The sequence below is a fragment of the Kitasatospora sp. UYEF31 genome, from assembly GCF_057291755.1.
The window spans coordinates 1-57,671 of sequence record NZ_JBXAWK010000030.1 but is presented as its reverse complement, the minus strand read 5'-3'; the positions used below and the strand labels follow the sequence as shown (position 1 = coordinate 57,671).

47 protein-coding genes and 1 pseudogene (1 of these 48 running past the window's edge) are annotated in these 57,671 nt (G+C 68.1%); 27 read left to right on the top strand and 21 right to left on the bottom strand.

From position 1 onward, the window contains the following. From AC0Z36_RS16780 to rfbA, 4 genes are all read right to left on the bottom strand, one after another. Positions 1 to 109, bottom strand: partial view of a hypothetical protein gene (locus AC0Z36_RS16780; protein WP_485463698.1) — the start only. Its footprint begins 1,709 nt before the window's first position; the window shows 109 of its 1,818 coding nt (coding positions 1-109); it begins with the start codon at positions 107 to 109; its stop codon lies off the left edge, out of view. Positions 110 to 219: 110 nt separating this feature from the next. Further along, positions 220 to 3,861: a bifunctional glycosyltransferase/CDP-glycerol:glycerophosphate glycerophosphotransferase gene (locus AC0Z36_RS16775; protein WP_485463697.1), complete on the bottom strand. Its 3,642-nt coding sequence runs from the start codon at positions 3,859 to 3,861 to the stop codon at positions 220 to 222. Between the two features lie 194 nt (positions 3,862 to 4,055). Further along, positions 4,056 to 4,670, bottom strand: coding sequence for a dTDP-4-dehydrorhamnose 3,5-epimerase (gene rfbC / locus AC0Z36_RS16770; RefSeq protein WP_485463696.1), 615 nt, complete (start codon positions 4,668 to 4,670; stop codon positions 4,056 to 4,058). 55 nt (positions 4,671 to 4,725) lie between these two features. Then, a complete protein-coding gene (gene rfbA, locus AC0Z36_RS16765) occupies positions 4,726 to 5,619 on the bottom strand; it encodes a glucose-1-phosphate thymidylyltransferase RfbA (RefSeq protein ID WP_485463695.1) in 894 nt (297 codons plus the stop codon). Positions 5,620 to 5,980: 361 nt separating this feature from the next. On the opposite strand from rfbA, the gene AC0Z36_RS16760 reads away from it, so the two are divergent. The 4 genes from AC0Z36_RS16760 (at position 5,981) to AC0Z36_RS16745 (ending at position 12,387) form a co-directional block, all read left to right on the top strand. After that, the gene (locus tag AC0Z36_RS16760; protein WP_485463694.1) at positions 5,981 to 6,889 is read left to right on the top strand and encodes a glycosyltransferase family 2 protein; all 909 of its coding nucleotides are present in this window, start codon (positions 5,981 to 5,983) and stop codon (positions 6,887 to 6,889) included. Between the two features lie 290 nt (positions 6,890 to 7,179). Beyond that, on the top strand, positions 7,180 to 8,613 hold the full coding sequence (locus tag AC0Z36_RS16755; RefSeq protein WP_485463693.1) for a PIG-L family deacetylase: 1,434 nt from the start codon (positions 7,180 to 7,182) through the stop codon (positions 8,611 to 8,613). Positions 8,614 to 8,749: 136 nt separating this feature from the next. After that, positions 8,750 to 10,804 carry a hypothetical protein gene (locus AC0Z36_RS16750; RefSeq protein ID WP_485463692.1) on the top strand — a complete coding sequence of 685 codons (2,055 nt, stop codon included), beginning with the start codon at positions 8,750 to 8,752 and terminating at the stop codon, positions 10,802 to 10,804. Then, positions 10,801 to 12,387, top strand: coding sequence for a glycosyltransferase family 2 protein (locus tag AC0Z36_RS16745; protein ID WP_485463691.1), 1,587 nt, complete (start codon positions 10,801 to 10,803; stop codon positions 12,385 to 12,387). The genes AC0Z36_RS16750 and AC0Z36_RS16745 overlap by 4 nt, the downstream gene beginning before the upstream one ends. A gap of 52 nt (positions 12,388 to 12,439) precedes the next feature. Here the strand turns inward: AC0Z36_RS16745 and AC0Z36_RS16740 are convergent, their stop codons facing one another. Continuing rightward, positions 12,440 to 13,543, bottom strand: a complete 1,104-nt coding sequence (locus tag AC0Z36_RS16740; RefSeq protein WP_485463715.1) for a glycosyltransferase — start codon at positions 13,541 to 13,543, stop codon at positions 12,440 to 12,442. Positions 13,544 to 13,629: 86 nt separating this feature from the next. Next, positions 13,630 to 16,488, bottom strand: coding sequence for a bifunctional glycosyltransferase/CDP-glycerol:glycerophosphate glycerophosphotransferase (locus AC0Z36_RS16735; RefSeq protein WP_485463690.1), 2,859 nt, complete (start codon positions 16,486 to 16,488; stop codon positions 13,630 to 13,632). A gap of 302 nt (positions 16,489 to 16,790) precedes the next feature. Between AC0Z36_RS16735 and AC0Z36_RS16730 the strand changes: the two genes are divergently transcribed. The 8 genes from AC0Z36_RS16730 to AC0Z36_RS16695 all read left to right on the top strand — a co-directional run bounded on the left by AC0Z36_RS16730 (position 16,791) and on the right by AC0Z36_RS16695 (position 25,320). Further along, the gene (locus AC0Z36_RS16730; RefSeq protein ID WP_485463714.1) at positions 16,791 to 18,671 is read left to right on the top strand and encodes a DUF5941 domain-containing protein; all 1,881 of its coding nucleotides are present in this window, start codon (positions 16,791 to 16,793) and stop codon (positions 18,669 to 18,671) included. Continuing rightward, a complete protein-coding gene (locus AC0Z36_RS16725) occupies positions 18,668 to 19,435 on the top strand; it encodes a phosphocholine cytidylyltransferase family protein (RefSeq protein WP_485463689.1) in 768 nt (255 codons plus the stop codon). The genes AC0Z36_RS16730 and AC0Z36_RS16725 overlap by 4 nt, the downstream gene beginning before the upstream one ends. Next, complete coding sequence (locus AC0Z36_RS16720; protein WP_485463688.1) at positions 19,423 to 20,484, top strand: iron-containing alcohol dehydrogenase family protein; 1,062 nt, start codon at positions 19,423 to 19,425, stop codon at positions 20,482 to 20,484. Before AC0Z36_RS16725 ends, AC0Z36_RS16720 begins: the two co-directional genes overlap by 13 nt. Positions 20,485 to 20,551: 67 nt before the next feature. Continuing rightward, positions 20,552 to 21,280, top strand: coding sequence for a CDP-alcohol phosphatidyltransferase family protein (locus tag AC0Z36_RS16715; RefSeq protein ID WP_485463713.1), 729 nt, complete (start codon positions 20,552 to 20,554; stop codon positions 21,278 to 21,280). Positions 21,281 to 21,306: 26 nt separating this feature from the next. Continuing rightward, positions 21,307 to 22,206, top strand: a complete 900-nt coding sequence (locus AC0Z36_RS16710) for a glycosyltransferase family 2 protein (protein WP_485463687.1) — start codon at positions 21,307 to 21,309, stop codon at positions 22,204 to 22,206. A 133-nt stretch (positions 22,207 to 22,339) separates the two neighbouring features. Continuing rightward, positions 22,340 to 23,260 (top strand): ABC transporter permease, encoded by a 921-nt coding sequence (locus AC0Z36_RS16705; RefSeq protein ID WP_485463686.1) that lies wholly within the window; start codon positions 22,340 to 22,342, stop codon positions 23,258 to 23,260. Further along, entirely contained in the window at positions 23,247 to 24,083 is an 837-nt protein-coding gene (locus AC0Z36_RS16700; protein WP_485463685.1) for an ABC transporter ATP-binding protein, read from the top strand. The genes AC0Z36_RS16705 and AC0Z36_RS16700 overlap by 14 nt, the downstream gene beginning before the upstream one ends. A 313-nt stretch (positions 24,084 to 24,396) precedes the next feature. Then, the gene (locus AC0Z36_RS16695) at positions 24,397 to 25,320 is read left to right on the top strand and encodes a phosphatase PAP2 family protein (RefSeq protein WP_485463684.1); all 924 of its coding nucleotides are present in this window, start codon (positions 24,397 to 24,399) and stop codon (positions 25,318 to 25,320) included. 45 nt (positions 25,321 to 25,365) lie between these two features. On the opposite strand, the gene AC0Z36_RS16690 is transcribed toward AC0Z36_RS16695, so the two are convergent. Next, positions 25,366 to 26,979, bottom strand: a complete 1,614-nt coding sequence (locus AC0Z36_RS16690; RefSeq protein WP_485463683.1) for an FAD-binding oxidoreductase — start codon at positions 26,977 to 26,979, stop codon at positions 25,366 to 25,368. Positions 26,980 to 27,257: 278 nt separating this feature from the next. Here AC0Z36_RS16690 and AC0Z36_RS16685 point away from each other — a divergent pair, with 278 nt between their 5' ends. The 4 genes from AC0Z36_RS16685 to AC0Z36_RS16670 all read left to right on the top strand — a co-directional run bounded on the left by AC0Z36_RS16685 (position 27,258) and on the right by AC0Z36_RS16670 (position 30,275). Next, positions 27,258 to 27,929, top strand: coding sequence for a hypothetical protein (locus AC0Z36_RS16685; RefSeq protein WP_485463682.1), 672 nt, complete (start codon positions 27,258 to 27,260; stop codon positions 27,927 to 27,929). A 105-nt stretch (positions 27,930 to 28,034) separates the two neighbouring features. Continuing rightward, entirely contained in the window at positions 28,035 to 28,835 is an 801-nt protein-coding gene (locus tag AC0Z36_RS16680) for a GntR family transcriptional regulator (RefSeq protein ID WP_485463681.1), read from the top strand. 98 nt (positions 28,836 to 28,933) lie between these two features. Then, positions 28,934 to 29,836: an SCO4651 family lipoprotein gene (locus AC0Z36_RS16675; RefSeq protein ID WP_485463680.1), complete on the top strand. Its 903-nt coding sequence runs from the start codon at positions 28,934 to 28,936 to the stop codon at positions 29,834 to 29,836. A gap of 184 nt (positions 29,837 to 30,020) precedes the next feature. Then, the gene (locus tag AC0Z36_RS16670; RefSeq protein ID WP_485463679.1) at positions 30,021 to 30,275 is read left to right on the top strand and encodes a hypothetical protein; all 255 of its coding nucleotides are present in this window, start codon (positions 30,021 to 30,023) and stop codon (positions 30,273 to 30,275) included. Here the strand turns inward: AC0Z36_RS16670 and AC0Z36_RS16665 are convergent. Then, positions 30,232 to 30,561, bottom strand: coding sequence for a metal-sensitive transcriptional regulator (locus tag AC0Z36_RS16665; protein WP_485463678.1), 330 nt, complete (start codon positions 30,559 to 30,561; stop codon positions 30,232 to 30,234). The two genes, AC0Z36_RS16670 and AC0Z36_RS16665, sit on opposite strands and share 44 nt — an antisense overlap. Before the next feature lie 438 nt (positions 30,562 to 30,999). On the opposite strand from AC0Z36_RS16665, the gene AC0Z36_RS16660 reads away from it, so the two are divergent. Both AC0Z36_RS16660 and AC0Z36_RS16655 read left to right on the top strand, forming a co-directional pair. Next, positions 31,000 to 31,620: a DUF47 domain-containing protein gene (locus tag AC0Z36_RS16660; RefSeq protein WP_485463677.1), complete on the top strand. Its 621-nt coding sequence runs from the start codon at positions 31,000 to 31,002 to the stop codon at positions 31,618 to 31,620. A 4-nt stretch (positions 31,621 to 31,624) separates the two neighbouring features. Beyond that, positions 31,625 to 32,626, top strand: a complete 1,002-nt coding sequence (locus AC0Z36_RS16655; protein ID WP_485463676.1) for an anion permease — start codon at positions 31,625 to 31,627, stop codon at positions 32,624 to 32,626. A gap of 450 nt (positions 32,627 to 33,076) precedes the next feature. On the opposite strand, the gene pstB is transcribed toward AC0Z36_RS16655, so the two are convergent. The 4 genes from pstB to pstS (AC0Z36_RS16635) all read right to left on the bottom strand — a co-directional run bounded on the left by pstB (position 33,077) and on the right by pstS (AC0Z36_RS16635) (position 37,228). Then, on the bottom strand, positions 33,077 to 33,853 hold the full coding sequence (gene pstB / locus AC0Z36_RS16650; RefSeq protein ID WP_485463675.1) for a phosphate ABC transporter ATP-binding protein PstB: 777 nt from the start codon (positions 33,851 to 33,853) through the stop codon (positions 33,077 to 33,079). A gap of 117 nt (positions 33,854 to 33,970) precedes the next feature. Beyond that, positions 33,971 to 35,032, bottom strand: a complete 1,062-nt coding sequence (pstA, locus tag AC0Z36_RS16645; protein ID WP_485463674.1) for a phosphate ABC transporter permease PstA — start codon at positions 35,030 to 35,032, stop codon at positions 33,971 to 33,973. Then, positions 35,029 to 36,033 carry a phosphate ABC transporter permease subunit PstC gene (gene pstC / locus AC0Z36_RS16640; protein WP_485463673.1) on the bottom strand — a complete coding sequence of 335 codons (1,005 nt, stop codon included), beginning with the start codon at positions 36,031 to 36,033 and terminating at the stop codon, positions 35,029 to 35,031. The genes pstA (AC0Z36_RS16645) and pstC (AC0Z36_RS16640) overlap by 4 nt, the downstream gene beginning before the upstream one ends. Before the next feature lie 64 nt (positions 36,034 to 36,097). Beyond that, the gene (gene pstS / locus AC0Z36_RS16635) at positions 36,098 to 37,228 is read right to left on the bottom strand and encodes a phosphate ABC transporter substrate-binding protein PstS (protein ID WP_485463672.1); all 1,131 of its coding nucleotides are present in this window, start codon (positions 37,226 to 37,228) and stop codon (positions 36,098 to 36,100) included. A gap of 272 nt (positions 37,229 to 37,500) precedes the next feature. Here pstS (AC0Z36_RS16635) and AC0Z36_RS16630 point away from each other — a divergent pair, with 272 nt between their 5' ends. The 4 genes and pseudogenes from AC0Z36_RS16630 (at position 37,501) to AC0Z36_RS16615 (ending at position 39,008) form a co-directional block, all read left to right on the top strand. After that, on the top strand, positions 37,501 to 37,830 hold the full coding sequence (locus tag AC0Z36_RS16630) for a hypothetical protein (protein ID WP_485463671.1): 330 nt from the start codon (positions 37,501 to 37,503) through the stop codon (positions 37,828 to 37,830). Next, positions 37,830 to 38,270 carry a PIN domain-containing protein gene (locus AC0Z36_RS16625; protein ID WP_485463670.1) on the top strand — a complete coding sequence of 147 codons (441 nt, stop codon included), beginning with the start codon at positions 37,830 to 37,832 and terminating at the stop codon, positions 38,268 to 38,270. The genes AC0Z36_RS16630 and AC0Z36_RS16625 overlap by 1 nt, the downstream gene beginning before the upstream one ends. Positions 38,271 to 38,312: 42 nt before the next feature. Next, the gene (locus AC0Z36_RS16620; protein WP_485463669.1) at positions 38,313 to 38,612 is read left to right on the top strand and encodes a hypothetical protein; all 300 of its coding nucleotides are present in this window, start codon (positions 38,313 to 38,315) and stop codon (positions 38,610 to 38,612) included. Then, positions 38,594 to 39,008 (top strand): annotated as a pseudogene (locus tag AC0Z36_RS16615) (DNA-binding protein). Before AC0Z36_RS16620 ends, AC0Z36_RS16615 begins: the two are co-directional and overlap by 19 nt. A 315-nt stretch (positions 39,009 to 39,323) precedes the next feature. Here AC0Z36_RS16615 and AC0Z36_RS16610 read toward each other — a convergent pair. After that, positions 39,324 to 39,818: a hypothetical protein gene (locus tag AC0Z36_RS16610; RefSeq protein ID WP_485463668.1), complete on the bottom strand. Its 495-nt coding sequence runs from the start codon at positions 39,816 to 39,818 to the stop codon at positions 39,324 to 39,326. Between the two features lie 1,950 nt (positions 39,819 to 41,768). Here AC0Z36_RS16610 and AC0Z36_RS16605 point away from each other — a divergent pair. The 3 genes from AC0Z36_RS16605 (at position 41,769) to AC0Z36_RS16595 (ending at position 45,543) form a co-directional block, all read left to right on the top strand. Beyond that, a complete protein-coding gene (locus AC0Z36_RS16605; protein ID WP_485463667.1) occupies positions 41,769 to 43,400 on the top strand; it encodes a hypothetical protein in 1,632 nt (543 codons plus the stop codon). Positions 43,401 to 43,727: 327 nt separating this feature from the next. Continuing rightward, complete coding sequence (locus AC0Z36_RS16600; RefSeq protein ID WP_485463666.1) at positions 43,728 to 45,332, top strand: WxL domain-containing protein; 1,605 nt, start codon at positions 43,728 to 43,730, stop codon at positions 45,330 to 45,332. Between the two features lie 25 nt (positions 45,333 to 45,357). After that, complete coding sequence (locus tag AC0Z36_RS16595) at positions 45,358 to 45,543, top strand: hypothetical protein (RefSeq protein ID WP_485463665.1); 186 nt, start codon at positions 45,358 to 45,360, stop codon at positions 45,541 to 45,543. Positions 45,544 to 45,576: 33 nt separating this feature from the next. On the opposite strand, the gene AC0Z36_RS16590 is transcribed toward AC0Z36_RS16595, so the two are convergent. Continuing rightward, a complete protein-coding gene (locus AC0Z36_RS16590) occupies positions 45,577 to 46,503 on the bottom strand; it encodes a hypothetical protein (protein WP_485463664.1) in 927 nt (308 codons plus the stop codon). Positions 46,504 to 47,046: 543 nt separating this feature from the next. On the opposite strand from AC0Z36_RS16590, the gene AC0Z36_RS16585 reads away from it, so the two are divergent. Next, positions 47,047 to 47,352, top strand: coding sequence for a hypothetical protein (locus tag AC0Z36_RS16585; protein ID WP_485463663.1), 306 nt, complete (start codon positions 47,047 to 47,049; stop codon positions 47,350 to 47,352). Positions 47,353 to 47,468: 116 nt separating this feature from the next. On the opposite strand, the gene AC0Z36_RS16580 is transcribed toward AC0Z36_RS16585, so the two are convergent. From AC0Z36_RS16580 to pstC (AC0Z36_RS16550), 7 genes are all read right to left on the bottom strand, one after another. Then, the gene (locus AC0Z36_RS16580) at positions 47,469 to 47,855 is read right to left on the bottom strand and encodes a YegP family protein (RefSeq protein ID WP_485463662.1); all 387 of its coding nucleotides are present in this window, start codon (positions 47,853 to 47,855) and stop codon (positions 47,469 to 47,471) included. Beyond that, the gene (locus AC0Z36_RS16575; RefSeq protein ID WP_485463712.1) at positions 47,833 to 48,627 is read right to left on the bottom strand and encodes a phosphate ABC transporter ATP-binding protein; all 795 of its coding nucleotides are present in this window, start codon (positions 48,625 to 48,627) and stop codon (positions 47,833 to 47,835) included. The genes AC0Z36_RS16580 and AC0Z36_RS16575 overlap by 23 nt, the downstream gene beginning before the upstream one ends. A gap of 104 nt (positions 48,628 to 48,731) precedes the next feature. Then, on the bottom strand, positions 48,732 to 49,706 hold the full coding sequence (locus tag AC0Z36_RS16570) for a class D sortase (protein WP_485463661.1): 975 nt from the start codon (positions 49,704 to 49,706) through the stop codon (positions 48,732 to 48,734). After that, positions 49,703 to 52,006, bottom strand: a complete 2,304-nt coding sequence (locus AC0Z36_RS16565) for a hypothetical protein (protein ID WP_485463660.1) — start codon at positions 52,004 to 52,006, stop codon at positions 49,703 to 49,705. Before AC0Z36_RS16565 ends, AC0Z36_RS16570 begins: the two co-directional genes overlap by 4 nt. A gap of 181 nt (positions 52,007 to 52,187) precedes the next feature. After that, positions 52,188 to 53,846, bottom strand: coding sequence for a phosphate ABC transporter substrate-binding protein PstS (pstS, locus tag AC0Z36_RS16560; protein ID WP_485463659.1), 1,659 nt, complete (start codon positions 53,844 to 53,846; stop codon positions 52,188 to 52,190). Continuing rightward, positions 53,843 to 55,027, bottom strand: coding sequence for a phosphate ABC transporter permease PstA (gene pstA / locus AC0Z36_RS16555; RefSeq protein WP_485463658.1), 1,185 nt, complete (start codon positions 55,025 to 55,027; stop codon positions 53,843 to 53,845). The genes pstS (AC0Z36_RS16560) and pstA (AC0Z36_RS16555) overlap by 4 nt, the downstream gene beginning before the upstream one ends. 49 nt (positions 55,028 to 55,076) lie before the next feature. Then, a complete protein-coding gene (gene pstC, locus AC0Z36_RS16550) occupies positions 55,077 to 56,093 on the bottom strand; it encodes a phosphate ABC transporter permease subunit PstC (protein WP_485463657.1) in 1,017 nt (338 codons plus the stop codon). Between the two features lie 371 nt (positions 56,094 to 56,464). Between pstC (AC0Z36_RS16550) and AC0Z36_RS16545 the strand changes: the two genes are divergently transcribed. Further along, on the top strand, positions 56,465 to 57,433 hold the full coding sequence (locus AC0Z36_RS16545; protein WP_485463656.1) for a PstS family phosphate ABC transporter substrate-binding protein: 969 nt from the start codon (positions 56,465 to 56,467) through the stop codon (positions 57,431 to 57,433). Positions 57,434 to 57,671: the final 238 nt, after the last annotated feature.

Sequence of the window (57,671 nt, the reverse complement as noted above, 5' to 3'; positions counted from 1 at the left end):
CGGCGAACAGTGTGGTTATTTTCCTTTCCTTCGCCTGTTCGACCGGCGGAAGGAGATCAGGTTCGCTGAGCTCTTCAGATTTCAGACTATTTTCTGTCACAATTTTCATGCCTTAATTTGAGCGATATGACCAAGGAGTTCTTGTGGTCACATACGAGACATTCGAAATCCCCATCAGGTCTGGCCGACAAACCGTGCCCGCAGAAGGGGGAAGTATCATCAATAAAGCATGCGATCCACAGCACGCTCGGCGGCTTTCCCGTCGTCCAGATGGCCGAAGGCTTCCTGGAATCGCGCGTAGTCCGCGCGGTAGGTCTCTGCCACCGTGTTGAGGTCCAGGAGGGCCCGGATCAGTTCCGGAGTGTCCGTCAGCAACGGTCCGGGGAGGTGGGTCCCGATGTCGATGTTGAGCCCGCGCATCTTCTGATAATGCGTCAGGTCGCTGGCGAAGATCAGGATCGGCCTGCCGGTCGCCGCGAAGTCGCACATCAGGCCCGAGTAGTCCGTGACGAGGACATCTGCGGCCAGCATCAGGTCAGCGGCATCGGGATAAGAGGTGACATCCCGGATGAACCCACCCGTCGGGAAGTCGAACGGCGAGAGCCGGTCCACGACCCGCGAGTGGCTGCGCAGCAGCAGGACATGGTCGTCGCCCAGTTGCGCCCGCATCGCTTCGACGTCCAAGCGGAGGTCGAGCTTGTACTGGCTGTTGTTGTAGGCGTGGTCGTCGCGCCAGGTCGGCGCGTACAGGATGACCTTGTGCCCGGCGGGGATACCCAGCTTCGAGCGGACCGCCGCGGTGACCGCCTCCTGGTCCGCACCCAGGAGCAGGTCGATCCGCGGGGAGCCGGTTTCCAGGATCTCCCCTCCGTACCCGAGCGAACGCCGGAACACCTCGGTGCTGAACCCGTTCGGCGAGAGCAGGGTGCTCCACTGCGCGGTCATCGTCCGCAGCCGGGCTCCCGCGGTGCTGTCGCTGTACAGCGTGTCTGCCAGGTCGAGCCCGATCCGCTTCAGCGGGGTGCCGTGCCAGGTCTGGACCACGGTCTGGCCCTCCCTGCGGACGAACCACTCGGGCAGTTGGTCGTTGACGACGATGTAACGCGAGGTGGCCAGGGCCTCGTGCCAGCGGGCGCTGTATATGGCCAGCGGCTTCACGCCGTCGGGCAGGCCGACGACCTGCTGGTCCTCGACCGTCCACAGGTGTTCGAGGTCAGTGCCGCGACGCACCAGCTCCTCGTACACCGCTCGCGGCGAGTCGGAGAACTGCTTGCCCTCGAAGCTGCTGTACAGCACGGTCTCGCGCAGGGGCGCGGTCCGCAGGCTCTGGAAGTCGTGGTCACGCAGCTGCTTCTGGCGGTACCGGCCCTGTTCCCTGGACAGGAGGGCTGTCCCGCTCTCCAGGAAGATCTGGTCGGTGTACACCCGGTCCACGGTGAACGGCCGCCCGGCGATGTCCTGCTTCGCGGGGAACGAGGGGATCGCGGAGGCAGCCACCCGCGCAATGGCGTACCCGTCGGTGCCGAGCGCCGCACTGTCCCTGAGGTAGACGTACCAGCGGCCTTCCGCAAGCGGCCGTTCGGCACCCGCGGCGGTGACCGCGGCGGGCTGGAACGTGCACGAGAACCGCCCGTGGTCCAGCGTGACCGGGAAGGCGTACTCGTCTTTACGGCCGGAATTCTTGATGACCAGCGTGGCCTGCGCGCTGAAGACCGGCGGCGTGGTGCCCGCGAAGTTCAGACTGCCGTCGGGCTGCCAGGTGACACTGTCGACCACCGGGTACGGGGTGCGGCGGGTCAGCCGCAGCACCCCGGACGCGGTCCTTTCGAACGACAGGAAGAAGTGTTTTCCGGCGGCGTCCACACCGGGCGATACCGCGTCGGCCGGATAAAACCCTCGGGGGAGGTCCGCACTGACCGCCAGTTGACGGGCACTGCCGTCGTCCATGACCAGCTGCGGCGTCCACGCGTGGAAGCTTTCGACGATGACTTCGCGCGGGACGTCCTCGGCCAGCGGGAGTTGGGCGGTGAGGTCTGCGACCGTGAGTAGGGCCGTGAAGTCGAAACCGCGCGCGTGCCTGGTGCAGGCCAGCGGGACGTCAAGCGACGCCCCCGTCTGCTGGTGCGTCACCCGCAGCGCCCGGGGCTGTTGTGCGTCGGCCGAACTGCCCGAGAGCTCGATGCCGTCGTCATCCACCGGGCGATGGCTCACGAGTCGCTCGCGCGCCGCCTTGACGCTGATCCGCAAGGTGTTGCCGACGAACTCGGGAACCACCCGCATCCCATCGCCGACGTCCAGGACCGGCGGGTGGATTCCGGTACCGGCAAAGCCGTTGCGGATCCCGCTGCGCCGCACCATGGTGCCGTTGAGCAGTCCCACGCCGATCTTCCAGCTGCCGGGGACCCACACTCCACCGCGCTTGAGCCGCTGCGGGTCGACGGTCACCTCGAAGCCGGACTGGTCGTACGAATGGACCTGCTGGTGGCTGTTGTCGGTCGCCTCGGGCGCCGGTCGGCCACGGAGCGGGACGGGGATGACGGCGGGCAGCGACAGCTTGGCCTTGCGGGGCGACTTCGTGCCGCGCACCGGCATCAGGACCGCGCCCTTGGGCGCGGCGCCCGGGGTGGCGGAGGCGACGTTGCGGATGTACGCGTAGCCGCGGAGCCTGAGCTTCCCGCCGACCCACTGCGCTTCGGTGAGCCGTGACTCTACGGGCACATCGGTGCGCTGCAGCAGTGTCGTGGCCGACGGCAGGGCCAGTGGGGCGCCGCTCTTTCCCGGGTAGACCGCGTGCCGGACGGGGAGTCGGCCGCGCAGTCCCCCGCCCCGCGACGGCGTGGCCGTCAGGCCCGATACGTCGAAGGTGCTGCGGGTGTTGGCGTACTGGTAGACCAGTAGTTCCAGGAGGTCGTCCAGGCGGCCTGTGCGGACGAGCTCCCACCTGACCCTGTCCTCGACCGGAATGCGGGCGAAGACGCTCTCATCCATCATGGACAGGAGCTCGCCGGCACCCTTCATGAAGATGCCGCGGTACTCCTCGCCGCCGACGGTCAGCGAGTCGATGTACGAGGCCAGGTCGTCGGTGAGGACGCTGACGTCGTACTCGGGCTTGAACTTGGCGAAGCGCCCGCCCTCCCCCTCGGCGAGGAACCGGCTGACGTCGAGCACACCGGCGAGGCGGTCACTGAGCCCCTTGGGGTCGGCGCCGCTGCGGGTGATGGAGCCTTCGCGGGCCCGCCAGTAATAGATGTGCTCGTGCATCACGTCCACGCTCTTGGCGAGGAAGTGGGCGGGGATGGTGACCGGGGTGTCCTCGAAGACACGTCCGTCGGGGAAAGTGAAGGCGTGCTTCTCCCAGAAGTCCCGGCGGAAGACCTTGTTCCAGGCCACCCGGTCCCCGAGCAGTTTGAAGTCCCGGGTCACATGGGTCTTCTTGAGCGTCTTGCGAAGATGCTTGTACTGTCCGGCCTGGTAGCGGCCGGCCGAGTGGAGCCGCCACACATTCCCGGTCACGAAGTCGGAGCCGGTCTCATCCAGTAGCGCGACCATTTTTTCGTATGCCTGGGACGGCACGATGTCGTCACTGTCGAGGAAGACCAGGAATTCGGTATCCGGGGCGATATTCTCCACGCCGGTGTTCCGTGCCGCGCTGAGTCCGCCGTTGGGGCGCTGGACCACCCGGAATCTCGGGTCCCGTTCGGCGAACGATTCGCAGATGGCATGACTACCGTCGGTAGACCCGTCGTCCACCAGGACTACGTCGAGATCAGTCAACGTCTGCTCGGCCAAGGACTGTAGACAGTCCTCCAGGTAGAGCTCCACGTTGTAGATGGGAACGACGACACTGAGTCGGGCTGTCATGCGGTGGTGACCTCTTCGGAGGGAGTGAGACGGCAGCGTGACACGATTTGGCTGCGCGGCTTCCTCAGGTTTTCGAGGGACGACGAGCACTGGTCGGCGGCGTGGCCGACTTGACCCGACACCGCCGTTAAAACCTAAGGTACGGGGCTGAAGCCACTGCCGGGAAACGGTGTAGTCGCACCTGACCGCAGTGGTCAGGCCTGGTGTGCGTTGCCCCGGTTGAGCCCGGCAGTGTAATCCCGGCATACCTGGTAATCCGTAAGAAGATTGTTGTTCAACGCCTGAGCCAGTGTGGGAGCGGCTTCGTCGCGCGCGGACAACTCGGGGGCTTCAGCCGGCCAGTCGATGGCGAGGTCCGAGTCGAGCGGATGGACCGCGTGCTCGTGTCCGGGGGAGTAGGTCTCCGAGCACAGGTAGCTGAGGGTCGCGCCTTCCGTCAGGGCGCAGAATCCGTGTCCGAGGCCTTCGGCGATGTAGAGCGCCTTCCGGTCGGTGTCGTCGAGCCGGACGCCTTCCCACTTCCCGAAGGTCGGAGAGCCGACCCGTAGGTCGACGACGACGTCGAGGACGGCACCGCGGACGCAGGTCACGTACTTCGCCTGCCCCCGGGGGACGTCAGCGAAGTGGATTCCCCGGACGACTCCCTTCTCGGACACGGAGAGGTTCGCCTGGGCGAGTTGGAGCGGATGCCCGACGGCTTCGGCGAGGTGGTCGAAGCGGTACCACTCCATGAAGAGGCCCCGCGAGTCCCCGTGCTGCTGCGGGGTGATCTCCCAGGCACCTTCGATCGAAAGCGGGCTGATCTTCATCTTGGGCTCAATTCGCTGTCAAAGTTGTCCGGACTTGCAAAGCAGATCGGAGCTGTCACATGGAGGAGGGCGCGACGGAGCCGCAGTTGTTCTCGACTAGGTCGACCAAGTACGTACCGTAACCACTTTTGAGGAGGGGGCGGGCCAAGGCCAGCAGGTGGTCGTCGTCGATCAGGCCGGCCCGCCAGGCCGCTTCCTCGATGCAGCCGATCTTCAGGCCTTGCCGTTCTTCGATCACCCGGACGAACTCTGAGGCGTTGACCAGGTCCGCGAACGTTCCGGTGTCCAGCCAGGCGGTGCCACGTTCCAGGACGGTCACCTGCAGTTCGCCCTGTTCGAGGTACGCGGCGTTGATGCCGGTGATCTCCAGCTCGCCGCGGGGACTCGGTTTGAGTTGCTTGGCGATCTCGATCACCCGGTTGTCGTAGAAGTACAGGCCGGGGACTGCGAACCGGGACTTTGGCCGCTCCGGCTTCTCCTCAATCGACAGTGCGTTTCCGGCGTCGTCGAACTCCACGACCCCGTAGGCCTTCGGGTCGGCGACGTGGTAGGCGAAGATCCGGCCTCCGGTCAACTGGGACTGCCCGCGTAGTTGCCGGCCGAGCCCGGTGCCGTGGAAGACGTTGTCACCGAGGACCAGGGCCACCGATTCGTCGCCGATGAACTCCTCACCGATGAGGAAGGCCTGGGCGAGCCCGTCGGGGCTGTCCTGGACGGCGTACTCGATGCGCATGCCGAGTCGGGATCCGTCGCCGAGCAGCCGCTTGAACTGTGGCTGATCGTGCGGCGTCGTAATGACCAGGACCTCTCGGACGCCGGCCATGATCAGTGTGGAAAGGGGGTAGTAGACCATCGGCTTGTCGAATACAGGCATGAGCTGTTTCGACACTGCCTGGGTCACAGGCCACAACCGGGAACCGGTTCCGCCGGCCAGAAGGATTCCTCGCATGGCCCACAGCCTACGGGTTGCCATGGTCATGAAAGTTGGGCTCCCGTATGGCATGAGCCGTCTGGGCGCTGAGGAGGCACTGGCTAACGGTTCCGGGCTCACGGCCCCAACGGGTGGAGCCCACCAGGACAGTGCGGGTGGGATTGAGGCTTGTCGTCGTGGTGCAGCCAGCCCGGACCCGACCGTGGAAGGATCCTGTGTGGAAATGGCACTACGGTTCGTAGGCCGACGCGCCTGCCGGTTATCCGGGTCCGGGGCTGAATGGGTTTATTCGGCACAAGATCAGATTTATTGATCACGGGATAATATCCTCAGCATGCCGAAAATTGTCCTCGCCGCATTGGAATCAAAAGGAGAGTGAATGCATTTGCCGACGCTGGACATCATGATGCCGTATTACGGTGACGTGGCATTGATGCAGACTGCGGTGCGCAGCGTTCTCGATCAGACTGATCCGGGCTGGAACCTGACCGTGTTGGACGACGGTTGCGAACCCGGTGTGTCTGAGTGGTTCGACGACCTCGGAGACGATCGTGTCCGCTACCTGCGCAATGAACGGAACCTGGGAGTCACCGGGAACTTCCGTAAGTGTGTGGCCCTGGCGGGAGCGGACCACATGGTCATGATGGGCTGTGATGACGCCATGCTCCCCGACTATGTGGCGACCATCCGCAAAGTTCTGGCGGACCAGCCGGGGGTCGGCCTGGTCCAGCCGGGTGTCCAGGTGATCGACGGCTCGGGGCAGCCCGTGAACACTCTCGTGGACCAGACCAAACGTCGCTTGTACGCCCCCCGGTTCAGTGGACGTTTTGTGATGTCTGGTGAAAGCCTGGCGATGAGCCTGCTCCGCGGGAACTGGTTGTACTTCCCGGCGATCTGCTGGCGGACTGACGTGGTCAAGGCTGTGAACTTCCGGACGGATCTGAATGTGATCCAGGACCTGGGTCTGGTCATTGACTTGTTGCAGCGCGGTGAACAGTTGCTGGTGGAGGACACCGTCTGCTTCCAGTACCGCAGACACGCGGTGAGTGAGTCTTCCTTGCAGGCGTTTGACGGGCGTCGGTTCCAAGAGGAGCGGATGTTCTTCGCCGCTGTGGCCGCACGTCTGGACGATCAGGGCTGGACCCGGGCGGCCAAGGTCGCCCGCTGGCACGTCTCCTCTCGGCTGCACGCGTTGGCCATGCTGCCCGCCGTGCTCCGTGCGGGAAACCGCGGAGGTGTCCGCAACCTGGCGAACCATGCTTTCGGGCGGCCTGCCAGCGGACGGTGAACGGCAGGTCGCCATTGTCGAGCCAGCCCGGCAGTCGCGTAGAGCAATCGCGCGCGCCCTCACTGTGACAAGCCTTGTCCTGGGAACCGAAGCGATCAACGGGAAGTCCTAATGTCGGGCTGTGAGGTTCGGCCTGACCCTCCCGGATTTCAAACTCCGGGGGTCAGGGCGACCCGGCTTCCTTGCGTTTATAGTGAGGAAAATCAGCACTCAAAGCAGTATTTATTTCCCGAATCGGTAATGACAAGGTGGCGCGGGTGCGGGGTAGCGGCGACACGACACGGCGCGGATTGCTTCGCACCACCGTCCAAGTCGCGGCCGCCGCCGCGGCGCTGAGTTCCTGTCAGGACGGGGCCAAGAGCCTGCCGGAACCGGACGATTCGGCACCGGCGTCCGGGCCGGGCGCTCCCGCCGTGACGACGCGCCGGGTCCTCAACATCGTCGCCCACCACGATGATGACCTGCTTTTCATCAGCCCGTTGCTGGCCGAGGACCTGAAAGCGCGGAACGTCGTACGGACGCTGTACTTCGTGGCCTCGGACTACCGGGACTATCCGCAGTACATGAAGGACCGGGAACTGGGCGCCCGGGAGGCCTACGCCCTGGCGGTCGGCATCGATCCGGCCAGGTGGCAGGCGCAGCCCTACAGTGCGGGGCCCCTCCAGGCCACGTTGTGGACGCTGGGGAAACGGGTCTCCACCCTCGAGGTCCGTATCCCGGACGGGTTCCGGAAGACTCCGGTGGGCGCCAAGAAGCTGTGGGGGCTGTACGCGGACGACGTGCGGATCGAGACCCGCGACGGGGACACCTTCCGCAAGCAGGAGCTGAACCGTACGGACTTCGTTAAATTCCTTAGGGCGGTGGTCGAGGAATTCCACCCCGACATCGTCAACACCCTTGACCCGGTGGCCGATCTCCACGGGCGGCCCGATTACAACGACAAGGGATTCCACCAGGACCACATCGCGGTTTCCCGCCTCGTCTACTACGCGATGGAGAACTGGGGCAAGGCCCCGCCGGTGGCCTACTTCCGCGATTACACGATTGACAGTGAACCGGCGAACCTGGCCAAGAAGCAGTCGCAGCTCAAGAAGGAACTGTTCAAGAAGTACCTCAAGCACGACTCGGACGCCCGGGTGAACCGGACGTACGACGGCTGGCTCGAACGCTTCTACCTTGCGGACGGCCGCTGGTGGGGTGATCTGGTCCTCCCACTGCCGCCCCCCTTCGACGGTGGGGTGCGGCCGACGCCGATGATCGGCCGCCGGTACCGGCTGGTGCACCGGGCCTCCGGTCTTGAGATGACCGTCCCCCTGGCACCCCAGGCGGCCTTGCCGGTCCCGGGGCAGGGGGCCGCCCCGCCCGGCGGCGCGCCCGTGGGGGACCTGGCCGCCACCCGGCCTGCGCAGGCCGGGCCCGGGAACCTGTTCGGCCTCGCCGCGGTGCGCCGCGGCTGGGCTCTGACGGTCCGCCAGGGCGGCACGGAGGTCTGCGCCCGGTTCCCGGGCGGGGGGAACACCGGCGAGTCCGTACGGTTCGCCCCGTGCGATGCGGAGCCCGAGCAGGCGCTGCGACTGCACGGCGATCCGCAACTCGGCTACCTGATGGTCCCGGCGGGCACCGACAAGGCCGTGGTGCCCGGCGGGCAGCCGGGTGCTCCGGTTGTGCAGTCCGTCCGGACCGGCGCCCCGGACCAGCGCTGGGACTTCGTCCTCACGGACTGAGCGTCACTGCGGTCCGGACGGCCGCCGGCGGCGACACCGATCAGTGACGGTGTTTCATCCCGGTAGCCTGACTCGGACAGACGGGTGTCGTGTGGGGACACCCTGTGGCGGACGACCATGACGATCGAGGAATCTTGTGACCCTCTCCGCGCTGCGCACGCGCGCACCGGACACGCGGGCCGCCGGCGGACGCAGCCCTCGCGCGTCGACAGTGGGCGCCGTTGCGACCCTTGCCGGGTGCTGGTTGCTGCCGCTTGTCGCATACGCCACCGGACTCGCAGTCGTACTGCCTTTCCTGATCCTGGCGGCCACCGCCGCACTCCTGCGCGGTGGCCGGACTCTGCTCGACCGGCTGGTGCTGGCCGGTGCCCTGCTGTTCGGGGCGACCTGCGCGGCCGGGCTGCTGTTCTCGGCGTGGCCCTGGGGGCTGCACCCCGTGCCGATCGCCGGCACAGCGTTCACCGTCCTCGTGGGTATCGCCCTCGGCACGGGTCGGCGTCCGCAGTTCCCCGGTGTGGGCGGCCTGCGCGAACTGACCGTCGTACTGGGCACGTTGGGGACGGCGCTCCTCGTATTCGCGCCCTTCCTCCTGCGGGACAGGACCGGGCGACTGTCCCTGGTCGTCGCGGGGGAGGACCTGACCCGGCACTTCTTCATCTTCGACGGGATCCAGACCGCGGGCGGCTACACCTTCCTCAACAAGGAAGAGCTCGCTGTCTCCGTCAAGTTCAATCTGATGTCGTATCCGCAGGGCAGCCACCTGCTGGAAGCCCTGTTGGACAATTTCCGCCGCTCGTCGACGACTCCTGACAACACGTTGGCCGCACTCGATTACTTCACGGCCTTCTACGCGGCCACGTTGGTCTTCCTGTGCTTCGCCGTGCTGTGGGCGATCCGCCGGGTGGCCGGACCTGCCCTGGTGGGCTGGCGGTTCCTGCCGGTGGCCGCCGCTGTCGCGGGCTATCTGTACTTCGGCGACGCGACGGCGATGTTCCTGCGCGGCTTCCCCAGTGAGTTTGTCGGTCTGGGGCTTCTCTCGCTGTTCGTCGCGGTCACGGTCAGGCCGCTGCGGCATTTCCGCGAACAGCTGACGGTCATAGCGGCGCTGTTGGTCGCGCTGTCATTCACCTACTATCTGTTCCTTCCGCTCGCCGGTGTGATGACCCTGGTGTGGCTCGTGGCCTACCGGGGGCGCGTACGGTCGGCACCTGTGTGGGCGGGGAGCACCGCCGTGGTCACTGCAGCGCTCGCCGTCGTGCCGGTGCTGGTGAACTTGAGCCAGGGCAAGGCGGAGGAGTTGAACGCGGTGGGCGGCATCAGCCCGGTCAACAGGCACCTGCTGTTCCTACTGCTGATCGTGGTGTCCGTCGGATTCCTGAACCGCAGGATCTGGCGCTCCCCGGCGCGGCGGATGACAGCGGTGTGGCTGTCGTTGGCCGCCGGGGTCGCGTTCCTGATGTTCGCCTACCAGACGCTCGTCCTGCACGAGACGACCTACTACTACGAGAAGATCCTCCACCAGCTTGTCGTCGTGGCGCTGGTGGCGCTGGGCAGCAGTCCGCTGCTGACCCCGGCGTGGGGGCCGCACAGTCGACTCGCCCCGAGCGCGCCGGTGACAGGGCCGTGGGCCGCCGTCGCCCTTGTGCCCTGCCTGCTGGCCGCGCTGGCGCTCACCGCCGGTCCCGACCGGGAGGTGTGGCGCAAGCCGCCGGGCGACATGAGCTGGGGCCGCGCCTACCTGACGGGGAAGATGACGCACACCGGGCCGGCCGAGGCCGTCCTCGCCGTGATGGAGACGAAGCCCGCTCCGCGGGGGCGGAGCAACGTCCTCCAGGTGACGGGGGACTGGCAGCGCAACTACTTCGGCAACCAGTGGACCGGCGCGCTGTCCCGGAACTACGGAAACTCCTGGACCGCCTGGCCCACCCAGGGCGCGCAGGACACCCCCGACCAACTGCGGGCCCGGATCCAGGCACTGGGGAAGAAGCCGCTGCGGTACTTCACCGACGACCTGGAGACGGTGCGCACGCTTCAGGAGATCCGCCGCGATCATCCCCAGGCTACGGATATCGACGTGATGTACAGCCCTGCGGGCGGCTGCGGTTACCACTTCGCCCTGGTGCCGCGCCCCGCAGTGGGCAAACCGCTCCCGCCGGTACCGGTGGCGACCGCCGAGGAGAAGTGCGGATGAAGAACGGCCCCGTCAGCATCGTGGTGATCGTCTACAACGACGCGGCCAATCTCCCGGAGGCGGTGGCGTCCGCACTGGACCAGGGCCGCGATATCCATGAGGTGCTCATCGTCGACGACGCGTCCACCGACGCGACCGCCGGGGTCGCGGCCGGACTGGCGAACGAGCACCCCCGTGTCAGGCACCTGCGCCGCGCGGAGAACAGCGGCGGCTGCGGCACTCCCCGCAACGACGGCCTGGCCGCGGCGGTCGGCCGCTGGGTGCTGTTCCTGGACAGCGACGACGTCCTGCCCCCGGGCGCCGTGGCGGCGCTGAGTTCCGCCGCGGCCCGGCACAACGCCGACGTGACGGCGGGCCTGTGCGTGCGCCGGGAGCTGCCGAAGGTCAGGGACGTCCCCTGGCAGCCGCAGTTGTTCGAGCGGGCGGGGGTGTTCAACGGGCTGACGCGCCGTCCGGAGACCCTGTGGGACACGCTTTCGGTCAACAAGCTCTACCGTCGCGACTTCCTGCTCGCCCACGGGATCCGCTTCCCCGACGGCAGGGCGCACTACGAGGACTTCGTGTTCACCGCCCGGGTGTACGCGGCGGATCCGCGCTTCGCGGTCATCCCCGACACCGTGTACATCTGGCATGTGCGGCGCGAGGAGGCGGCCTCCATCTCGCTGCGCCGGGACAACGCGCAGAACTGGCGGGACCGGGTGGACGCGCACCGGCAGGTGGTCGAGATCCTCGCCGGGAGCGGTGACCGGGTGCTCGCGGCCGCGGCCGAGCACAAGTTCGTCGGCCACGACCTCCGGCTCTACCTCCGCGACCTGAGCAAGCGTCCGGTGGACTACCAGCAGCAGTGGTGGGCGTCGGCCCGCGCGCACCTGCTGACGTTCGACGATCTGGCCGGGCTCACCGCGCCGGTCCGGTGGGCCGCTGATGTGATCCTGCGGTACGCGGTGCCCGTGGACATCGCGCGGCTCGCGGAGCTGACAGCCGAGCCCTCCCGTCTGGTGCCGCCCTACGCGTCGGACGACCAGGGGCCTGTGTGGTCCACCGAAACCAAAATCGATCCCGTACGGCTTGACGCCGTGGCCGGACTGCCCGTCGGGGAGTTGCCGCTCATGGTGGAGGCGACTGTTCGGGCCGGGCGGCACACTGTCCTCGACCTGACGTGGACCGATCTGTACGGACGACTCGCGGAAGCGGGGCCGCGGTCGGCGGTGGTCGAACTGCGGGACCGCTACAGCTCTGACATACACAACGTCGACGCCGTGCCGGTGCACGCGGCCGGCGACGGCACGTGGACGGCGAGTGTGCCGCTGACCGAGCTGTACATCAAGACGGGGGAGCCGTACACGGTGTGGGACCTGTGGGTGCGCACCGACGTCGCCGCGGGCAAGGAGTCGAACACCGTCAAACTCCGCGCCACCGGCGTCGGGCTCGGCCGCCGGGCCTGGCCCACCACCCGCAACGGCATGGTGTTCGAACAGTTCTACTCGACCGCGAGCCGTTCGTTGGCGCTGCGGGTGGCTGGCGGCGTTGCCGGGGCCAGGGAAGTCCTGGGCGCCCGGCTGCGGCGGCTCAAGAAGGCCTGAGCCCTGCTGACCAGCACCGGGTGCGGAGGCCGCAGCCTCCGCACCCGTACGGTCAGCGGTCCACCAGCCTGAACAGGCGTTCCCACCGGGCGAGGACCGCGGCGCCGGAGAATCTCCGTACGTTCTCCTTGGCTTTCGCGCCCATCGTGGCGCGCAGTGCCGCGTCGTCGAGCAGCTCGCCGAGGCGGTCCGCGAACCGGTCAGTGTTGCCGGTCGTGACGAGGATGCCGTCCTCGCCGTCGGTGAGGACCTCCCGGACGCCGGGCGCGCAGTCGAAGGCGACACAGGGCAGTCCGCAGGCCATCGCCTCCATCAGCGACAGTGGGAAGCCCTCAGCCCGGGACGCGGCGGCGAACACCGAACCCTGGGTCAGTGCGCCGGTGATGTCGTCGGTCTGCCCGGCGAAGTCGACCGACGCGGCGATGCCGAGGCGTTCGGCCTGCTTGTGCAGCAGGAGTTCCTGGTCGCCGGTGCCGAAGATGCGCAGCGTCCAGTCGGGGTGGTCCGCGATGAGCCGGGCCCACGCGTCGAGGAGGAGGTCGTAGCCCTTTTCGTACGACAGCCTGCCGAGGCTGACCACGACCTTCCCGGAGCCGGCGGACAGGTCGTCCTGCGGCTCGACCGGGGTGGGGTTCGGCATGACGCCGACGTTGGGCATGCCGTCCTGCGCCCACCGGTCGGCGTCCTCGCGGGTGAGCACCAGCATCCGGGTTGCGGGGCCGTAGTAGCGCTTGACCCTGCGGTAGCGGCTGGACGCCTTGGACGCTTCGTACGATTCATGGGACATGCCGATGACGGGCAGCCCGCGGGTGTCGGCGAGCTCCACCCACTCCATGGCCCACACCTGGGCCACGATGATCACGGCGTCCGGCCGCGCCAGCCGGAACACCCGGCTGAGCCGGGCGGCTGCTTCGTGTATGTCGGCGGCCCGGTGCGCCTCGCGGCGCTTCGCGGCGAAGTTGAGCCGGTTGTGCAGGTGCCGGGGGGACCACCTGGGCGTGGGGTGCTCCGCGTACAGGGTCATGGTGCTGTACGGCAGATCGTGGCCGTAGTCGGCGGGGGCCGTCGCCGGGGCGATCCCGATGATCTTCACGGTGTGGCCCTGCCCGGCGAACAGCCCGGCCATGTGGTGCGCCCAGCGGGTCAGCCCGCCCATCTCGTCCACGGCGTTGCAGACGATGAAGATCTCACGGGGTCCAGTCGTGCCGGCAGCGCTGTTCGCGCTGTCTGTGTCCACTCGGGTCACCGTCCGCCTCCAGCCGGGAAGAACTTCTGCACGATGGCCTTGGCCGCGCTGCCGTGGTCGTATTCGCCGTACTCCCGCACGAAGGCCGCCCGGTTGCCGGCGAACCCGGCCACCGACTCCTCGAAGCCGCCGAGCGCCTCGAACAGTGCGTCCTCGGTGTCGACCACCGGGCCGGGGGCGGCGGCCCGCAGGTCGAAGTAGGCCCCGCGCTCCTGCCCGGTGTACTCCTCGTAGTCGTACGTGAAGAAGAACATCGGCCGGTCGAGCAGCGCGTAGTCGAACATCACCGACGAATAGTCGGTGATCAGCCCGTCGGCGAGCAGCAGGAGCGGCGTGATGTCCGGCAGTTTCGACACGTTCCGCACCTGGGCGGCGGCCGAGGGCGGCAGCGCCACGGTGTCGAGGTAGTGCGTCCGGACCAGGAGTGTGAACTTCGGGCCCAGTTCGCGGACGAAGCGGTCCAGGCTGAACGGCATCTCGAAGTCCCGCACCGCGGCACCCGTCTGCCGGAACGTCGGCGCGTAGAGGAGCACCCGGTGATCGTCCGGGATGTCCAGGCTCCTGCGCAGCGCCGCGACCCCGGCCATGGCGTCGGAACCCCGCTCGACGAGCGCGTCGTTGCGCGGATAGCCCACGCGGAGTAGGCCCGCCTTCAGGTCAAAAGCCTGGACGAGCGTACGGACGTCATGCTCGGAACGGACCACAAAATGGTCGAACCGGTCGAGCATCGCGCGCACCGCGGAGCGCTCAGCGGCGCTCTTGCGCTTCTCAGACGGGATGTCTTCGCCCATGCGCTTGAGCGCGGAACCGTGCCACGTCTGGATGTACGTGGTCTCCGGGCGCTTGAGCGCACCGCGTGGGAAGCCCTGGTTGTCGATCCAGAACTCGGCCTGGGCCAGCGCCCGGTAGTAGTCCCACGAGCCGCGCTTGACCAGCTTGGCGTCCTGCGGGAACCCGGCGGTGCCGGCGGCGTACGACCAGACCGCCTCGAACTTCACGCCCGAGCGGCGCATCTCCTCGTAGATGTACTTCGGGTTGTCGCTGTACTGCCGGCCGAGGTGGCTCTCGAAGACGACCAGGCCCTTGCGGACGGGCAGCCGCAGGAAGAGGTCCTTGTACGCCTTGGCCTTGGTCTGCTGGCTGGCCAGCTTCTTCTGGAGTTTGCGGGCGGCCTTGGCCCGGTTCAGCGCGAGGCCGCCGACGGGGGAGCCGGCGAGCTTCCCGAGCAGTTCCCGCGACCGACGGGCCGCTGCCGACTCCTGGTCGAGCAGGAAGACCAGATGTCCGTACACATCGGTCTGCGCCACCAGGTGATCGGCCGTCAGCCGGGTGGACCAGGGCCGCACCGGCACCGAGAGCGGGGCCTCGGCTGTGTCGGTGACGGTCAGCCGGGTCGTGTTGACCACGCCGTCCACCGACAGGTTCAAGAACGCGTCCCACATGACGTCCAGAACACCCAGCGGGCGGACCTTGCCGGTGACGTCGGCTTTGGTGCCCCACCGAATCTGGTCGCCCTCGTGCACGACCTCGGCCACCGGGAACTTCACGGCGAGGCGGGCCTTCAGCTGCTTGCGGCGCGGCCGGAACTCCAGGGTCGCCGACAGTTTCGCCCCGGGCGGGACCACACCCAGCGGATTGGCCACCGCGCCGGCGAACCGCACCCCGCCGGGCTCGAGCGCGAACTCAGTAAGCCGGTTGCCCAGGCGCAGGGCCTTGAAGCCGGTGGTGTTGTAGCCGAACGCGGTCACGTCCAGGAGTTTCCGGTTCCAGTCGCTGTTGAGGTACTCCCCGGTCCAGTAGACCCGGTCGCCTTCCTGGAACAGCGGCGCGGTCGCGGTGTTCTTGTTCATCAGCGAGTCGACGGCCGGCATCAGCCGGTCCCAGTCGCGCTGCCGCACGAGCAGCGAGCAGACCCCGTGCATGGGGTAGGCGAGGTCGTACGCCGCGGGGTCGAGCGCGGTCAGGTACGGGATCACGGCGTCGGCGAACTGCTCCCGGAACTCCGGTGAGCGGTGCGGCAGGTCCCGCAGGTGCAGCACCAGGTCGTGCTTGAGGAACTTGGCGTCCTTGTGGACCTTCAGGTCCTCCGCGCCGTACCGCACGATCATGTCGTCGATCCGGCGGTGGATCTCCACCCGGTCGAGCAGGTTCTTGATCTCGTGCCGCCGGTTGGTGACCGACTTGTTCTCGACCTCCTCCTGGACCCGCCAGTAGTAGACCGTGTTCGGGATGATCACGATCTTCTTCGCGGCCAGCAGCGCCTCGGCCACGAACTGCAAGTCCTCGTAGAGGATGCCTTCCGGGTACCGCAGCGCGTTCTCCAAGAGGAACTCCCGGAGGTAGAGCTTGTTGGTCGACAAGGTCTCGTACGCGAAGAAGTCCGGCAGTTCCTGCACGGAGTCGAGCACCCGGGTCTGCGTGTAGAGCCACGGGTACCACGGCGTCTGACGGTTCTTCTTGTCCAGGTGCACCCGGACGCACAGGCCCGAGGTGACGTCCGCGTCGTGCTCCTCGGCCGCGTCGAGCAGGCTCAGGCAGGCGTGCGGGTCCAGGACGTCGTCGCTGTCCAGGAAGAGCACGTAGCGGCCCCGTGCCTCGGGCATCCCGGCGTTGCGGGGGCCGCCGCCGCTGCCCGTGTTGGCCGGCAGCCGGATGGCCCGCACCCGGTCGGGGTGCCGCGCGACCAGCTGCTGCGCCACGCTGTAGGTGTCGTCGGTGCTGGCGTCGTCGACGATCAGAACTTCGGTGCGGGCAAGGGTTTGATCAAGGACGGACTGCACCGCAACGGGCAGCCGTTCGGCGTCGTTGTAAACAACGACGACCACGCTGACGTCCGGTGTCGGAGTCAGGGGCATGCGACTACCTCCCAGGGCAGGCACCCGGCCGGGCCCGGAGGCTGGCTGTCGGCCGTGACGGCTGTGACGGGGGGTGCGGAGTTGCTCTACCTCCACCGGGTCCCCCGGCGGGGCTCACATCGAGGCGATCGTAACGCACAGCGATGGACGTCCACTTTTCCCCAAGGTGCCGACCGGTTCCGCAAGGTGGTTGCGCCGTATGGCCGGTTACCACCCATGGGCTAGCCTGCTCGGTGCTCCGCTGCACATACCGCGCGTTCCCACTCGAAGGTGGCAACGGCGGTTCGAGGGAGGGATCTCACCTGTCCACGGCCCTGGTCATCGCTCCGCCCGGCGGTGCCGCCACGCCTCTTCCGCAGCCGCTCGCGGGCGACCTCGCAGCCTTGCGGCTGGATGTGGTGTCAGTCACCGCGGCAGCGGGTCTGCGGGCCGCGCTGCAGTCCGTCTCCGTCGACCGTACCGCTGTCGTCGACGCCCGTTTCATCGGGCATCAGCACGCTCTGCGACTGGCGGTGTGCGACACCCGTTTCAACGCGCTGCACCTTCCCGGCGTCCTTGTTGTGGACGGGGAGGCCAGAACCGTACTCGCCGGGCTGCTCTCCGCCCCGGAGACCGCCGCGGATGCCGAAGTCCTGCCGGACGCCCTGGCCGTACGTCTCGCGCTGGCCGGTGTCCCGGTGCGCGAGGTGGATCCCGGTGACCTGGTCGCCGTGGTGCCGCTCGACGCCGGGGACCGCGCGGCGGCTGACACGGCCGTGCACGCGGTGGACGGTGAGCGGGTCCGGCTGTCCATGGCGGTGAAGGCCCGCGACGGCTTCTTCACCACGTATGCCGTCAGCACGTGGTCCCCCTATATCGCCAGATTCTGCGCGCGGCTGGGTTTCACCCCGGACCAGGTCACCGTCGCTTCGCTGGTGGTGGCGCTCGGCGCAGCCGCGGGCGCGGCGACGGGCACCCGCTCGGGCTATGTGGTCGCGGCGCTCGCGCTGTACTTCTCCTTCGTCCTGGACTGCACCGACGGCCAGTTGGCCCGCTACACGGTCAACTACTCGCGGATCGGCTCCTGGCTGGACGCGACCTTCGACCGGGTGAAGGAGTACGCCGTCTACGCCGGCCTCGCGCTCGGCGCGGCCCGGCACGGCGACGACGTATGGGTGCTGGCGCTGTTGTCGATGGCGTTGATGACCACCCGTCACATCGTGGACTTCGCATTCAACGAGACACGTGGCGGCGCGGCATCGGCCGACGAGCTCGACGAGGGCGCCGGGGCGAAGCTGTCCGGGAAACTGAACAGCGTCGGGTGGACGGTCTGGGCCCGCCGCATGGTCATCCTGCCGATCGGCGAGCGCTGGGCGCTGATCTCGGTCCTGACCGCGACCACCAACCCGCGGGTGGTGTTCATCGTGCTGCTCGCGGGCTGCTCGTTCGCGGTGTTGTACACCCTCAGTGGACGGCTTCTGCGGACGTACAAACGTACGACGACTTATGGGAAGAAGGTCGCGGACGCACTCTTCGACCTGACCGACAGCGGCCCCCTGGCCACCCAGGTCTTCCGCTTCCCCATGGGTGTCCCCGCCCCGGCCGCGGCGCTCGGCGGTTCCCTGGTCCTGGTCGTCGGCCTGCTGGCCGGCGGCGCCGGGGCGGCGTGGTCGGGCGCGCTCCTGGTGGCCTACCTGATCGGCGCCGGGCTCGCGGTGCGCAGGCCGCTGGACCGCAGACTCGACTGGCTGGTCCCGCCGGTCTTCCGGGCTGCGGAGTACGCCGCGGTCACCATCCTGGCCGCGAAGATCATCCCGGATGCGGTGGGCGTCGCGTACGCCCTGGTGGCGGCGGTGGCCTACCACCACTACGACAGCGTCTACCGGCTGCGCGGCGGACACCCCGCCCCGCCGCGCTGGCTGACCTGGGCGATCGGCGGCCACGAAGGGCGCGTCCTGCTCGTCGTCCTGCTCGCCGCTTTCGGCGCGGACGTCTTCCGCCCGGCGCTCATCGTGCTGGCCGTGCTGATCACCGTGGTTGTCCTGGCCGAGTCGGTCGCCTTCTGGGTGCGGGGTGCGACCCCGGACATCGATGATGAGCCGCGTAGCGTAACGGCCGTCCCCCCCGATCAGCACAACTCCGGGCGTACGGCCCGATCCGACGCACAGCAGCACCAGATGCAAGAAACAGGAGAAACCCCATGATCGGCCTCATCCTCGCCGCCGGTGCCGGACGTCGACTGCGTCCGTGGACCGACAACCTGCCCAAGGCCCTGGTGCCCGTCGGCGAACCCGGGAACCCGGACAGCGAACGGTCGATCCTCGAAGTCACCCTGTCCCACTACGCCGCGATGGGCCTCACCGACGCCGCCGTGATCATCGGCTACCGGGGCGGGGCGATCCGCGAGCGGCAGAGCGCGTTCGAGAAGAAGTACGGCGTGAAGATCCACCTCGTCGACAACGACAAGGCCGAGGAGTGGAACAACGCCTACTCCCTGTGGTGCGCCCGGGACTACCTCGCCGAAGGCGTGCTCCTGGCCAACGGCGACACCCTGCACCCGCTCTCCGTACAGGAGACGATGCTTGCCGCCCGCACCGCGGACAAGGACATCATCCTCGCCCTGGACAACGCGAAGCCGCTGGCCGACGAGGAAATGAAGGTCACCCTCGGCGCCGACGGCGGGGTCAAGCGCATCACCAAGCTGATGGACCCGGCCACCGCGGTCGGCGAGTACATCGGTGTGACGGTGATCGAAGGCCGCGCGGCCCCGCAGCTGATCGACGCGCTGGAGTTCACCTTCAACCGCGACCCGCAGCTCTACTACGAGGACGGCTACCAGGAGCTCGTCGACCGTGACTTCCGCGTCGACGTGCAGCCGCTCAGCGCCGACGGCACCCTCGTGGACTGGACCGAGATCGACACCACCGAGGACCTCATGAAGGCCAAGGTGATCGCATGCCGGTACTGACCCGTCTGGTACCCACACCGCTGACCGTCGACATCCGGGCCGGCGCGGTGAACGACCTGGTCGGCATCCTCGCCGACCGGCGCATCACCGCCTCGGGGCGGCTGGCGATGGTGATCAGCGGCGGTTCGGGCGCCCGGCTGCGGGAGAAGCTGGAACCCCAGCTGCCCAACGCCGACTGGTACCCGGTCGTGGGCGGCAGCCTGTCCGCCGCCGTCGACCTGTCCGACCGCATGCGCGCGGGCAACTACGACGCGGCCGTCGGCATCGGCGGCGGCCGGGTCCTGGACGCCACCAAGTACGCCGCGGCCCGGGTCGGGCTGCCGATGGTCGCGGTGGCCACCAACCTCGCGCACGACGGCATCTGCTCGCCGGTCAGCACACTGGACAACGACAAAGGACGAGGGTCGTACGGAGTACCCAGCCCGATCGCGATGGTCATCGACCTCGACCTGATCCGCCAGGCGCCGCAGCGGTTCGTCCGCTCCGGCATCGGTGAGGCCCTGTCGAACCTGTGTGCGGTGGCCGACTGGGAACTGTCCAACCGGGAGACCGGCGAACAGTTCGACGGCCTGGCCGCGGCGTTCGCGCGCAACGCGGCCGAGGCGCTGCTCTACCGCCCGGACGGGCTGGAGTCGGACGCCTTTGTCACGACACTGGCCGAAGGGCTGGTGCTGTCCGGCATCTCCATGTCGGTGGCCGGGACCTCCCGCCCGGCCTCGGGCGCCTGCCACGAGATCTCGCACGCCATGGACCTGCTCTTCCCCGAGCGGGACGGCCAGCACGGCGAACAGGTCGGCCTGGGCGCGGCCTTCGCCACCCACCTGCGCGGCGACGCCGACTTCACCCGCACCCTGGTGTCCTGTCTGGACCGGCACAAACTGCCGGTCCTGCCCGAACAGCTGGGGTTCAGCCTGGACGAGTTCGTCCGGGTCCTGCGGTACGCGCCGGAGACCCGGCCGGGCCGCTACACCATCCTGGAGCACCTCGACCTGTCCGAGGCAGCCCTCTACGACGCAGTGAAGGATTATGTCGACTCCTACGGTGGCTGACCCGGTGAACCGGGCGGGGAAGAAGCCCACAGTGGCCGAACTGCGCGCGGTCGTGCACCCTCCGGGGATGCTCGAACGGCGCAGCGGCGAGCACTGGGCCGGGCGGCTGTACATGCGGAAGATCTCGGTGCACTGGACCCGGCACCTGGTGGGCACCCGCGTCTCGCCCAACCAGCTGACCTATCTGATGATCGTGGCCGGTATCGCGGCCGGCGGCAGCCTGGTCGTCCCTGGCATCGCCGGGCCGGTCCTGGCCGCCGTCCTGATCCAGCTCTACCTGCTCCTGGACTGCGTCGACGGCGAAGTCGCCCGCTGGCGCAAGCAGACCTCGGTCACCGGCGTCTACCTCGACCGGGTGGGCCACTACCTGTCCGAGGCCGCACTGCTGGTCGGCGCGGGCCTGCACGCCTCGAACGTGACCGAGGACGGCTTCGGTTTGTGGGCGTTCCTGGGCGCGGTCGCCGCGCTCGGCGCGATCCTGATCAAGTCGGAGACCGACCTGGTCGACGGAGCGCGGGCGCGCAGCGGCCTGCCGGCCGTCCAGGACGAGGCCTCCGTACCGCGGTCCAGTGGTGTGGCTTCGCTGCGCAAGCTGGCCGCGGGCCTGAAGTTCCACCGCCTGGTCGGCGGGGTCGAGGCTTCGCTGCTGCTGCTGCTCGCGGGCATCCTCGACCTGACGGCCGACGGCGGCGGACTGCTCTACAGCCGGATCGCGGTGGGCGCGCTCGCCGCCATCGCCCTGCTGCAGACCGTGCTGCACCTGATCAGCATCCTGGCTTCGAGCAGGCTGAAATGAGCGGCGGTGAAATGAGCGGCGGTGACATGAGCGGCAGTGACCTGGCCACTGAACCCGTACCGGGCGATCCGACCCTGGGTGCGGTCATCCTCACCATGGGTGACCGGCCGGTCGCGCTGAACCGCCTCCTGGACTCGGTGGCCGACCAGCGCGGCGCGGCGATCGAGGTGGTGGTGGTCGCCAACGGCGGCCCGCTGCCCGAGCTGCCCGCGGGTGTGCGCGGGATCCGCCTCGACGAGAACGTCGGCATCCCGGCAGGGCGCAACGTCGGCGCGGACGCCCTGGCGGCCGACATCGTGCTGTTCCTCGACGACGACGGGCTGCTGGCCGGCACGGACGTGGCCGAGAAACTGCGCGAGGCGTTCCGCAAAGACCAGAAACTCGGCATCGTCAGCTTCCGGATCGTCGACCCGGAGACCGGCGAGACGCAGCGTCGGCACGTGCCGCGGCTGCGGGCCGGCGACCCGATGCGCTCAGGGCCGGTGACGACCTTCCTCGGCGGGGCCTGCGCGGTCCGCGCCGACGTGCTGAAGCAGGTCGGCGGGCTGCCCGACGACTTCTTCTACGCGCACGAGGAGACCGACCTGGCCTGGCGGGCGCTCGACGCCGGCTGGTCGGTGGCCTATCAGGCCGACGTCGTCCTCGAACATCCGGCGACCAGCCCGGCGCGGCACGCGGTCTACCATCGGATGAACGCCCGCAACCGGGTGTGGCTGGCCCGGCGCAACCTGCCGTGGCCACTGGTTCCGGCTTATCTCGGCACCTGGATCGTCATCACCGCCGCACGGCGTCCCTCCAAGGAGGCGCTCAAGGCGTGGGCGGCCGGTTTCCGGGAGGGGTGGAACGATTCCCCGGGTGTACGGCGTCCCATGTCGTGGAAGACGGTGTGGCGGATGACCAAACTGGGCCGCCCACCAGTGGTGTGACACCTGCCGGGCGCGTGTCCTGCCGGACGCTGCCCGGCCGGGCCCCGGGCCCGGGGTGGAAGATCCGCCCACAGTTCGTCCGGTGCTCGCGCACCAGTTCAGATCAGTACGTACCAACAACGAAAGTGTCGATGTGGCTGATAGCACGCAGGCCGTCACTCTGACCGCTGGGGGGAGTGTGGCTACAGACCGTCCGAGCGAGACCCCGGCTCAGCTGGCGGCTCGGTTCAAGCTGTCCGTCAGCGGGGCCCGGCCGACACTCGGCGGCTACATCAAGGAACTGTGGCAGCGGCGCCACTTCATCGTGGCCTTCGCCAACGCGAAGACCCGGGCCACTTACAGTGACGCCCGGCTCGGCCAGCTGTGGCAGGTCCTGACCCCACTGCTCAACGCGGCGATCTACTTCATCGTCTTCGGCGTGATGCTGGGCCAGCAGAAGGGGTCGGACAACTACATCGCCTTCCTGGTGACCGGGATCTTCATCTTCTCGTTCACGCAGAGCGCTGTGCTGGCCGGCTCCCGGTCCATCAACGGGCAGCTGAACCTGATCCGGGCCCTGCACTTCCCCCGGGCGAGTCTGCCGATCTCCTTCACCATCGTGCAGCTGCAGGAACTGCTGTTCTCGATGGTGATCCTGTTCGCGATCGTGCTGGCCACGGGTGAACCGCTGGGGGTGAAGTGGCTGCTGGTGATCCCGGCGCTGCTGCTGCAGTTCATCTTCAACGTCGGGCTGAGCCTGGCCGTGGCGCGGATCGGCGCCACCCTCACGGACATCAACCAGTTGCTGCCGTTCGTCCTGCGCGCGTGGCTGTACCTCAGCGGTGTCTTCTACGCCGTGGGTGATGTCAAGAGCAAGGTGCCGGACTGGGCCGGGTACGTCCTGGACTACAACCCGGCGGCGGTGTTCATCGAGATCATCCGCAAGTCGCTGATCGAGTCCCACGGCGCCACGCCCCACCACTTGTGGGAAGCGGCGATCATCTGGTCGCTTCTGGTCGGCATCGGCGGGTTTGTGTACTTCTGGCAGGCGGAGGAGCGTTATGGCCGTGGCTGAGAAATTCGAGTCCCCCCAGGTCGACCAGACCGCCCCGAGCGGGCCCGGCAGTCGCACGGCGACCGCCGAGCCGATCCCCACCGTGGTTGTGGACGACGTCCACCTGACCTACCGGGTGCACGGCGCGTCCTCCGGAAAGGGCAGCGCCACTTCGGCGCTGTCCCGACTGGCGACCAAGAAAAAGGCCGTCGGCGTCACCGAGGTACACGCCGTCAAGGGCGTCTCCTTCAACGCCTACCGCGGCGAGGCCGTCGGCCTCATCGGCCGCAACGGCTCGGGCAAGTCCACCCTGCTCCAGGTGATCGCCGGTCTGCTCCCGGCCACCAAGGGCAAGGTCTACACCGACGGTCAGCCGTCGCTGCTCGGCGTCAACGCCGCGATGATGAACGACCTCACCGGTGAGCGGAACATCATCCTGGGCTGCCTGGCCATGGGCATGACGCAGGCTGAGGCCGACGCGTCGTACGACCAGATCGCGACCTTCTCCGGGCTGAACGACTACAACGGCAAGGACTTCACCAAACTGCCGATGCGGACGTACTCCTCGGGCATGGCCGCCCGTCTGCGGTTCTCCATCGCGGCGGCGCGCTCGCACGATGTGTTGATGATCGACGAGGCCCTGGCCACCGGCGACCGGCAGTTCCAGATCAAGAGCGAGCAGCGGATCCGCGAGCTGCGCAAGGAAGCCGGCACGATCTTCCTGGTCAGCCACAGCATGAACTCCGTCAGGGACACCTGCGACCGGGTCATCTGGCTGCAGGAAGGCAAGATCATTGCCGATGGCCCGACCGAAGAGATCATCAAGGAGTACGAGAAGGGCTGAGCGCTACGCTCCGCTCCCGGGCGGCCGGACCCCACCTGTGGGGTCCGGCCGCTCACTCGTTGGCGGCGCCTGACCCCGTCCGGCTCAAGGTGCCGGGAGGCACCGGGAGGCGCTTGGCAGTACCCGGCAGCACCTGGCAGCACCTGGAAGTACCTAAGAAGTACACCGGAAGTTCCCCGGAGCACCCTTGTGCGCTTCGTGGAACCACGTTCCTGCGGATACGGTCTTCACAGGGAAGTTTGTGTACTTGGTTTGTGTACTTGGTTTGTGTACTTGGTTTGCGTACTTGCAAGGCCGTGCCGGAGGTAACCGCGTGATCGTCCATGCCGCAGGTCCCGTTTCGGACGCCGGGGTCACCCTGGCTTCCGACAGTGGAGACAACCTCGACTTCGAGGTGCTCAAGGGGATCAACGGCCTGGCCGACGACACCACCTGGGCGCACAGCACCGTGGAGTTCCTGAGCGAGAAGGGCCTGCTCGGGATCCTCGGCCTGCTGTGCCTCGCCGCCTGGTGGCGGGCCCGCAGCCGGCCCGACTCCACCCGGGCGATGGCGCTCGTGCTCTGGGCGCCGTTCGCCGCGCTGATCGCCGAGCTCGCCAACGCCCTGTTCTTCCGGGACCTGATCGACCGGCCCCGGCCCTTCCTGTCCCATGAGGGCCTGACCGTCCTGGTGACCGGCAAGGACGACCCCTCGTTCGTGTCGGACCACGGCCTGCTGACCATGGCGCTGGCCCTCACCCTGTTCCTGGTCGACCGGAAGATCGGCGTCCTCGCGCTGATCATCACTCTCCTGGAGGGTCTGACCCGGCTGTACGTGGGTGTCCACTACCCCACCGACGTCCTGGGCGGCTGGGCGCTGGGCGCGTTCGTCGTGCTCGCCCTGCTCCCGCTGGCGATGCTGGTCCTGGTGCCGCTCGTCGGGCTGCTCGAACGCACTCCGCTGCGCCCGCTGGTGACCGCGAAGCCGCGGGGAGCGGGGTTGCTCGCGGGACTGTCGCAGGTCCCGGCGGCCGAAGAGCCCGCACCCGCACCCTCGTCCGCGCCTGGTCCGGCACCGGTGCCCGGTCCCGCGCCGGGGCAGCAGTACAACCACGGCCCGGTCGGCCACCCCGCCGTCTACACCCCGGCGGCCGGCACCGAGCAGGAGACCTACCGCCCGTTCACCGGGCCGAACGCCGATCCGGTGGACTACCCCAGGACGCGCCGCGACCAGCGTTCAGACAACGAGCAGTACTGACCCGTCACGCTGATCCGGCGCACTGCCTCGATCCGGCGCACTGCCTCACCGGGCTGGTATCGCCTGCGGAAAGGCGAACAGCCCGTCCGGGTCGACCGAGTTCCTGACCCGGACGAGGCGGTCCAGGTTCGGTCCGTAGTAGGCCTTGGCGAAGTCAGCCAGGTCCGGGTCGATGTAGTTCACATACGCCCGGCCGCTCGCGTACGGCTGCATCGCTTTGCGCAGGTCGCGCAGCCAGGCCAGCTGTCGGTCCACGACGGACGCGGTGTTGTCCGGCACCCACTGCGCGATGTACTGCGCGAGGAACCGCGCCCCGCGGTGCGGGAAGGCCGATTCGTCGACCTTGGGGCGGCCGATCGCGCCGCCCATCGCGTCGAACGCGATGCTCCGGGTGCCCTGGCCCTTCTCCAGCATCCGTACGGCCGTAGCTATGCCGTCCGCGGACAGTGGCTTGTCGAAGAAGTCCGACTTCGCGGCGTAGGCCTCGCGGGCGAACCCGCCGTCGGGGGTCTGTCCGGGCAGGCTGCCCCCGAGGTGGCAGAAACCGGCGTCCTTCCCGGAGCAGCCGGCCATGTAGAGCATCGCGTCGGTGAAGGACTTCGCCGGTACGGAGACTCTCGACGGCTGCCCGCCGACCCGCCGCACCAGGTCGTCCACGTGGTTCTGGAGTTCGGCCTGCGGTCCGAGGTAGAGACCTCCGGCGGAGATCGAGTACGTGGGTCCCCCACCGGCGAGGTGCAGGTTCGACCAGAGCTGGTCAGGGGCGTCCGGGGCCCACTGCTGCCATGCCGCGACCACGTCCGCCGCTTTGGACCACGGCCAGGAGGCGTAGAACACCGCCACGTCGGGGGCCGGGTGGGTACGCAGTCGTAGCGAAGTGACGATGCCGAAGTTGCCGCCGCCCCCGCCGCGCAGTGCCCAGAGCAGTTTGCTGTTGTTGTTGTCGGGGGTGCAGTCGCGGATCGTGCCGTCCGCTGTCACTATCTGCGCGCCGACCAGGTTGTCGCTGGTCAGGCCGTACGCCCGTCCGGTGACCCCGACGCCGCCGCCCAGGGTGAGCCCGGCGACGCCGACGGTGGGGCAGGAGCCGGCGGGCACGGTCAGGCCCTTGGCGGCGAGGGCCGTGTAGAGGTCGATCAGCCGGGCCCCGCCGCCGACCTGTGCGACGCCCTGGTCGAGGGTGACCGTGGCCAGTTTTGACACGTCCACCACCAGTCCGGGGGTCGTGGAGTACGCCGCGTAGCTGTGCCCGCCCGAGCGCGCGACGACCGGCATCCCGAAGCGGCGGACGAACTTCAGGCAGGTCCGGATGTCCTCGGGGGAACGTACGTACGCGATTCCGGCGGGCCGGGAGAGGTCGTCGAAGCGCCGGTTGAAAAGGAGCCGGACTGCGTCGTACGTGGTGTCCTGCGGGCGGATCAGCTGCCCGCCCAGGTCGCGGGCGAGCGCGGTCCAGTCGGCCGCGACGGTGGCACCGGGGGACGGCGGCGGGTTGCTGAGCGTGGGGTTGCCCGGAATGGTGGCAGACGGTCCGGGCAGTGCGGGCGTGGGCCCGCCGGACGCGGTGGAGCCGCCTGACCCTTCGGAGCAGGCCCCGGTGAGGGCCGCCGCCGACGTGGCGGCGGCGCAGCGGAGAAGAGTACGGCGGTCGATGCTCACCCAGGCCTCCCGGACGCACGAGGGTGTCCACCGTGGCACAGTCCGCCGTCTGCCGCCGGATCGTGGCGAGCCTGCCCGAACCCAGTCGTTCGAACGAACGTACGGGGAAATCCGGTTGTTCAAGATTCTTTTCGTATTCCCGCCCGGCAGTCGTCCCCCCACTGCCAGGATCGTCACGCTCGGAGATCAATAAACCTCGAAGCGTCACTGCGATCCGTGGCTTTTCAGCCATGCTCCGCGGCGTACCAGCCTCGTTCCGTCCATGAGGGGTCTGTCCGTTGAACTTCCCGTCCCGCAACGCCCGTGGCGCTGCCATCCTCTGTGCCGCTTCGGCTGCTGCCTTCGCCTTCGCCTTCGCCGGTCCGGCGGCGGCCACCGGCCCGGTGCCCGGCGCCTCCAGTGCCCCGCTGCCGACCTCCGACCAGATCACGAACACCGTCCGGCAGGTCGTCGGGCTCCAGCTCCTGGAGGCCACCTGTGGCGAGCCGGGGGCACTCAAGGTCGCGGTCCTCGACGCGCTGAACACCATCCACCTCCCGGTGGAGATGAAGGGCCTGCAGAAGATCGACCTCGGCTCGCTCGGCGCCATCAACATCGGTGCGCAGCACCCGGGTAAGGCCGTCGCCGTCGAAGTGCACCTCACCCCGGTCAAGGGCAAGGCGGTCGACCTGACCATCGGTGCGAAGGACTGCCCGGTGAAACCGGTCGTCGCGACGTCGGCCCCGCCGGTCAAGGTCAGTTCAACCCCTGCCCCGAGCGTCAAGGACTCCACCACGCCCGCGGCGGCCAAGCAGTCGGCGGTGCGGTCGGCCGGTCCCGGGCTCGCGCACACGGGGGCCGACGGCGGCTCGGCCCTGCCGTACCTCGCCGGCGGCGCCCTACTCCTCGGCGGCGGTGCCGCAGCGACCGTTGTGGCCACCCGACGACGGAAAGTCGCAGTTCAGGCGTAGTGCACACCAGCTCAGTGGGCAGAAACACCGCGCGTCCGCCCCATGAAAATGATCACTGCCGGGGCGGGCTGCGCGGTCACTGTCCGTGCCGGTAGCGTCTGCGCAGTGACAAGTTCTGAAGCGGGGGAAGGGCCGGACTCCAGCGGGTCGTCCGAGGCGGTGTCGGCCGAGGCGGGGGCCGGAACAGCGGCTCGGTCGGGGTCCGAGGCCGGGCGGCTAGGCGAGCGGCTGAGCCTGCGTGAGCAGGTGGTCCGGGCGATCCGGGCCGCCCTGGTCGCGGGCGACATGCGCCCTGGCACGGTCTACTCCGCGCCCGCGCTGGCCATGCGCTTCGGTGTCTCCGCGACGCCCGTCCGCGAGGCGCTGCTCGACCTGGCCAAGGACGGCCTGGTGGAGGCGGTCCGCAACAAGGGCTTCCGGGTGCGCAGCCTGTCCCGGCAGGACTTCGACGAGATCTACCGGTTGCGTGAGCTGCTTGAGGTGCCCACGGTCGCCGAACTGGCCCGCGCCGGCTGTGCGGAGCTGCTGCCGCGCCTGCGCGAACTGGCTGACGAGGTCGGGGCTGCGGTCGGCCGCGGCGACGTGCTCGGCTACCTGGACGCCGACCACCTGTTCCACACCACCCTCCTCCGGGAGTCAGGCAACGCCAGACTGGTGCGGATCGTCACCGGACTGTGGGCCCAGGCGCGGTTGTACAGCCTGGGTTCGATGGTGCAGGAGGGCCGGGTCGCCGACGCCGGGCTTGAGCACCACCGGCTCCTCGATCTGCTCGCAGCCCGTGACGCGGAAGCCGCCGGCGCGCTGATGCGCCAGCACCTGGCCTGGTCGCGGGACCTGTCCCCAGCCGGGACTGAAGCCGAAGCTAAAGGCGACGCTGACGCAGGGGCTGGAGGCCCGTACACCTGACGCCGTATCCCGGGGTGGTGTTCACTCGTTTGCCCCACGGGCCATGCCTTGATGCCCCAGGCGCCCCCGGCAAGCCACCCGATAGGGGATTTCCTCAGATGAAGGCACGGACACAGCGCACTCTGTCCACCGTCTGCGCGGCGGCACTAGGCCTCGTGGGTCTGACGGCAGTCAGCGGCTGCGGCGCCGGCGACGACCACGTGACCGACGCGGGCAAGCAGGTCAAGCCGGTCTCAGCCGCGACCGCGGCCGTGCGCGCCACCGCGGCGGTCACCGGCAAGGCGGGCAGTTCGCGGACGAAGACCAGCATGACGATCCAGTCCGAAGACCGCACGGTCACGATGTCCGGCGAGGGCATGTTCGACTACGCGAAGCGGATCGGTTTCCTCAACCTTTCCGCGCCGCCGGGCTCCGGCACCTCCGGCGCGCTGGAGGAGGTCCTGACCCCTGAGGCGCTTTACATGAAGAACGCCTCGCCGCAGGTCCCGAAGGACAAGTGGGTGCGGGTCGGCACCGGCGCCATGGGCGACGGCAATCTCGTCAACGGCGGGGGCACGGACCCGGGCACGTCCTTCGAGATGCTGCGCGGGGCCGGTGACGATGTGGAACTGGTCGGCACCGAGCAACTGCAGGGTGTGCCGGTGAAGCACTACAAGGGCACGCTCGATCTGAAGCGGGCCTACGACCAGGCGGCGAAGGACCTGCGCCCGACGCTTGAGGCCGCGCTGCGGAGTTTCACCACGCCGTTCATCCCGTTCGAGGCTTACCTCGATGAGCAGGGGCGGCTGCGCAAGGTGCGCGAGGAGTTCACCATCGGTGTGAAGTCGCAGGGCGGGAAGGCCGCTCCGGAGCGCATCGCCAAGGTCGTGTCCACGGCGGAGCTGTCCGACTTCGGTGTGCCGGTCCAGGTCCAGGTGCCGCGTGCGGAGGACCTCTACACGCCTCCGGTGCCGCAGCCGCCGGCTGCGCCTTCCGCCGGGCCGCCGGCGGTCAAGCCGTAGCGGGAAGCGGTGGCCTGGATTTTCAGTGACCTTCTAGCCCTGCCGGTGGCCCGCATATGGCCCATGCGTGTCATGTGCTCACGGCCCTCGGCCCCTTACCGTGGGGGCCCGAGGGTCGGGGTGGCGGCGGACTGTGTGACGGCGCCCGCGGCGGAGCCGCTACACGGCGCAGGAGGTGGTGCGTGTGACACCGTTCTCCGACAAGAGGGTGCACGACCGTACGGCCCTCGACGAGATCGACCTCTACAGCGAGATGATCATCGCGGCGTCGCTCAGCGACGGGCCGCTCACAGCGAAGCAGATCGACGCCGCGCTCGGGCTCGGCCGGCCCGGCGGGGGACAGACGAAGCCGGTCGGCCACGCGGGCCGCACCAAGCACAACGGCACCCGCGGGCTCAGGAACGGACCAGCCGTGCGATCGCTGCCGACGCTTCCTTGAGCTTCGCTTCCGACTCGGGGCCGCCGTTTTCGATCGCGCCGGCGACGCAGTGCGCCAGGTGCTCGTCGAGCAGGCTGAGCGCGAAGGCCTGCAGCGCCTTGGTGGCCGCGGAGACCTGGGTCAGCACATCGATGCAGTATTCATCTTCGGAGACCATCCGCTGAAGCCCGCGCACCTGGCCTTCGACGCGGCGCAGTCGCTTGAGGTGTTCGTCCTTGCGTCCTGTGTAACCGTGCACTGTGGGCTCCCCTGCCGCGGTTTGTGGTGCAGTCTCTGTCGGCTCCATCATCTCCACCTTTCCACGTACAGGAAATATACCCCCCGGGGGTATTGAAGGCAAGCGGCTTGAATCCGACCCCGCCGGGTGGCTTGCCTCAACGGCTCACCCGGACGGCCGAAGGTTCGGAGTGAAGCGGCAGTGGAGTCAGGGTGAACGACAGATGAACGAAACGGGAATTGTACGGGCTCCGAGAGGAATGTCACGGCAAAAGACCCAGTCGGGGCCGTACGGACCGGAACTCCGATTGATCCGCACAGCAGTACGACGCCTACCCTGATCCAGGCAGCGGGTCCATCAGCCTTCTGTTCGGCACGACCACCAGGGTTGTTGCCATGTGCTTGCGTCTAGTGGCGATCGGGTACAGGCCGTCTTCCGGCTTGCCTCCGCGAAGGCATGAAGACCCAGCACCACCGCCTCCCGCATCCCTTATTCCGGAGACCTGAAGTGCGATTGCGTCTCAAGCCCAAAGAGAACAGCTTTTACGACATGTTCACCAGCGCGGCGGACAACCTGGTCACAGCGGCCAAGCTGCTGACTGAGCTGCTCGGTGCCGACGTCTCCGCACGTCCGGAGATCGCGGAACGGATGCGGGCCGCCGAACACGCGGGCGACGACACCACACACGCGATCATGCGCCAGCTGAACGCCTCGTTCATCACCCCGTTCGACCGGGAGGACATCTACGCGCTGGCCTCCCAGCTCGACGACGTCATGGACTTCATGGAAGAGGCCGTGGACCTCGTCGTGCTCTACCAGCTCGACGAGCTTCCGCCGCAGGTCGCTGATCAGATCGAGGTCCTCGCCCGGGCCGCCGAGCTGACCGCCGAGGCCATGCCGCGGCTGCGCACCATGAAGGACCTGCCGGAGTACTGGATCGAGATCAACCGTCTTGAGAACCAGGCCGACCAGATCCACCGCAAGCTGCTCGCGAAGCTCTTCAGCGGCCAGTACGACGCGCTGACCGTGCTCAAGCTCAAGGGCATCGTCGACATCCTCGAAGAGGCCGCCGACGGGTTCGAGCACGTGGCGAACACTGTTGAGACCATCGCGGTCAAGGAGTCCTGAGCCAGTGGAATTCACTGGTCTGATCGTCGTTGTCGGCGTCGCACTCTTCTTCACGTACACGAACGGTTTCCACGACTCGGCCAACGCCATCGCCACATCGGTGTCCACCCGGGCGCTGACGCCCAAGGTGGCGCTGGGCATGGCCGCGGTGATGAACCTGGCCGGCGCCTTCCTCGGTGAAGGGGTCGCGAAGACCGTCAGCAAGGGGATCATCTCCCTGCCGGAGGGGCACCAGGGCCTGGTGGTCCTGTTCGCCGCGCTGATCGGGGCGATCTTCTGGAACATGGTCACCTGGTACTACGGCCTGCCGTCGTCGTCCTCGCACGCGCTGTTCGGCGGCATGGTCGGCGCGGCGATCGCAGCGTCCACCACGGTGCACTGGAACGGCGTCCTCGACAAGGTCGTCATCCCGATGTTCGTGTCCCCGGTGGCCGGCCTGGTCGCCGGTTTCCTGGTGATGCTGGCCATCATGTGGATCTTCCGGAAGGCCAACCCGCACAAGACGAAGCGGGGCTTCCGGCTCGCACAGACCGTGTCGGCCGCCGGTATGGCGCTCGGCCACGGCATCCAGGACGCCCAGAAGACGATGGGCATCGTGGTCATGGCGCTGGTCCTGGGTGGTTACCACGAAGTCGATGACGGTTCGATCCCGATCTGGGTCAAGCTGGTCTGTGCGATCACACTGTCGCTGGGCACGTACGCGGGCGGCTGGCGCATCATGCGCACCCTCGGCCGCAAGATCATCGAGCTGGACCCGCCGCAGGGCTTCGCCGCGGAGGCCACCGCCTCGACGATCCTCTACACCACGTCGTTCGTCTTCAAGGCTCCGGTTTCCACGACGCACATCATCACCTCCGCGATCATGGGCGTCGGCGCGACCAAGCGCGTCAAGGCCGTTCGTTGGGGCGTTGCGAAGAACATCCTGGTCGGCTGGTTCACGACGATGCCCGCTGCGGGCGCCGTCGCGGCCGGTACCTACTGGGTGGCCCACTTCGCGGTGGGCTAGCAGAACCGCATAATCCAAAGAGACCCCTGTGCGGCACCTCCACGCGCACAGGGGTCTCTTGCTGTGTGCGTTCCGCAGAGTCTGTTCCGCGCCCGTTTGCTGGTGCCGGACATAGAGAGACTCCCTGCGCGGCACCTCCACGAGCGCGCAGGGAGTCTCTGTCTAGGTGGCCCCACCCAGTCTGCGACTGAGCGAAGCGAACGTGGCGCCCCTTCAGTCTGCGACTGAGCGAAGCGAACGTGGCGCCCCTTCAGTCTGCGACTGAGCGAAGCCAACGTGGCGCCCCTTCAGTCTGCGACTGAGCGAAGCGAAGGAGCGCGACCGGAGGTCGCAGCTTGTCCGGGCGACGCGCAGGCGCCGAGCGACGCCTGAGCGAAGCGAAGGCGGCGTGAGGACGACGCCTGCGCTTGGAGCCCGGCATCAACGCAGCGCTTGGAGCCCGGCATCAACTCAGCCGAAGCGGCCGGCGATGTAATCCGCCGTCGACTCCATGTCCGGCTCGGAGAAGATCTTCCGGGTGTCGCCGATTTCGACGAGCCGGCCGGGCTGCCCGGGGCCGGCCAGGTTGAAGAAGGCCGTACGGTCGGACACGCGCGCCGCCTGCTGCATGTTGTGCGTCACGATGACGATCGTGTAGCGCTCCTTGAGCAGGTGGATCAGGTCCTCGATCGCGAGTGTGGAGATCGGGTCCAGGGCCGAGCAGGGCTCGTCCATCAGCAGTACTTCGGGCTCGACGGCGATCGCGCGGGCGATGCACAGTCGCTGCTGCTGGCCGCCGGAGAGGCTGGCGCCGGGCTTGGGCAGCCGGTCCTTGACCTCTTCCCAGAGGTTCGCGCCGCGCAGTGAGCGCTCGACGATGTCCTCCAGGTCGGCCTTCTTCTTCACGCCGTTGAGCTTCAGACCGGCTGCGACGTTGTCGAAGATGGACATCGTCGGGAACGGGTTGGGGCGCTGGAAGACCATGCCGATCGTACGGCGGACAGCCACCGGATCGACTTCGTAACCGTAGAGGTCCTCGCCGTCGATGCTGACTGTTCCTTCGACGTGGGCGCCGGGGATCAGCTCGTGCATCCGGTTGAGCGTGCGGATGTAGGTGGACTTGCCGCAGCCGGAGGGGCCGATGAGCGCGGTCACTGAGCGGGGCTCGATGGTCATCGACACGTTCTCGACGGCCTTGTTCTTGCCGTAGTAGGCGTTGAGGTCGCGGATTTCGAGGCGCTTGCTCATGGTGTGTGGCTTTCTACTGGTGGAGGTGCACGTGGAGGTGCTGGGGGGAGAAGTGAGTGGGGGCGACCGAGCGAAGCGAGGGCGGCGTGAGGAAAACGCCTGCGCTTGGAGCCGACATCAGCGCGGCGCTTTCCAGCGGGCGACCAGGCGGGCCGTCACGTTCAGCAGCAGCACGATGATGATCAGTGCGAGGGCCGAGGCCCAGGCCCGGTCGACGGCGAACTGACCGCCGGCGTGGTTCTGGTCGAAGATGTACAGCGGAAGCGCGTTCTGCCAGCCGTTGAACGGGTCGGTGTTGATCGACTGCGAGATGCCGACGAGCAGCAGCAGCGGTGCGGTCTCGCCGATGACCCGGGCGACCGAGAGCATGACGCCGGTGAGGATGCCGCCGAGCGCGGTGGGCAGGACGACCTTCAGGATCGTGCGCCACTTGGGGATGCCCAGGGCCAGCGAGGCCTCGCGCAGCTCGTTCGGGACGAGCTTGAGCATCTCCTCCGCGGCCCGGACGACCGTCGGGAGCATCAGGATCATCAGGGCGAGTGAGCCGGCGAAGCCGCTCATCTGGAAGCCCAGCATCATGATCCAGAAGGTGTAGACGAACAGACCGGCGACGATTGACGGGATGCCGGTCATCACGTCGACGAAGAAGGTGACGACCTTCGCGAGCCGGCCCCGGCCGTACTCGACCAGGTAGATCGCGGCGAGCAGGCCGATCGGCACGGCGATCAGTGCGGCCAGGCCGACTTGCTCCATGGTGCCGACAAGCGCGTGGTAGATGCCGCCGGTGTCGTCGCGGGCGCCGACGCCGCGCATCGAGTGGCTCAGGAAGTAGGGGGAGAGTTTGTCCCAGCCGCGCTGTGCGGTGTAGCCGAGGACGGACACCAGCGGGAGTACGGCGAGCATGAAGGCGCTGGTCACCATCGAAGTGGCGAAGCGGTCCTTGGCCCGGCGGCCGTCCTCGTACTTCCAGGACACCGCCGTCAGCGTCACGACGTAGGCGATGCCTCCGAGGAGGATCGAAAGCGCCCAGTTGCCGTGGGTGATCCGTACAGCCAGGGTCAGCCCGATCGCACCGGCGGCGATCGCGTACGGGACCGGCTTGGGCAGGATCTTCCGCTTGAGGTCGAGTTCGCGCGGCATCTCGGGGATCGCGACGACCGGGGTGTCGAGAATGGTCATGAGTTGGCTCCCGAGAAGGCCTTGCGCCGGTTGATGACGACGCGGGCGGCGCCGTTGACGAGCAGCGTCAGGAAGAACAGGACCAGGCCGGAGGCGATCAGTGCGCCGCGTCCTGTCTCGTCCGCTTCGCCGAACTGGTTCGCGATGTTGGCGGCGATCGTGTTGCCACCGGGATCCAGGATGTGGAGCGACAGGACGAAGCTGGAGGAGAGCACCATCGCGACGGCGATGGTCTCGCCGACCGCGCGGCCCAGGCCCAGCATCGAGGCCGAGATGATGCCCGGCTTGCCGTACGGGAGGACGGCGACGCGGATCATCTCCCAGCGGGTAGCGCCGAGCGCCAGCGCCGCTTCCTCGTGGGCCCGGGGGACTTGGAGGAAGACTTCGCGGCTGACCGCCGCGATGATCGGCAGGATCATGATCGCGAGGACCACACCGGCGGTGAACAGTGTCCGGGCGATCCCCCCCGCCTGGTCCTTGTTGAAGATCGGGATGAAGCCGAAGTACTTGTCGAGCCAGCTGTGCAGGCCGAGCAGCTTCGGAGCCAGGAAGATGTAGCCCCACAGGCCGTAGACCACGCTGGGCACGGCGGCGAGCAGGTCGATGATGCCGCCGAGCAGCTGCGAGAGCCGCCGCGGCGCGTAGTGCGTGATGAACAGCGCCACTCCCACCGCCACCGGCACCGCGATGGCCATCGCGATGACCGCGCTGATCACGGTGCCGAACACCAGCGTCGCAACCCCGAAGGTGGGGTTGGCGCCGTTGGCGTTCCATCCGGTCTCGGTGAAGAAGTTGCCGGTGTTCTTCGACAGTGAGCCCTGGGCCTTCACGATCAGGAAGACCGCGATGGAGGCCATGATCGCGAGGATCAGGATTCCGGCGCCGCGCGAGAAGGACGAGAAGACCAGGTCGCCGAGGCGGACCTTGACCTTCTGCGGGGCGCCGGCGTCGACCGGCTTGGGGGACGGCTGGAGTGGGGCGGGAGCGGTGGAGGTGCTCATGGTTTCTTCTCCGTCTGACTCGACTGGCCTGTCGGCCCGACTAGCGCAGTGTCAAGACCGGTTGTCAGCTGAGGCCCGCGACGGCCGTACGGACCTTCTCGGCGATTGCGGTGGGCAGCGGCGCGTAGCCGTTCTTCGCCAGGATCTGCTGGCCCGCGTCACTCGCGGTGTAGGTGAGGAAGGACTTCAGCAGCGGCAGCTTGTCCGGCGCCGTGCCCTTCTCGCAGACGATCTCGTAGGTGACCAGGACGATCGGGTAGGCACCCTCGGCCTTGGTCGCGTAGTCGAGCTTGAGCGACAGGTCGTTGCCCTGGCCGGTGATCGTGGCGGCGGCCACGGCCTTGCCGGCCGACTCGGCGGTGAGCTTCACCGGGGCGGAGGCACCGGTGTTGATCACCGAGATGCCGAGGCCGGCGTTCTCCGCGAAGGACTGCTCCATGTAGCCGAAGCCACCGGGGGTCTGCTTCACGACCGAGGCGACGCCCTCGTTGCCCTTGGCGGACTGTCCGGCCGGGGCCTTCCAGTCCTGCGCTGCGTCGAACGTCCAGTCGGCGCCCGCGGCGGCCTTGAGGTACTTCGTGAAGTTCTCGGTCGTACCCGAGGCGTCCGAGCGGTGGACCGTCTGGATCGGCGTCTTGGGGAGCGTCGCGGTGGGGTTCAGCGCCTTGATCTCGGGGGCGTCCCACGTCTTGATCTTGTCGGAGAAGATCCCGGCGATCGTCTTGGCGTCCAGGACGAGGTCCTTCACACCGGGCAGGTTGTACGCGACCGCGACCGGGCCGGTCACCATCGGCAGGTTGATCGCCGGGCCGGCCTTGCAGACCGCCTGGCCCTTGGCGACCTCTTCGGGCTTCAGCGCCGAGTCGGATCCGGCGAGGGCCACCTGGCCGTCGAAGAAGGCCTGGCGGCCGGTGCCCGAGCCGCTGGAGTTGTAGTTGACGTTGGCACCCGAGCACTTCTGCAGGTAACCCTTGATCCACTCGTCAACCGCGTTCTTCTGTGCGGACGAACCGGCAGCGGCGAGGGTTCCGGTGACACAGTCGGCCTTCGGGGCGCCCGCTGCGGCGGCGCTGTTTCCGGCGGCGCTGGGGGTCTTGGCGTCCCCGCTGGCGTTGTCGTCCGAACCGCAGGCGGTGAGCGTGAGCGCGCCGGCCGCAGCAATACCGATGAGGCCGATGAACCGCGATGCGTTCACTACAGGTCCTTGTCTCTAACTGTGGAAGTACGAGGTGTCTGCGATCCCGAGCCGGACGTCCGTACGAACTCCCGCTGAGATTGAAAGTAGGCCGATCGGATGAATCGATAGACGGGGGAAAGTGAACGCCGGGTGAACCTCGCAGGGCGGTTCGGGGACGCGTCCGTTGGGTCACTAAGTCGTTGTATGTGGGCTGAAAACCGATCTGTCCCACATCTAGCGTTCAGTGGTACTTTCGAGACACGGAGTGACTGCGACGCAGGGGGACCGCCATGGCTGCCAGGACCAGGCTCGGACCGCGCGGGCGGGTGACCGTTCCGGTGTCGGTGCAGCGGGAGTCGGGGATGACCGAGGGCACTGAAGTCGCCATCCGTACGGTCGGACCCGGCGTCGTGCTGATCGAGAGCGTCGACGCGGTCAAGAGGCGCATCCGGGCCGCCGCGCCCGTCGGGATCTACGACGCGGTCGCCGACGTCCGTGCCGGGCGCGACGCCTCCGACCGGCTCCCTGGTCTGGCGGACACCGAGCCGGCGGCGAAGCCCGACGAGCGCGACGGCGACCCGGGCCGGGACCTGCTCCGCGGCCTCGGCCTGGAGGGGTGATGTCCAGCAACGGCACGACGGACCACCGGGTGCTCCTGGACGCCTCGGCGCTGCTCGCCTGGATCTTCGACGAACGGGGAGCGGACACCGTCGAACGGCTGATTCCGTACGCGGTCATCTCGTCGGTGAACTACGCCGAAGTGGCAAGGCTGTGCGAGTCCCGCGGCTACCGGCGCAGCACGGCGGAGCTGAGCGACGACCTCGCGGCGCTCGGTCTGCTGATCGAGGAGAGCTGCACGACCGCCGACGCGATCCGCGCGGGGGAGCTCGTCCACCTGTCGCACAAGGAGAAGGCCCGGCACCGGAACCGCACACTCGCCCTCGGCGACGGCGTGTGTCTGGCCGTCTCGGAGCGCCTGGAGCTCCCGGCGGTCACCGGCGACCTGCTGTGGTTCGACCTGGCGCACCTGCTGCGGGTGCAGCCGCGGGCGTTCCGCTGAAAAATTGCTACTCGTTTGCTACTTCTCTGTTGCGGTGGTCGCATGGTTGAGAAGCTCAGCGGCGGCAGTCCTGCGATAAAGGTCAGCGTCTCGTTGCCGGAAAGCATGGTCGAGGCCGTCCGCGCCCGGGTCGGGAAGCGTGAATTCTCCGCGTCCGTATCTTTGGCAGTCGAGCGGCAGCTCCGCGGAGAGCTGATCGACGAGTATCTGGCCGAGCGCGAGAATCGCCTCGGCCCGATCCCTCAGCATCTACTGGATGAGGCCGATTCAGTATTGGACGAGGTGTTCGCCGAGGCGGAGAACGACCAGGTTGAGGAAGCTCAATGGCCCGCGACCGGCTGAAGCCAGGCGGCACCCTCGTCCTGGACCGCGCAGGACTGTCCGGGCTGATTGACGATGGCGACAAAGGCCTCGTCGTGGCTCAAGGCGGCGGGTGGCCGAGAAATGGACGTGGTCATCAGTGCCCTCACCATCATCGAAGCCACCCACGGGCGCACTCCGAAAGCCCGGTTGACGTGGGTGCTTTCGCGACTGCGGATCGAGCCGGTATCCGAGGCGGCGGCCCGAGCTGCGGCAGATCTGCTGCTGGGGGCCAATCTTCACGGCCACAAATACGCTGTCGACGCCGTTGTGGCGGAGATGGCGATGCGGCAGTTGCGGCCGGTGGTGATGTTGACCTCGGACGTGGCCGACATGACCAAACTCTGCGGTGGGCGAGTGCGCCTGGTCGGCGTCTGAACGGTCGGCTGCGCAGCCCGACAGTGATGGTGGCCGCGGCCTCGTGCAGTGCGGCGGCGGTACGGCTGGGTGATGTCACGTACGCCATGACCGCAGACCGACTGGCGCTGCTGATCGCGCACGAGGTGAATGACGCAGAGGAAGTACGGACTGCGCTAAGCGCTGTGGAGCCCGCAGTGGCACGGGAGAACATGTTCTGAAAAAGCCGACGGCCCGCCGGCGGATTCTCCGGCGGGCCGTAGACCCTGCACTGCGCTGAGCTGTGATCGGGAGTGCGTTGCCACCGGACGGCCGAGGCCGGCCGGTCAGCGGTGGCTACCAGGCGAACGCGGTGGCCTGGCTGCCGTTGCAGTTCACGACGGTGGCGGGCGAAGTGGTGCTGATGACCAGCTGGATCTGCGGAGTTCCCGCGAGAGTGGTGGATCCGACGGGGACACCTCCACCGCTCTTGGTCAGCCAGCCGAGGTCGATGCTGGCACCCGGGTTCAGCGTTGTCGGGTTCGTTCCGACGAAGTTGGTGCCGCTCTCGTTGACCGTGGTGGTGATGCTGCCTGCCGGAGCGGTGAAGCCGGCCGGCATCTTGATGGTCGTCGAGGTCAGGCGGACCTGGCCGTTGCTGCTGAAGACCCGGGCGGCGAGGTTGCCGGGGGCGTTGGTGGCCCAGGTGGCGCCGCCGACCTGCTGGCAGGTGAGCGTGACGGCAGAGGTGCCCGGGGTCACGGCGTACGCCGAGGTCGCTGCGGCCATGGTGAGGGCGATGCCACCCACGGCGGTAACGGCCGCCGCAGTGAAGATACGGGAACGGGTCATGGTGGTGGTGCTCCTTGTCATCGGTTTTTTGAAGGAAAGTGCAGCGCACAAGTTCCAGCCGTGCCGGGGGGGATCAAGGTGCAAGTGATGGCTTTCGACTGCCCGTTCCGGTTCGCCAGTCCGGCGGTGGGTCTGAGTGAAACGGGAGTGCCTGGAGAAGTCAATGCAGTCCGAGCCGAATGTTGAAATCCTCCTAGGTCTTGATCGAGTCAACGATCGAATTGCCAATTGATTCGATCAAGGTGACACGTGTGCAGTAGTTCGGTCTTTTGTATATTGCCGAACTTTTGTTTTCACCAGCATTCGACTGGGCAAGATGACCGGCCGGTCGTGGTCGACCGGTCACCAATTGTCACTAGGTGGAGGGGGTTGACTGTCGTGGCACTCGATGACGAACGCGGGTGCGGTGCGGCTGGCGGAGATCGTGATCTGCGGTGCGCCAGTGGGTGGCGGGTCCGGTGGCTGGGCGGCTGTCGGCCGTGGGTCTACCGCCGTAGACCCGGGTGTCCGGGTTCCCGGTTGTGCTGATTGCCCGGATGGGGCCGTTGCCGGCCTGTCGGCAGGCGAGGGCGGGGCTGGGAGTTCCAGTGAAAGCCGAGGCGGCTGTAACCGTGGTCGGACTGATGTCGTCGACTGCGTCGTGCGCAGGCGGGTTGAGAGGTTTGGATCAGGACGTGGCTGTGGTGCCTCTTTTTGTCGCAGTTCCCGTTTTTTATCTGTCCTTTCATGGCCGTTGGTGGTGAATCTCAATGGATTGACAGCTAGGTGTTCAGGTGAATCATCTGATCCGGGTGAGGTGAGTTTTGCGTAATGCGGTGGCCTTTTGCCGGGTGTTGCGTATTCATTGCCGGCGGAATCAGGGCCGGTCGGCGACTTGACCGTCAAGCCGAACGGGGTGACCTGGGATTCGTTGGAGTCGACGGGGATGCCGGGCTGCCTGGGATCGGTGGTCCTGCTCTGTGGTGTTCCGGCGAGGCCGGTGGTCCCGCTGGGAAAGCTGCCGCTACTGACGGCGGGTCAGCCCAGGTGGAGGCTGACTGCGGTGTTCAACCCGCGGGTGCCGGGCCCAGGGAAAGCGAGGCCGCTCTGGATTGCGCTCTGTTTCGAGCGTTCCTGGAACTTTCGGGTTCGCGGATCGCCAGCGCGTCTGAAGTCCAAGATACGTGTCCGGATGAGTCGGCCCTGAATTAAGAGTCCCGGATGCGGTCGACCGGCATTGTTCGACGTCTGATTTGAGCGAAGCCTGACGACTTATGCAGCAGGAAGCAGGTCAAAATCCCCAGTTCCGTTCAGGTGGCGCGTGGTCCATTGGCGCGGCTTTGTCTGCGGGGACGTCTGGCTGGGACCGTCTGGTCTGCTGCCTGCTGCCTGGTGTCCGCTGTCCGCTGTCCGCTGTCCGCTGTCTGGCGGTCAGCGGCGGTAGCCGCCGCCGGGCCCGGCGACTCCAGGTGGTGTCGTGGCGTTGCGGACGACGGCGGTCCTGGGTGCACCCGCGGAGCTTCCAAGTCGGTGGAGCATCCGCGTCGAAGCGGATCGCGCGGAGATAAGTTAACCGATGTTAGGGGGTTTTGTAGGCAGCCGACCTGACTGTCTCGCAGTGACTGTCCGCCGATAAAAATCAGGGCTTGATGATCAAGGAATAAAATCCACACTTTGACCCGATCAAGGTGACACGTGTGTACCTTGATCAACTTCATTTGGCTATTGACTTGTTTTTGAATCCAGAGATATATGTTCCTGTGCATCACCGTCCGACGTACGGCCCGGGGGGACCGGAGTGCGGGCGGCATGTATCGAGAGCAACCGCACGACGAACCACCCGAACCTTCCTCGGCGCCTCCTGTCTCTCCCACGGGCAGGGCAGGCACCCTCTCCCGTGAACGGAGTGACGTGATTTCATCGCGAAGAACAACCTCTCAGCGACTGGTCGTCCTAACCCTTGGCACCGCGATGTCGGTAGCCGGTCTTGGTGGCGTGCTGGCCACCCAGGCCGTGGCTGGAACGGTCACGCCGACCATTCACTGTGTGCTGCCGGCCGGTCAGGGTGAAGGCGGTGGCCCGCAGTCGATGACGGTGACGCTCTCCCCGGCCAACCCGGTGCCGGGAGCCTCGGTCCACGCCGTGGTCACCTTGGGCGACAGCCCGGTCCTGAGCACGACGGGCATGAGCAACATTGACTTGACGCCGTCGATCAACCTGGCGATGTCAGGTGGAGCGGGCGGCAGTGTCACGGTTGCCGGCGCGGTGCAGAAGACGGACATCGTTGCGGGTCAGCCGGTCCATGTCGCAACCTACTCAGGGGACTTCGTCCTCCCCGCGAACGCTTTGGGGAAGGTCGACTTCACACCGACCGGCACGGTCACCAAGACTAAAACCCCCTTCGGCACCTTCACGACGAACTGCAATGTCGTATCGGGTGGCGGAGTCGTGGACTCGGTCACCACCGAGGGCTCCAACACCGGCCCGGCGACTCTGACCGCACCGGCCAGTGTGTACGCCGGCACTCCGATCGCCCTCGGCGGCACCAAGTGGACGACGGGCGCCACGCCGAAGGCCGCGCTGTGCGACGCCACCGGCAACAACTGTGACGTGTCGCTGTTCGGCGCCAGCACGCTTGCCATCTCCGCGGGTGGCGGCCTGTCCGGCTCCGCGACGCTGGACCCCGGTGTCGCAGCCGGTACCTACAAGGTCCAGGTGACCGACGGGACCAAGTCGGCCCTCGCGCCGTTGACCGTCGGGACCTTCGTTCCGTCGGGACCGCCGCAGATGACCGCCAACAAGAGCCAGGGTCCGCTCGGCACGGTGGTCCACCTCGCCGGCACCAACTACAGCCCGAACTACGGCATCAGCATCATGGCCAACGACGGTGAATGGGACCTTGAGGACGTCATCCTCGCCCCCTACACCCTGGGTGACGGCACCTTCGCGGCCGACTTCACGGTCAACGACCCCGCGACGAAGTCCATCCGGGCCTACAACGGCACCCAGATCGAGGCGTTCGCGTCGGTGCCCTTCACCGTCGGCACCGTCACACAGCCGGCGACGCTGAGCACGACCCCCGGAATCTCCCGTCCCGGTGGGACCGTTGCGGTCTCGGGCGCGAACTGGGTCGCCGGCGCGCCGCTCACCACTTCGTTGTGCGCTGCGAACGGCACCGCTTGCGCCACCGCCAAGGTCTCGGGAACTCCCGTGGTCTCGTCGACGGGCACGCTGTCCGGCAACATCACCCTGGCCTCGAGCGTCGCTGAGGGCTCGTACCTGCTGAAGGTCACCGACGGCACCCGTAGCGCCACCTCGCCGCTTGCCGTGCAGAAGCGCTACATCACCCTGGACAAGACCTCGGGCCCGAAGGGCACCTGGGTCACCGTCACCGGACACGGCTTCAGCACCCTGGCCTGGACCAAGCTCCACGGTCTCAAGGGCTCTGCCGCGACCGGTGACATCAGCTACGGCGCAGCCGACATCAACGGCAACTTCACCACCTGGATCCAGATCTGCGACCCGGCCACCACGGCCGTCTGGGTCGCGGAGACGTTCAACACCTCGAAGACCGCCACGGCGACCTTCACCGTGACGCCGTAGTCCCCAGGCTGCCGGGCTTCTGAACGTGACGGTTTCTGAACGTGACGGTTTCTGAACGTGACGGTTTCTCAACGTGACGGTTTCTCAACGTGACGGTTTCTGAACGAAACGGTTTCTGAACGAAACGGTTTCTGAACTTCGACCCGCCCCGGAGGACCGGGGTGGGCCGGAGGTCTTTTGTCACGTGGAATTGACGATTTATATTCACTGATCTTGATCTGCCGGTCAATGAGAACGTGTTTCGATTTTTCTCTTGACTTCATCAGGGTTTTCCGCATGAATGCGGTTGGCTATACAGATTTCCTACCCCGGAATCAGAGGAGAAGTATGTCGACGCTCTCCAGGCGTGGTCGCGGAAGTGTGGCGGCCGCGGCCGTCGCGGCTCTGGCGATCGCAGGCGGGACCCTGGCGCTGGCGCCGGCGGCCCATGCCGGGACGGTCACGCCGACCGTTCGCTGTGTCCTGCCCGCGGGCCAGGGGTCGGGTACCGGTCCGCAGGTGATGACGGTGGTGTTGTCTCCGGCCAACCCGGCACCGGGTTCCACCGTCCATGCCGAGGTCACCCTGGGCGACGGTCCGGTCAAGAGCACCACCGGGCTGGCTGGGGTTGAACTGACGCCGTCGATCAACCTGACGATGTCGGGCGGGGCGACCGGTGCTGTCACGATCGCTTCGGCGAAGCCGCAGATCACGGACATCATCGAGGGTGAGCCGGTCCACATCGCGCCCTTCGCCGGCGACTTCACCATTCCCGCTAACGCGTCGGGAAAGATCGACTTCACCCCGACCGGCACGGTGACCAAGTCCAAAACCGAGTTCGGCACATTCTCGACGAAATGTGAAGTCCTGTCGGGCAGTGGCGTGGTGGACTCGGTCACCGCGCAGGGCTCAGCTGGTGACTCGGCGGTCCTGAGCGCACCGGGCAGTGTGTACGCCGGCACGCGTATCAACCTCGGCGGGAGCAAGTGGACGCCGGGTGCGGCGGCGAAGGCTTCGTTGTGTGACGCCACCGGAAACGGTTGTGACGCGTCGAAGTTCAGTGCCGGCAACCTCGTCGTCGCCGGCGACGGAAGTCTGTCCGGCGCCGCGATGCTGGACGCAGGTGTCGTAGACGGTACGTACAAGGTGCAGGTGAGCGATGGGGCCAAATCGGCCTTCGCGCCGTTGACGGTCACGACCTTCGTTCCGTCGACGCCGCCGGAGATGACCGCCAGCACGAATCGTGGCCCGCTCGGGACTGTTGTCCACCTTGAGGGTAAGAACTACAGCCCGAACTACGGCATCAGCATCATGGCCAACGACGGCGAGTGGGACCTCGAAGAGGTCATCCTCGCCCCCTACACGCTGGGTGACGGCACCTTCACAGCCGACTTCACGGTCAGCAACCCCGCGACCGTGGCCATCAGGGCCTACAACGGCACTTCGTTGGAGGCCTACGCCTCAGCTCCCTTCACCGTCGGCGCGGCGAACCCGACTCTGCAGCAGAGCGGTTCGGGTGAGGTCATCGGCGGGAAACTGTCGATGACGCAGGCCGCTTCGGCGATCGACTTCGGTTCGGCGACGATCGACGGCACCGAGCACAAGCTGAACAGCAAGCTGAACCAGATCACCGTCGGGGACTACCGCGGCAGCAAGCTCGGCTGGTCGCTGACGGCCACCGCGTCGGACCTGACGTCCGAGGCCAGCGGGGTCATCCCGGCGGGCAACATCTCCTGGACCCCGGCCTGCGCGGCCGCCGCGGGCAGCCCGAGCGCGGTTGTCTCCGGTTCGCCCGGTGCGCTGGGCTCGGCCGCCGCCACCCTGTGCAGCACGCAGGCTGCGGCCACCGGCACGGGCGGCACCTTCCAGGCCGACGCCGGCCTGGTGCTGACGACCCCGAAGTACCCGACCCCGGGCGTCTACTCCGGCACGATCACGCTGTCCTTGAGCTGATCCAGCGTCACAGAACTCAAGGGGCTTGACCCGGCAGCTAGTTCCGGGTCGAGCCCGTTGGGTTCTTCCACGCAGTGGCGCTGAACCGTTTGCGCCGCCGGGATCGCCGCTCGCGCTGTACGGCTTCAACGGGTTCACTCCGGAACTGCTCGCCGAAGCCAAGGTCCGCTCCGACGTTCTGCTGGTCGATCCGGCGAAGTCGTACGGCTGACTGAGCCGGAGAGATGCGGCGGATCGGATCGGGTCAGGCAGGCTGCGGCAGCGCGGTGCCGTCGGCGAGGCCGTTGATGCTGTCGCGGATGTGGGCGGTGAAGGCGGCGAAGCTGAAGCGGGCGGTTGCGGTTGCCGTCTTCGTGCAGTCGTCGCAGGTCCAGCCGTCCGGTGCGGTGCGCACGGGGCGGCGGCAGTCGGCGCATTCGGCCATCGGGCGGCGGTTGACGACCTCGGCGATGGTGGGAGCGGCGGGCCGAGCGGCGGCTTCGGTGCCGTTGGCAGCTGCGGAGGCGGTGCGGGTGACTTTGGCGATGACGCCGAGGGCGACTTCGGGGTTGGTGAGGCGGAACCTGATCAGGCCGGGGTCGATCGTGCCGGGCAGGCCGGCGGTGAGCAAGTGGGTGAGTTGCGTGTCGGTCATGCCGTTTTTGAGGAGCTGGACGGCGTGCGGGGCGAACGCGATGATCGTGGCGCGGCCCAGCTTGAGGGTGGGAACGGCCTCGTTGGCGTGCCGCAGGGCGGCGGTGGCGCGGTCGAGGAGATCGGCCGGGTCGATGGGCGCAACGGGCTTGGAAAGTACGGGAGTTACGGGCGCGAGCGACGCGAAATCCGAAGTCGGAACGGGCGCGGGCGCGGCGGGTGCCGCCGCGACGGTCCGGACCGCGGCGGTGACCTTGGTGGTGACGCGGTTGATCCATCGCCCTTTGCCGTCGCGGTTGTTGTCCTCGCGGCGGAGCAGTCCGGCGGTGACGAGTTCGCCGAGCACGGTCTTGGCGGCGGCGGCCCCGATGCCGAGCAGGTTGCGGGCGGCGGCGATGGAGACGGCGGTCCCGACGGGCCGGGGGTCGGCGAAGAGCAGGCGGTCGGCGGCTTCGTAGGCGCCGCCGTGGAGTCCGGTGAGCAGGGTGTTCCTGCTGGCCGCTACGGGTGCGACGGCGATAACGTAGGCATTAGCCATGAGAGTCCTCCGGTTCTTCGGGGATTGTTGCGGTGAGCCCCTCGACCGGCCCGGCAAGGCCGTCGGGGGGCGCTTCGGGTTTGCGGCGTCGGCTGTGGGGCACCGGCTGCGGGGCGTCGTTTTTGTAGCATCAACATCACACACCGTGACCAGGTGGCGTGTCAAGCCGATGCCGACAACGGGTTTTTTGCCGATGGCGCGCGCTCCGGCCGCGCCCGCTGATTTTTACTACTCAGCAGCTCAGGGCCCCGAAGGGGCCTGAGCCTTCTAGTAGTTACTACTAGGCGGTCGCAGGCCCGTAGGCGGAAAATCGACTCCCGGCTCTGACCTGCAAATACCGCTTGGTGCTCGAAGCTGTGACGCGGAGCAACGTGATCGGGGCGACCCGTATCCGGGGCGCGGCGGTGGGGGAACCCCGGTTGATCTCAGCTGAGCGACCCGCTCAGCGACGGGCCGGAGACCTGTCGGCAGTGTGAGACGACTACTGCGAAACTGCTCGTATACCGGATATTGCGTCAGCCGGGTAGGAGAGGTGCGGGGAACATGACTTCCGAGGATGTTGACCTTGAGCGCGTCAACGAAGTGGCGTCATTCCTGATCGAGTCGGGGGAGTTCGCCGGCCTGACTTTCGAGACCAGCCCTGCCCACGGTCTGGTGATGATGTCCGACCCGGATCCGGAACACGCGCTCATTCGCCGCGCGGTCTTCCGGCAGCTTGACGGACCCATGTCCGCCCGGGGAGGACCTCGATACGGCACCGCTCATGCAGTATCTGTAATCGACTTGTCCGGCGGGTGCAGTCAGCCCTCCAGCGGGCCGATCAACCCCAGAGTGCGGTTCGCTCCGTAATGCCGGGTTTGGTGTCGCTCAATGGGGTGGCGTTGGGGCATCTCCGCCGGTCAGGCGTTTGTGGGGGCGGGCCGCCGCGATCGGCGCGATCGCGGCGGGCGTGCGTGCGGCCCGGGTCACCAGTCGTCGGGTTCGGTGACGGTCAGCAGGCGGACGAACCTTTCGTAGGACACCTGGCAGCTCTCCAGCCGCTCGTAGGTGCGGGCTGACAGCGCGACGGGGGCGCTGGGTTCGAGAGCGACACTCCAGAACCAGCCCGGCGCGCCTCTGGACCATCCGATGACGGGCACCAGCCCGACCACGCGGCGACGCAAGCGGTCCAGCTCGATACGGCAGGCTCCCGCCGTGACATGGCCCTGAGCGGACTGTGCGAGCACGCGGCCGTTCGGGGCGATGAGCCGCCACCGCACGTGTTGCTCGGCGTCCAGGTGGACGTCGTAACGCGCGTGCCGTTTCGGCGTACCGTCCGGTGCCCGCGACTCAGCCGAAGCGACCGGCGACATAGTCGGCAGTCCGAGGGTCGCGGGGTGCGCCGAAGATCGCGGTGGTGGGTCCGGACTCGACGATGTGGCCGGGGGTGTTCTCCGCGGCGAGGAAGAACGCGCAGTGATCGGATACGCGCTGGGCCTGCTGCATGTTGTGCGTGACGATCACGATGGTGATGTCGTCGCGCAGTTCGCCGATGGTGTCCTCGATCCGCCGGGTGGAGGTCGGGTCGAGCGCCGAGCACGGCTCGTCCATGAGGAGCACGTCCGGGTCGACCGCGAGTGAGCGGGCGATGCAGAGACGCTGCTGCTGGCCTCCGGACAGCGCGCCGCCCGGTTGTCTGAGGCGGTTTCTCACTTCCGTCCACAGGCCGGCCCGGACCAGCGAGGACTCCACGACGGCGTCCTTGTCGGCGTTGCGTACACCGGTCAGTTTGAGACCGGCGATCACGTTGTCGTAGATGGACATCGCCGGGAACGGGTTGGGCTTCTGGAAGACCATCCCGACCCGTCGGCGGGTCTCGATCGGACGGCGGGTGGAGTCGTAGATGTCCTCGCCGTCGAGCAGGACCCGGCCCGCGAGTTGTGCGCTGGGCACGAGTTCGTGCATCCGGTTGAGGATGCGAAGGAATGTGGACTTGCCGCAGCCGGACGGCCCGATCAGGGCCGTGACGGAGTTGGCCGCCATCACGAGGTCGACGCGTTCGAGCACCTTGTGGGTGCCGAACCAGGCGCTGACGGCCTCCGCGGTGAGCGTCGAGCCACGCCCGTCGGCGGATTGTGCCGGCAGGGGGCGGGTCTCGGCTGAGGGCGCGAATGTCGTCGCACCGCTGTCCGGGCTGGTCACGTGCGGGGCCTCCGGGGTGTGGAGTGGGACGGGGAAGAGAGCCGGCGTCAGAGCGTCGCCGGGAGTACGCGAGCGGCGGATTCGTACAGTGCCCACACGACGGCGAGCACGACCGGGGTGCCGAGCAGGAGCGTTACCCGGCGATCGGGGTGTCGGCGCAGTGCCCACACCAGGACGGCGGCCACCAGCGCGAACGCCTGTGCCCACAGCAGCAGTCGCACACCGGCGTCCGCGTAGCCGCCGGTGCCCTTCTCGTCCGCGCGCAGACCTTGCGGGCGGCGGCCTTCCTGGGGCACGGGGGCGCCTTGCAGATCGGCGATGACGACGGTTCGGCCGCTGGGTCGGATCCACGAGTCGGCGGTGATCAGTACGAGCCGGTTCTCCCTGCCGGGCGCGAGCACGTCGTCCTTGCCGTTGGCGACGTGCCGGCGCTCGACCACCTTGTAGGTGAACTCGCCCTGCTGGGTGACGGCCTCGATGCTCTGGCCGACGCGCAGTTCGGACAGGTCCTGGAACGGGCCGCCGAAGGTGTGCGAGCGGCCCATGACCACGCTGTGCCCGCCCTGTCCGGGCAGGCCGCTGGTGCGCAGGTGCCCGGGCCCCTTGGCGAGCGAGTCCGCCGTGGTGCCCTCGACCACCACCTGCCGCAGGCCGATCGCCGGGATCCGCAGCATCGCCACCGGGGTGCCCTTGGCGATGTTGCCGCCGAGGGGTCCGGTGTCGCGGTAGAGGTCGTCGGAGAGCTCGTCCGCCAGGATGCTCTGGTCGCGGGCCTGTTGGATGTCGGAGACCACATACAGGTAGCCGACGAAGCCCGCGATGAGCAGCGCCAGGAGCGCGACCGCGGCGCCTGCGATCGTGTACGGGTCTGCGCGCCCCGAGCGGGGGTTGCCCGCAGTCGCCGTCGGTTGTCCGCCGGTGTCCGCGGGTGCGCCCACGGGCGCTTGTCGGGTGGTGGGGACGCTCGCCGGCACGGTCGCCGACGCTGTCGCGGGCACCTTGGAAACGGTGTCGGCGGTCATGTGGCGGCCCCCTGGCGACCGATCAGACGCAGGAAGGCGACCACCGGTGGTGGCCAGCCGCCGGTGCGGCGCTTGTGTCCGAGCGAGAGCAGGACCGGGCAGGTGATCAGCGCGGCCCCGCTCACGCACATCAGGACGAGGAGCACGATCGCCGACGGATCACCGTCGAGCGAGTCTCTGATCACGTTGGCGACCGGCGGGAACGGGCCCTTGTCGGTGGGCGGGGCGGCCGCGACGACGGGGGCTGTGGAGGGTGTGGTCGAAGGTGCCGCGGGCGGGGTGACGTCGGGGTCGGCCGGGCGCGGGGTGTTCGGGCCGCCTGCACCGGCGCTCGAACCGGCCGGACCGGCCGGACCGGCCGGACCGGCCGAGTTGCCAGTACCGCCTGCGCTGACGGGGCGCTGGTCGACGGGCGCGGTAGTGGGCGGCGGTGTCTCGCCGGTCCACTTGGGTGCGGCCGCGATCTGCTGGCGGGCTGCGGCGATCTGCTGCTTCTGGGCGTTGCTGAGCGGGGTGTAGCCGGGCGGCAGCGCGCCGGGCCGGAAGGCGCCCGTCTGCGCTTGACCGGCGGTCGCCGCGTACGCGAGGAAGGTGTCGATCTTGGCCGCCTTGGCCGCGGTGAGCTTGTCCGTGGAGACCATCGCCACGTCGGTGACGGTGAGCGGGTAGGCGTTGGCCGAAGCATTGCGGTAGTCGTTGGTCAGCGTCACCCCGTCCGGACCAGGCTTTGCGGCGGCGAGGCCGGCGCGGACGGCCGCGGGGTCGGTCGGGTCGACGAAGTTGCCCGCGGCGTTGCGGATCCTGGCCACCGGGGTGCCCATGCGGAGGGCCGCCTCGACCGAGGTGATGGCCATCACGTAGTGGGATCCGAACTTGTCCTGGCCGTCGTCCTTGGGCCCGACGTCGGTCACGGACCGGTTGGTCGGCACCGCGTTGCCGAGCCGGTTGGCGATTTCCTCGTACACCGACTGCGGCACGTTCGTGTTGGAGAGCATCTCCACCCGGTTGGTGTAAACCGCCAGCGGATAAGTCGCCTGGCCGATCCGCCATTCCGGCGGACACACGATGCCGTTGGCGTCCGGGGTGCCGGAGAGCCAGGCGACCGTCTCCGGGTCGGAGGCGAGCCATGCGGTGAGGGCCCAGATCGTGTCGTCCTGGACGCCACGCAGGATCGGCGTGCGAACGGCGACGGGCCATGCGTACGTGTCGTTGAAGGCCTTGAACTCCGGGTCTTCGTAGAAGTCCAGGATCGCTCCCGGCCGGTGTTCCGCGGCCGGATAGGCCCCGGTGATCAGTTTTGCGATGAGTCGCGGGGTCAGTTTCATCGCCGGGATCGGCAGGCGGGTCAGGGTGTCGTCGATGTTGAACGAGAAGGCCAACGCGCCGTTGGTCAGCGGCGCGTACACAGTCTTGGCCTTGTCCCGGACGCCCGCCAGGGGCACCGGACGGGCCTGGTCGAGCGGGCCGCCGATCGGCTGCTGGGTGACGCCGATGTCGACTCCGTCGTTGAGGAATACCTCACGCCCGCTGGGACCGGAGCCCGCGCTGACCGTCATGTTCACCGGGTTTGTCCCGGCGCCGCACAGACCGAACACCCACGAGGCGCCGGCCTGCGTGAACTCACCGGTGCCGTTGACCGACAGGTCCGGATGCTCCATGCCCGGGCACGCGTTGGGCATGGGGATGAACGACAGTGGCGTGACCGCGGCCTGCCCGGCGGCGAAGGCCAGGTCCACTTCGGTGTCGGTGGGCCCGTACGACAGACCCAGGTCGATGCCCAGTGCCGGGCGGAACGAGGAGACGGTGCTTCCGGTCGCGGGCATCACGAACACCGCGATCGAGCACGCCTGCCGGTCCGAACAGCCCAGTTCCGGCAGGCGCAGTGCCGGCTTGACCTGGATCCACACCTGGCCGGATCCGTCCGCGACGGTGGGCAGTCCGGTCTGCTTGGTGGCGCTTCCCGGCGGCATAGCGTCGGGCAGCTTGACCGCCTGACCGTTTTCCGTCCATTGCGGTGCCCAACAGTCCCGGGCCTTGGGTGCAGTGCCCTTGCACTGCATCACGACGATGCTGTTGGTCCCGGCGGCCAGGGTGAACCCGGTCCACTTGACCAGGATGCGCTGGTTGACCAGGTCGGTGCTCTGCGACACCGTCACGGCCGGGCGCCCCGGCTCGGCCGCGCCGACCGGGCCGGCGACCACGCTGAGCCAGCCCGCGAGCAGCGCGACGCACAGCATGATGACACCGGCGACGGACAGTGCGCGTCCCTGCGAGGCAGCGGATCGTACGGCGCCGCTCACGGCAACTCCACTTCTCTCGCCCGCCTTCGGGGTCGGCTCCCCCCGGCGAGGACGACCCGCGCCGATCCTCGCGCGGCGCGGCGGCACCGGGGAAGCAGAAACCAACATGATGTTCAAAAGTTCGTCTGCGGCGCACGGACCGGAAATCTCCTGGTCATCCGGCTCGACCCGCTCACGCGATTCAGCGGACATCGGGCCCACGCCCTCGACCGATGCGGCTGTACAGGACCGGTGCGCCGAACACCGCCGCCGCCAGGCACGCCAGTGTCAGCGCGTAGAACCACACCGGCGGCAGCGGCGGCGGGTCGCCTGATTCCACCGATCCGGCGCTGACCGGTCCGGCGGCCCCGGACTGGTCGCCGCCGGCCAGCACTTCACCGGTGCCCTGCTCGGGAGTGCCGCCGGCGGCCGGAGCCTGGGCGCCGGGGGCGGTGTTGGCACCGGGCGTTTCACCGGGCTTGGGTGCGCTGCCGCCGTTCGCATTCGCCTTCTGGTTGTTGTTCCCGTTGTTCCCGTTGTTCCCGTTGGTTCCATTGGCCCCGTTGTTCCCGCCACCCGGGGCGTTCTTCTGCGGTTGCTGCTGTTCTTGCTGCGCTTGCTGCTGCTGTTGCTCCGGCGGCACCCAGGCCGGGTTGAACGTCGGGTTGGGGCAAGCGTCGAAATCCGCCTTGGTCGGTTTGTTCAGGTTCGCCGGCAGTGCGCCAGGGTCCGGGGCGCCGGGGATCGACTTGATCGCGTCGTAGCCGAAGCTCACCAACTTGGGCGGCAGGGGCGAGTAACCCATTCGTGGGGCCTGCCCCTGTCCGGCACACAGGAAGTACTTGATGAACTTGCCGAGCGTCTCGCCCTTGGCCTCGTCGAACGAGAACTGCTTCGCCGCCGGCACGATCATGTAGCTGTAGCTGGAGATGGGGTAGGCCCGCCGGTCCGGGTTGGTGTAGACGTCGTCCAGGATCTGCGTACTGTCCGGGTTCAGCCGGGCCTTGGTGAGCGCGACAGTCACCGCGTCCGAGGTGGGCTGGGTGTAGACGCCGCCGGCGTTCTTGACCGAGGCCACCGGGAACTGGCGCTGGATCGCGAACGCGGTCTCGACGTAGGTGATCGCGCCCTCGCCGTACCCGGCCGCGACGTAGTTGGCCACGCCCTCGGAACCGGCCTGCGCCTTGGTCGCGCCCTTGACCGGGAACTCCGAGGTCATCCCGCCGGGGAAGAACGGCCGCCAGACCTCGCCGACCTGGTTGGTCAGGTACGCGGTGAACTGCGCGCTGGTACCGGAGCCGTCCGAGCGGACGACCGGGGTGATCGGAGTGGCGGGCAGCGAGAGCGCCGGGTTGTCGGCCTTGACCGCCGGGTCGTTCCACACCTTGATCTGGTTGGTGAAGATCCCGGCGATGGTGCGCGGTGACAGCTGAAGGTTGCGGACCTGCTGGCCGCGGATCTTCAGGTTGTACATGAACGAGGTGCCGCCCGCGACGATCGGCAGGTACTTGAACTTGGTGTTGGTGTTCCGCAGGGCTCCGAGTTCGTCGGTCGCACGGCCCGCACGGTCCACGTAGTTGCCCTGGAAGGGGATCTCCGAGACCGCGAAGTCGACCAGGTGGTTCATGAAGTCGGTTCGTCCGGCGGTGGATCCGTTCGGGGTGTAGTCGACCGCGAGGCCGCGGGCAGCGACGTCGGCCGCCCATTGCAGGGTGGCGGGCGAACTCCAGGTCGATCCGCTGCCGTGGATTCCGGTTGCCGCCGAGGCGGTACCGGCGGGCACGGCGAGCACCGGGACGGCGAGCAGGGAGACGATCGCCAGTCGTAGCAAGAGCGCGGGTCCGCGCTTGATCCTGGTCATGAAATGGGCTCCGGGGTAAGGGACTTGGCGGCGTCGGCGTCGGCGCGCCGCCGCTTGCGACGACCGGACTCGCCGGGGGCGCGCCCGCCGATCAGGCGCGCCAGGGTGAACAACACGAGGACGATCAGCAGCAGGGCCACGCCGGCGCCCCACGCGAGGGAGTTGAGCTCGTCGCTGGGCGATTTGTAGTTGACCCAGATGAAGTACGGCAGCGAGTTCTGCACACCACTGAACGGGTTCCAGTTCATCCCCGCGCTGCCGCCCGCGACCAGCAGTACGGGTGCGGTCTCACCGACCACGCGGGCGCAGCCGAGGATGACGGCGGTGACCAAGCCGCTGCGGGCGGTGGGCAGTACGACCTTCCACAGCGTGCGGAACTCGCTCGCGCCCAGCGCCAGCGAGGCCTCGCGCAGGCCGTTGGGCACCAGGCGCAGCACCACCTCGGTGGCGCGGGTGACCACCGGCATCATCTCCACCGACAGTGCCAGGCCCGCGGCCAGGCCGCAGAAGCCCTGGCCGAGCGAGATGACGAAGAAGGCGTAGACGAACAGGCCCGCGACCACCGAGGGGATCGCGGTCATCGCCTCGACGACCACCCGCACCACGGCGGCGAACCGGCCGCCGACCTCGTTCATGTAGATCGCGGCGATCACCCCGATCGGGACGCTCAGCAGGATCGCGATGGCCATCTGTTCGAAGGTGCCGACGATGGCGTGCGCGGCGCCGACCGCGACCCCGTCGGCGCTCAACGCGCTGAAGTGCCGCTGGGTGGCTGTGAAGAAGTCGACGTGCAGGATCCGGCCGAAGCCTTTGACGAAGACGTAGCCGATGACGGTGGCCACCGTGGCGACCAGCAGGGCCGCACCGGTGGAGATCACCGCGCCGGCCACCCGGTCTCGCGCGGCCACCCGGTCCAGGCGCATGCGGGTGGCGATCGCGTACAGCAGCAGGAAGCTCGCGTAGGCGGTGATCAGGTAGCCCTGCCAGCCGGAGACCGGCAGGATCCGTCCGTAGAGCACCCACGCGAGGCTCGTGCCGGCGACTGCGGCGCCGAGCGCGACGCCGATGTCGTCGGGGGCCACGCGGCGCAGGGCCACGCGGCGTTCCTCCGGTGGTCGCGGCGCGGGCGCGGGCGGCGGCGCGTCGGGCCCGGGCCGAACGATCGGCTCGGTGACGGTCATCGTCGTGGATCCCCTCGGTGGTGGGTCTGGTGGAGCCGCGGTTCGTTGGTCAGATCTCGGTGGACTTGCCGCTGCGCGAGCGGGCGACAAAGACGCCGGCGACGGTGTTGACGGCGAGGGTGAGGAGGAAGAGCGCGAGGCCGGCGGCCATCAGCGCGGAGATCGACTCGGTGTCGGCCTCGCCGTACTTCAGGACGATCAACGAGGAGATCGTCGAGCCCTGACCGTCGAGGACGCGGAACGAGAAGTCGGTGTTGAACGAGATGATCATCGCGACGGCGATGGTCTCGCCCAGGGCTCGGCCCAGGCCGAGCATGATGCCGCCGATCATGCCGCCGCGGCCGAACGGCAGGACCACCGAGCGGATCACGCCCCAGCGGGTCGCGCCGAGTGCGAGCGCGCCCTCCTTCTCTCCGGGCGGCGCCTGGCCGAACACCTCCCGGCTGACCGAGCAGCAGATCGGAATGACCATGGTGGACACCACCACACCCGAGATGAACAGCGAGGAGGTGAACTGGCTGTCCACAAACCGGGCCTTCACGTCGATCGTGCGGATCTCGAAGATCGGCAGGAAGCCCAGGTTCGTGGCCAGCCACCGGCTGACCGGGATCAGCTGGGGTTGCAGCGCGAAGAAGCCGAAGATGCCGTAGATGATGCTCGGCACCGCCGCCATCAGGTCCACGGTCGAGGTGAGTACGCCGCGCAGGCGCCGAGGCGCGAACTCGGTGATGTACAGGGCCGCGGTGAGCGCGATCGGCACCGCGACGGCGAGTGCGACGATCGCCACGAGGACCGTGCCGGTGAGCAGGCCGCGTACGCCGAAAGTACCGCTCTTGGGCTCCCACACGTCCTCGGTGAGGAAACCCCAACCGGCCCGGTCGAGCGCGCTGCTGCCCTGGTAGAGCAGGTAGCCGCCGATCGCGATGAGCAGTCCCAGGACCAGGATCGCGACGGCACGCGTGGTCCAGCGGAACACGTGGTCGGCCCTGGTCCGACGAACCGCGATCCGCCGGGGGCGATCGACGGGTTCCGGCGACTCGGGTGCGAACACGAGCGGATGTGCCATGACTGTCGGCTCCTGGAAGCGGGTGGTGAACCGACCTGACGGTTCGTCATGTCGCCCGGCGGTCAAGCCGGATGCCCCTCGCCTGGAGACAACCAGAACGCAGCACCGCATCAACTGTCCGCTACGGAAACAATCGGTGCCGAGGATGTACGGCAGACGTCCAATCCGTGCTGCCCGGGCTCCGGCTTGTCCGGTTTCCGTTACAGGCGCGGTCCGTTCGTGTGGACGCCTCGTGCGGCCCGGTGCCGTTTCCCTGCCGGACATCCCACGACGATCAGGCCGCTGCCAGCGTTGTCGGCGTCGGCCGCTGCGGTCGACGTCAGGCAAATGCCAAGAGAGAGTTGAGACTTCGAATGTCCAGCGTCTTCAGCATGCGCAAGACCGCCACCGTACTGGGCACCGCGACCGCCGCCATGGCGCTCGTCGTCGGCGCCAACGCCTCCGCTAACGCCAACACCTACGTCAACGCCGGCTCGGACACTCTCCAGAACGTCTCCCAGGCGCTGACGACCGAGTACGCGGCGAATGTCGACCCCAACGGCAACGACTGGGTCACGGTGAACGCCGGTGTCGCCGCCGGTGGCATCAGCACCGGCAAGGCCGAGTGTGTCACCCAGTACGGCGCCGGCACCGGACACGCCTGGCCGAACGGTTCGAGCGACGGCGTCAACGCGCTGCTGGCCCAGCGCGCCGGTACGAACGCCAAGTGCCTTGACTTCGCCCGCTCTTCGCGTGGCCCGAAGGCCGGCACCGCCGAGACCACCCTGAACTTCGTCCGGGTCGGCGGCGACGCCGTCACCTGGGCCACCAAGAAGCCCGGCGCCCCGGCGTCCCTGACCCAGGCCCAGCTCCAGGGCATCTACCGGTGCACGATCACCAACTGGTCCGCCATCAACCCGGCCCTGAGCGGCGCGATCCAGAAGCACATCCCGCAGGCCGGGTCCGGCACCCGCCAGGAGTTCCAGGACAAGGTCCTGGGCTTCGACCCGAAGGCGGCCTCCAACGGCGCCTGTGCCGCGCAGGTCATCGAGGGTGCGCAGGAGAACCGCGGCGACTCCCCGCTGATCACCTCCGTCGACGCGGTCATCCCCTACTCGCAGGCCGCTTACGGCGAGCAGACCACCCCCGCGTCGGGCGTGACCAACCACACCAACGGCTTCACCACCCGCCAGATCGGCGGCAAGGCGCCCAACGCGACCGGCTTCGTCGGCAACCGCTCGGTGTACTTCGTCTACGACCCGCTGAACGGCCTGAACAACACGAACGTCATCAACTTCACCAACTGGGCCAAGGACCCGGCGCAGCGCGCGATCTGGGCCACGTACGGCTTCGTCGCCTGAGCCACGCCCGACCCGCACCGCATGCCATGACGTGACGTGACCAGCGGCGGGGGGGGGGGGGGGGGGGGGGGGGGGGGGGGGGGCGCGGCCGCCCCCCCGCCCCCCCCCCCCCCCCCCGGGGCCCGCCCCCCCCCCCCCCCCACCCCCCCCCACCCCCGCCCCCCCCCCCCCCCCCACCCGCGGGCCCGGGCGGGAGCGCCGGGTCGGCGGGGCCCAACCCAAAGGGGCCCGGAGGAAA

Bases quoted from the DNA above. Each gene is read 5' to 3' on its own strand.
- AC0Z36_RS16775 (WP_485463697.1), bottom strand. From the start codon at position 3,861: ATGACAGCCCGACTCAGTGTCGTCGTTCCCATCTACAACGTGGAGCTC.
- rfbC (WP_485463696.1), bottom strand. From the start codon at position 4,670: ATGAAGATCAGCCCGCTTTCGATCGAAGGTGCCTGGGAGATCACCCCG.
- rfbA (WP_485463695.1), bottom strand. From the start codon at position 5,619: ATGCGAGGAATCCTTCTGGCCGGCGGAACCGGTTCCCGGTTGTGGCCT.
- AC0Z36_RS16760 (WP_485463694.1), top strand. From the start codon at position 5,981: ATGCATTTGCCGACGCTGGACATCATGATGCCGTATTACGGTGACGTG.
- AC0Z36_RS16745 (WP_485463691.1), top strand. From the start codon at position 10,801: ATGAAGAACGGCCCCGTCAGCATCGTGGTGATCGTCTACAACGACGCG.
- AC0Z36_RS16740 (WP_485463715.1), bottom strand. From the start codon at position 13,543: ATGGGCGGGCTGACCCGCTGGGCGCACCACATGGCCGGGCTGTTCGCC.
- AC0Z36_RS16735 (WP_485463690.1), bottom strand. From the start codon at position 16,488: ATGCCCCTGACTCCGACACCGGACGTCAGCGTGGTCGTCGTTGTTTAC.
- AC0Z36_RS16725 (WP_485463689.1), top strand. From the start codon at position 18,668: ATGATCGGCCTCATCCTCGCCGCCGGTGCCGGACGTCGACTGCGTCCG.
- AC0Z36_RS16720 (WP_485463688.1), top strand. From the start codon at position 19,423: ATGCCGGTACTGACCCGTCTGGTACCCACACCGCTGACCGTCGACATC.
- AC0Z36_RS16715 (WP_485463713.1), top strand. From the start codon at position 20,552: ATGCTCGAACGGCGCAGCGGCGAGCACTGGGCCGGGCGGCTGTACATG.
- AC0Z36_RS16710 (WP_485463687.1), top strand. From the start codon at position 21,307: ATGAGCGGCAGTGACCTGGCCACTGAACCCGTACCGGGCGATCCGACC.
- AC0Z36_RS16700 (WP_485463685.1), top strand. From the start codon at position 23,247: ATGGCCGTGGCTGAGAAATTCGAGTCCCCCCAGGTCGACCAGACCGCC.
- AC0Z36_RS16675 (WP_485463680.1), top strand. From the start codon at position 28,934: ATGAAGGCACGGACACAGCGCACTCTGTCCACCGTCTGCGCGGCGGCA.
- AC0Z36_RS16665 (WP_485463678.1), bottom strand. From the start codon at position 30,561: ATGGAGCCGACAGAGACTGCACCACAAACCGCGGCAGGGGAGCCCACA.
- pstB (WP_485463675.1), bottom strand. From the start codon at position 33,853: ATGAGCAAGCGCCTCGAAATCCGCGACCTCAACGCCTACTACGGCAAG.
- pstA (WP_485463674.1), bottom strand. From the start codon at position 35,032: ATGACCATTCTCGACACCCCGGTCGTCGCGATCCCCGAGATGCCGCGC.
- pstC (WP_485463673.1), bottom strand. From the start codon at position 36,033: ATGAGCACCTCCACCGCTCCCGCCCCACTCCAGCCGTCCCCCAAGCCG.
- AC0Z36_RS16630 (WP_485463671.1), top strand. From the start codon at position 37,501: ATGGCTGCCAGGACCAGGCTCGGACCGCGCGGGCGGGTGACCGTTCCG.
- AC0Z36_RS16625 (WP_485463670.1), top strand. From the start codon at position 37,830: ATGTCCAGCAACGGCACGACGGACCACCGGGTGCTCCTGGACGCCTCG.
- AC0Z36_RS16620 (WP_485463669.1), top strand. From the start codon at position 38,313: ATGGTTGAGAAGCTCAGCGGCGGCAGTCCTGCGATAAAGGTCAGCGTC.
- AC0Z36_RS16610 (WP_485463668.1), bottom strand. From the start codon at position 39,818: ATGACCCGTTCCCGTATCTTCACTGCGGCGGCCGTTACCGCCGTGGGT.
- AC0Z36_RS16605 (WP_485463667.1), top strand. From the start codon at position 41,769: ATGTCGGTAGCCGGTCTTGGTGGCGTGCTGGCCACCCAGGCCGTGGCT.
- AC0Z36_RS16600 (WP_485463666.1), top strand. From the start codon at position 43,728: ATGTCGACGCTCTCCAGGCGTGGTCGCGGAAGTGTGGCGGCCGCGGCC.
- AC0Z36_RS16590 (WP_485463664.1), bottom strand. From the start codon at position 46,503: ATGGCTAATGCCTACGTTATCGCCGTCGCACCCGTAGCGGCCAGCAGG.
- AC0Z36_RS16585 (WP_485463663.1), top strand. From the start codon at position 47,047: ATGACTTCCGAGGATGTTGACCTTGAGCGCGTCAACGAAGTGGCGTCA.
- AC0Z36_RS16580 (WP_485463662.1), bottom strand. From the start codon at position 47,855: ATGTCGCCGGTCGCTTCGGCTGAGTCGCGGGCACCGGACGGTACGCCG.
- AC0Z36_RS16570 (WP_485463661.1), bottom strand. From the start codon at position 49,706: ATGACCGCCGACACCGTTTCCAAGGTGCCCGCGACAGCGTCGGCGACC.
- pstS (WP_485463659.1), bottom strand. From the start codon at position 53,846: ATGACCAGGATCAAGCGCGGACCCGCGCTCTTGCTACGACTGGCGATC.
- pstA (WP_485463658.1), bottom strand. From the start codon at position 55,027: ATGACCGTCACCGAGCCGATCGTTCGGCCCGGGCCCGACGCGCCGCCG.
- pstC (WP_485463657.1), bottom strand. From the start codon at position 56,093: ATGGCACATCCGCTCGTGTTCGCACCCGAGTCGCCGGAACCCGTCGAT.
- AC0Z36_RS16545 (WP_485463656.1), top strand. From the start codon at position 56,465: ATGCGCAAGACCGCCACCGTACTGGGCACCGCGACCGCCGCCATGGCG.